Origin of the sequence: Actinobacillus arthritidis (genome assembly GCF_029774155.1) — a bacterium.
Classification (GTDB): Bacteria; Pseudomonadota; Gammaproteobacteria; order Enterobacterales; family Pasteurellaceae; genus Actinobacillus; species Actinobacillus arthritidis.
On sequence record NZ_CP103833.1, the window covers coordinates 1,614,803 to 1,672,473 of the forward strand.

The 57,671-nt window shown below is 40.3% G+C and carries 40 protein-coding genes, 3 tRNA genes and 10 pseudogenes (2 of these 53 running past the window's edge); 12 read left to right on the top strand and 41 right to left on the bottom strand.

The annotated features are described in order from the left end of the window. The 3 genes and pseudogenes from proA to dtd all read left to right on the top strand — a co-directional run. Window positions 1–337, top strand: the 3' portion of a protein-coding gene (gene proA, locus NYR89_RS07545; RefSeq protein ID WP_279445343.1) for a glutamate-5-semialdehyde dehydrogenase. Its footprint begins 899 nt before the window's first position; 337 of the gene's 1,236 nt are visible here — the last part of the coding sequence; the start codon falls outside the window, past its left edge; the stop codon is at window positions 335–337. Window positions 338–356: 19 nt separating this feature from the next. After that, window positions 357–1,187: a virulence factor BrkB family protein gene (locus NYR89_RS07550; protein WP_279445344.1), complete on the top strand. Its 831-nt coding sequence runs from the start codon at window positions 357–359 to the stop codon at window positions 1,185–1,187. Further along, a pseudogene (gene dtd, locus NYR89_RS07555) lies at window positions 1,184–1,619 on the top strand (D-aminoacyl-tRNA deacylase). The gene NYR89_RS07550 and the pseudogene dtd overlap by 4 nt, the downstream one beginning before the upstream one ends. A gap of 56 nt (window positions 1,620–1,675) precedes the next feature. On the opposite strand, the pseudogene ptrA reads toward dtd, so the two are convergent. From ptrA to NYR89_RS07595, 8 genes and pseudogenes are all read right to left on the bottom strand, one after another. Next, window positions 1,676–4,625 (bottom strand): annotated as a pseudogene (gene ptrA / locus NYR89_RS07560) (pitrilysin). A gap of 8 nt (window positions 4,626–4,633) precedes the next feature. Next, window positions 4,634–7,975, bottom strand: a complete 3,342-nt coding sequence (gene recC, locus NYR89_RS07565) for an exodeoxyribonuclease V subunit gamma (RefSeq protein ID WP_279445345.1) — start codon at window positions 7,973–7,975, stop codon at window positions 4,634–4,636. A gap of 104 nt (window positions 7,976–8,079) precedes the next feature. Next, window positions 8,080–8,376, bottom strand: a complete 297-nt coding sequence (locus NYR89_RS07570; RefSeq protein WP_279445346.1) for a DUF5374 domain-containing protein — start codon at window positions 8,374–8,376, stop codon at window positions 8,080–8,082. Continuing rightward, a complete protein-coding gene (locus NYR89_RS07575) occupies window positions 8,366–9,022 on the bottom strand; it encodes a DUF2572 family protein (RefSeq protein ID WP_279445347.1) in 657 nt (218 codons plus the stop codon). Before NYR89_RS07575 ends, NYR89_RS07570 begins: the two co-directional genes overlap by 11 nt. A 17-nt stretch (window positions 9,023–9,039) precedes the next feature. Continuing rightward, window positions 9,040–9,672: a hypothetical protein gene (locus NYR89_RS07580; protein WP_279446664.1), complete on the bottom strand. Its 633-nt coding sequence runs from the start codon at window positions 9,670–9,672 to the stop codon at window positions 9,040–9,042. Window positions 9,673–9,697: 25 nt separating this feature from the next. After that, window positions 9,698–10,225 (bottom strand): pilus assembly FimT family protein, encoded by a 528-nt coding sequence (locus NYR89_RS07585; protein WP_279445348.1) that lies wholly within the window; start codon window positions 10,223–10,225, stop codon window positions 9,698–9,700. Window positions 10,226–10,313: 88 nt separating this feature from the next. Next, entirely contained in the window at window positions 10,314–10,844 is a 531-nt protein-coding gene (gene fabA, locus NYR89_RS07590) for a bifunctional 3-hydroxydecanoyl-ACP dehydratase/trans-2-decenoyl-ACP isomerase (protein WP_279445349.1), read from the bottom strand. A gap of 110 nt (window positions 10,845–10,954) precedes the next feature. Next, complete coding sequence (locus NYR89_RS07595; RefSeq protein WP_279445350.1) at window positions 10,955–12,592, bottom strand: AAA family ATPase; 1,638 nt, start codon at window positions 12,590–12,592, stop codon at window positions 10,955–10,957. Window positions 12,593–12,676: 84 nt separating this feature from the next. Here NYR89_RS07595 and matP point away from each other — a divergent pair, with 84 nt between their 5' ends. Beyond that, complete coding sequence (matP, locus tag NYR89_RS07600) at window positions 12,677–13,123, top strand: macrodomain Ter protein MatP (protein WP_279445351.1); 447 nt, start codon at window positions 12,677–12,679, stop codon at window positions 13,121–13,123. 72 nt (window positions 13,124–13,195) lie between these two features. Here matP and trpS read toward each other — a convergent pair whose 3' ends face one another. The 8 genes and pseudogenes from trpS to ppa all read right to left on the bottom strand — a co-directional run bounded on the left by trpS (window position 13,196) and on the right by ppa (window position 19,780). Then, complete coding sequence (trpS, locus tag NYR89_RS07605; protein ID WP_279445352.1) at window positions 13,196–14,224, bottom strand: tryptophan--tRNA ligase; 1,029 nt, start codon at window positions 14,222–14,224, stop codon at window positions 13,196–13,198. A gap of 139 nt (window positions 14,225–14,363) precedes the next feature. Beyond that, entirely contained in the window at window positions 14,364–15,029 is a 666-nt protein-coding gene (locus tag NYR89_RS07610) for a phosphoglycolate phosphatase (RefSeq protein WP_279445353.1), read from the bottom strand. Window positions 15,030–15,202: 173 nt separating this feature from the next. Then, window positions 15,203–15,424 (bottom strand): hypothetical protein, encoded by a 222-nt coding sequence (locus tag NYR89_RS07615; protein WP_039198069.1) that lies wholly within the window; start codon window positions 15,422–15,424, stop codon window positions 15,203–15,205. 159 nt (window positions 15,425–15,583) lie between these two features. After that, complete coding sequence (lgt, locus tag NYR89_RS07620) at window positions 15,584–16,378, bottom strand: prolipoprotein diacylglyceryl transferase (protein WP_279445354.1); 795 nt, start codon at window positions 16,376–16,378, stop codon at window positions 15,584–15,586. A 58-nt stretch (window positions 16,379–16,436) separates the two neighbouring features. Continuing rightward, window positions 16,437–17,225, bottom strand: a complete 789-nt coding sequence (locus NYR89_RS07625) for a sulfite exporter TauE/SafE family protein (RefSeq protein WP_279445355.1) — start codon at window positions 17,223–17,225, stop codon at window positions 16,437–16,439. Further along, window positions 17,222–17,842: an RNA pyrophosphohydrolase gene (gene rppH, locus NYR89_RS07630; protein WP_279445356.1), complete on the bottom strand. Its 621-nt coding sequence runs from the start codon at window positions 17,840–17,842 to the stop codon at window positions 17,222–17,224. Before rppH ends, NYR89_RS07625 begins: the two co-directional genes overlap by 4 nt. Before the next feature lie 545 nt (window positions 17,843–18,387). Further along, window positions 18,388–19,156 (bottom strand): annotated as a pseudogene (locus tag NYR89_RS07635) (M48 family metallopeptidase). 96 nt (window positions 19,157–19,252) lie between these two features. Continuing rightward, complete coding sequence (ppa, locus tag NYR89_RS07640; protein WP_279445357.1) at window positions 19,253–19,780, bottom strand: inorganic diphosphatase; 528 nt, start codon at window positions 19,778–19,780, stop codon at window positions 19,253–19,255. Between the two features lie 73 nt (window positions 19,781–19,853). Here ppa and NYR89_RS07645 point away from each other — a divergent pair, with 73 nt between their 5' ends. After that, window positions 19,854–20,564, top strand: coding sequence for a tRNA1(Val) (adenine(37)-N6)-methyltransferase (locus tag NYR89_RS07645; RefSeq protein WP_279445358.1), 711 nt, complete (start codon window positions 19,854–19,856; stop codon window positions 20,562–20,564). Between the two features lie 53 nt (window positions 20,565–20,617). On the opposite strand, the gene rraA is transcribed toward NYR89_RS07645, so the two are convergent. Next, on the bottom strand, window positions 20,618–21,115 hold the full coding sequence (gene rraA / locus NYR89_RS07650; protein WP_279445359.1) for a ribonuclease E activity regulator RraA: 498 nt from the start codon (window positions 21,113–21,115) through the stop codon (window positions 20,618–20,620). 217 nt (window positions 21,116–21,332) lie between these two features. Here rraA and NYR89_RS07655 point away from each other — a divergent pair. After that, window positions 21,333–22,126: pseudogene (locus tag NYR89_RS07655) on the top strand (formate/nitrite transporter family protein). A 172-nt stretch (window positions 22,127–22,298) separates the two neighbouring features. Next, window positions 22,299–23,123: an alpha/beta hydrolase gene (locus NYR89_RS07660; protein ID WP_279445360.1), complete on the top strand. Its 825-nt coding sequence runs from the start codon at window positions 22,299–22,301 to the stop codon at window positions 23,121–23,123. A 75-nt stretch (window positions 23,124–23,198) separates the two neighbouring features. Here NYR89_RS07660 and panF read toward each other — a convergent pair. Both panF and NYR89_RS07670 read right to left on the bottom strand, forming a co-directional pair. Then, window positions 23,199–24,633: pseudogene (gene panF / locus NYR89_RS07665) on the bottom strand (sodium/pantothenate symporter). Continuing rightward, window positions 24,626–24,865, bottom strand: coding sequence for a YhdT family protein (locus NYR89_RS07670; RefSeq protein ID WP_279445361.1), 240 nt, complete (start codon window positions 24,863–24,865; stop codon window positions 24,626–24,628). Before NYR89_RS07670 ends, panF begins: the two are co-directional and overlap by 8 nt. A 178-nt stretch (window positions 24,866–25,043) precedes the next feature. Between NYR89_RS07670 and hemH the strand changes: the two genes are divergently transcribed. The 4 genes and pseudogenes from hemH to NYR89_RS07690 all read left to right on the top strand — a co-directional run bounded on the left by hemH (window position 25,044) and on the right by NYR89_RS07690 (window position 28,424). After that, window positions 25,044–26,003 (top strand): ferrochelatase, encoded by a 960-nt coding sequence (hemH, locus tag NYR89_RS07675; protein WP_279445362.1) that lies wholly within the window; start codon window positions 25,044–25,046, stop codon window positions 26,001–26,003. 175 nt (window positions 26,004–26,178) lie between these two features. Next, the gene (locus tag NYR89_RS07680; RefSeq protein WP_279445363.1) at window positions 26,179–26,817 is read left to right on the top strand and encodes a nucleoside recognition domain-containing protein; all 639 of its coding nucleotides are present in this window, start codon (window positions 26,179–26,181) and stop codon (window positions 26,815–26,817) included. Then, a pseudogene (locus tag NYR89_RS07685) lies at window positions 26,814–27,280 on the top strand (YjiG family protein). Before NYR89_RS07680 ends, NYR89_RS07685 begins: the two are co-directional and overlap by 4 nt. A gap of 16 nt (window positions 27,281–27,296) precedes the next feature. Then, window positions 27,297–28,424 carry a M20/M25/M40 family metallo-hydrolase gene (locus NYR89_RS07690; protein WP_279445364.1) on the top strand — a complete coding sequence of 376 codons (1,128 nt, stop codon included), beginning with the start codon at window positions 27,297–27,299 and terminating at the stop codon, window positions 28,422–28,424. 51 nt (window positions 28,425–28,475) lie between these two features. Here the strand turns inward: NYR89_RS07690 and NYR89_RS07695 are convergent, their stop codons facing one another. The 15 genes and pseudogenes from NYR89_RS07695 to NYR89_RS07765 form a co-directional block, all read right to left on the bottom strand. After that, on the bottom strand, window positions 28,476–29,039 hold the full coding sequence (locus NYR89_RS07695; protein WP_279445365.1) for a DNA-3-methyladenine glycosylase I: 564 nt from the start codon (window positions 29,037–29,039) through the stop codon (window positions 28,476–28,478). Window positions 29,040–29,091: 52 nt separating this feature from the next. Beyond that, window positions 29,092–29,454 carry a hypothetical protein gene (locus NYR89_RS07700; RefSeq protein WP_279445366.1) on the bottom strand — a complete coding sequence of 121 codons (363 nt, stop codon included), beginning with the start codon at window positions 29,452–29,454 and terminating at the stop codon, window positions 29,092–29,094. A 68-nt stretch (window positions 29,455–29,522) separates the two neighbouring features. Continuing rightward, window positions 29,523–30,748 (bottom strand): annotated as a pseudogene (locus NYR89_RS07705) (peptidoglycan DD-metalloendopeptidase family protein). A 27-nt stretch (window positions 30,749–30,775) separates the two neighbouring features. Further along, the gene (locus tag NYR89_RS07710; RefSeq protein WP_279445367.1) at window positions 30,776–30,973 is read right to left on the bottom strand and encodes a hypothetical protein; all 198 of its coding nucleotides are present in this window, start codon (window positions 30,971–30,973) and stop codon (window positions 30,776–30,778) included. An 80-nt stretch (window positions 30,974–31,053) separates the two neighbouring features. Next, window positions 31,054–31,606: pseudogene (locus tag NYR89_RS07715) on the bottom strand (LysM peptidoglycan-binding domain-containing protein). 11 nt (window positions 31,607–31,617) lie between these two features. Continuing rightward, window positions 31,618–32,202 carry a YqaA family protein gene (locus NYR89_RS07720; protein ID WP_279445368.1) on the bottom strand — a complete coding sequence of 195 codons (585 nt, stop codon included), beginning with the start codon at window positions 32,200–32,202 and terminating at the stop codon, window positions 31,618–31,620. Further along, complete coding sequence (surE, locus tag NYR89_RS07725; RefSeq protein WP_279445369.1) at window positions 32,202–32,966, bottom strand: 5'/3'-nucleotidase SurE; 765 nt, start codon at window positions 32,964–32,966, stop codon at window positions 32,202–32,204. Before surE ends, NYR89_RS07720 begins: the two co-directional genes overlap by 1 nt. Further along, entirely contained in the window at window positions 32,966–33,979 is a 1,014-nt protein-coding gene (gene truD, locus NYR89_RS07730) for a tRNA pseudouridine(13) synthase TruD (RefSeq protein ID WP_279445370.1), read from the bottom strand. The genes surE and truD overlap by 1 nt, the downstream gene beginning before the upstream one ends. A gap of 3 nt (window positions 33,980–33,982) precedes the next feature. Further along, window positions 33,983–35,209: an HlyD family type I secretion periplasmic adaptor subunit gene (locus tag NYR89_RS07735; RefSeq protein ID WP_279445371.1), complete on the bottom strand. Its 1,227-nt coding sequence runs from the start codon at window positions 35,207–35,209 to the stop codon at window positions 33,983–33,985. Then, window positions 35,199–37,434: pseudogene (locus NYR89_RS07740) on the bottom strand (type I secretion system permease/ATPase). Before NYR89_RS07740 ends, NYR89_RS07735 begins: the two are co-directional and overlap by 11 nt. Before the next feature lie 14 nt (window positions 37,435–37,448). Beyond that, window positions 37,449–38,558, bottom strand: coding sequence for a TolC family protein (locus NYR89_RS07745; RefSeq protein ID WP_279445372.1), 1,110 nt, complete (start codon window positions 38,556–38,558; stop codon window positions 37,449–37,451). After that, complete coding sequence (locus tag NYR89_RS07750) at window positions 38,491–38,703, bottom strand: hypothetical protein (RefSeq protein WP_279445373.1); 213 nt, start codon at window positions 38,701–38,703, stop codon at window positions 38,491–38,493. The genes NYR89_RS07745 and NYR89_RS07750 overlap by 68 nt, the downstream gene beginning before the upstream one ends. A gap of 297 nt (window positions 38,704–39,000) precedes the next feature. Continuing rightward, complete coding sequence (locus tag NYR89_RS07755) at window positions 39,001–42,060, bottom strand: UDP-N-acetylmuramoyl-tripeptide--D-alanyl-D-alanine ligase (protein WP_279445374.1); 3,060 nt, start codon at window positions 42,058–42,060, stop codon at window positions 39,001–39,003. Between the two features lie 181 nt (window positions 42,061–42,241). Next, the gene (locus NYR89_RS07760) at window positions 42,242–50,776 is read right to left on the bottom strand and encodes a midas domain-containing protein (protein ID WP_279445375.1); all 8,535 of its coding nucleotides are present in this window, start codon (window positions 50,774–50,776) and stop codon (window positions 42,242–42,244) included. A gap of 27 nt (window positions 50,777–50,803) precedes the next feature. Then, window positions 50,804–51,697 (bottom strand): OmpA family protein, encoded by an 894-nt coding sequence (locus NYR89_RS07765; RefSeq protein WP_279445376.1) that lies wholly within the window; start codon window positions 51,695–51,697, stop codon window positions 50,804–50,806. Between the two features lie 296 nt (window positions 51,698–51,993). On the opposite strand from NYR89_RS07765, the gene tpiA reads away from it, so the two are divergent. Beyond that, on the top strand, window positions 51,994–52,764 hold the full coding sequence (gene tpiA, locus NYR89_RS07770; protein WP_279445377.1) for a triose-phosphate isomerase: 771 nt from the start codon (window positions 51,994–51,996) through the stop codon (window positions 52,762–52,764). Window positions 52,765–52,826: 62 nt separating this feature from the next. Here the strand turns inward: tpiA and NYR89_RS07775 are convergent, their stop codons facing one another. The 7 genes and pseudogenes from NYR89_RS07775 to ccmE form a co-directional block, all read right to left on the bottom strand. Next, window positions 52,827–52,964, bottom strand: coding sequence for a hypothetical protein (locus NYR89_RS07775; protein ID WP_279445378.1), 138 nt, complete (start codon window positions 52,962–52,964; stop codon window positions 52,827–52,829). Beyond that, entirely contained in the window at window positions 52,961–54,418 is a 1,458-nt protein-coding gene (gene mltF / locus NYR89_RS07780) for a membrane-bound lytic murein transglycosylase MltF (protein WP_279445379.1), read from the bottom strand. Before mltF ends, NYR89_RS07775 begins: the two co-directional genes overlap by 4 nt. Before the next feature lie 176 nt (window positions 54,419–54,594). Further along, window positions 54,595–54,671: transfer RNA gene (locus NYR89_RS07785), tRNA-Arg, on the bottom strand. A gap of 72 nt (window positions 54,672–54,743) precedes the next feature. After that, a tRNA-Arg gene (locus NYR89_RS07790) sits at window positions 54,744–54,820 on the bottom strand. 13 nt (window positions 54,821–54,833) lie between these two features. Further along, window positions 54,834–54,928, bottom strand: a tRNA-Ser gene (locus NYR89_RS07795). Between the two features lie 282 nt (window positions 54,929–55,210). Continuing rightward, window positions 55,211–57,162, bottom strand: a pseudogene (locus tag NYR89_RS07800) (heme lyase CcmF/NrfE family subunit). After that, window positions 57,162–57,671 carry the 3' portion of a cytochrome c maturation protein CcmE gene (gene ccmE / locus NYR89_RS07805; RefSeq protein WP_279445380.1) on the bottom strand. Its footprint extends 36 nt past the window's final position, so only the last 510 of its 546 coding nucleotides appear in the window; its start codon lies off the right edge, out of view — the gene reads right to left on this strand; its stop codon occupies window positions 57,162–57,164. The pseudogene NYR89_RS07800 and the gene ccmE overlap by 1 nt, the downstream one beginning before the upstream one ends.

A 57,671-nucleotide genomic window follows, 5' to 3' on the forward strand; every position in this document is an offset into this window, starting at 1 on the left:
TCAAGCAAGAATGCGTCAAGAATGGCTCTCGTTAGATTTAAATGTGGTGGTGGTCGATAACTTAGCTAAGGCGGTGGAACATATTCGTGAATACGGCTCGCAACATTCGGAAGCCATTCTGACTTCTGATTATCAACTGGCGCGTCAATTTGTCGCTCAAGTTGATGCGGCAGTCTATATCAATGCTAGCACCCGTTTTACTGACGGCGGTGAATTCGGTTTAGGGGCAGAAGTGGCAGTAAGTACCCAAAAACTGCACGCACGAGGTCCAATGGGCTTAGAGGCGCTCACCACCTACAAATGGGTCTGTGAAGGGGATTATTTGGTGAGAAAATAAATTAAAAGCTAACGAATATATGTTTTTATCACTACCGCTTTTTCTTAAATTGTTGCTCAAACGTTGGAAAATTCACAATATTCCGGTTTCAGCCGGCTACTTAACTTACAGTACAACATTAGCGATTGTGCCGTTGGTTATGGTGGTATTTTCTATTTTTACCGCTTTTCCTCTCTTTCAAGAAGCGACCGAGCAACTGAAAACACTAATTTACGATAACTTTGCTCCAAATGCCGGAGATATGGTTGAAGAATATATTGATCTATTTGTGGCAAACTCAAAAAAAATGGGGATAGTGAGTACAATCGGTTTAGTCGTGGTTGCTCTAATGCTGATTAAAAGCATTGATGAAACGCTTAATAAAATGTGGCGTAACCATCGCAAGCGGTCGATTTTTATCTCTTTTTTGCTATATGCCGTCATTTTATTTATCGCACCGTTACTTGCCGGCGGTAGCATTGCGATTAGCTCATATGTCTTTTCAATGGCAATTTTTAATGGTGAGGGATTATTATCCTTTAGCCAATATCTTCTGCAATACGCTCCTTTTGTACTAATTTGGCTACTGTTTACGAGTGTTTATTGGCTTGTGCCAAACACTCAAGTCAACATTTTTCACGCTATGATAGGGGCAATTATTGCGGCTATCTTTTTCACCTTAGGTAAACAGGCGTTTATTTGGTACATTACCACTTTTCCGTCTTATCAAGCGATTTACGGTGCTTTGGCGGTATTGCCGATTATGTTGCTATGGATTCATCTGAGCTGGCAAGTCGTGTTAATCGGCGGATTAATTACTTCAACATTGAATGTATATAGTGAAATGAAAAAAGGAAAACTCAATTTATGATCGCACTTATCCAACGTGTAAAATGGGCAAAAGTAGAAGTTGAAAATCAAATCGTCGGCGAGATTACACAGGGTTTATTAGTATTACTCGGTGTAGAGCAAGGCGATGATCAAGCCAAAGCGGATAAACTACTGGAAAAAGTATTAAACTATCGGGTCTTTTCCGATGAACAAGGCAAAATGAATTTAAACGTACAGCAAGCTGGCGGTAGTCTATTAGTGGTATCGCAATTTACTTTAGTCGCCGATACCAACAAAGGTTTACGCCCAAGTTTTTCACGTGGTGCGACCCCTCAGGAAGCCAATGCGTTATACGAATATTTTCATCAGCAAGCCGCTCAGAAAATCCATACTCAAACCGGACAATTTGCGAGCAGATATGCAAGTTAGCTTACAAAATGATGGCCCAGTAACCTTTTGGTTACAGGTATAAAATAAAGCCTAGTCAATTTTATAGACTAGGCTTTTCTCTCAATACACTCTTCTCATTTAATAGTATTTAATTGGGAATTGTTTTTGGATTTTTTCAATACTCTCCACTTTTTCATAACCTGCCGGTTTCACCGCATCTTCCGCTTTGGCTTTAGTACCTAATGCTTGGCTGATAAACACAAAACCTTGCTGTTCAATTACCGTGTGTTTATAAAAATCCACAATATCCTGTCGAGTCAGCTGTTTTACCGCCTCAATCATTTTTGCTCGTTGATCAAACAGATCATTACGACGATTAAAGTCAAATGTGAATTGTGAAAACTCTTGGCTTAATGATTCCGGCTTACGCTGTAATTTCTCGATTAAACTCTCACGATATTTAACAAATTCTTGCTCAGATAAAGCGGTCAATTTTGCTAAACTTTCTGCAAAAAAGCGTTGATTATGTTGCATAATGCCAGCAGGTGTTGTGTTCGGACTCTGAACCATAAAACGCATGCCAGATGTTTTACCTAACTTAGCACTGCTTGCTGACACCACATAACCTAGTTGTTTCTCGGTGCGTAAATCATCAAAATACCAACGGCCGATAATATCTCGCAACAAACTTGCTCTCGCAGAACCAGCAAGTTCATCATAACCTTTAGCAAGATAAATAATGCTGAGTGCATTATCTTCGTGTGGTACATTCTTAATGTAATTTAACTTACGAACGCTATCGTTCAGATCTAAATAACGCCCTCTACCTCGTTCCGTTTCACTATTTTTGATAATGCCATTAATTTCGGTTGCCAAGTTTTCCACCTGTTTATTAGTCAGATTACCGACTGATAAAATGCTTAACCCGGTTGATTTTGCTAACAATTTTTCACGAATTAGCTTCACATCATTAAGCGTCACCTCATTTAATACTTTACGCTGTTTATCTTCTTCAAAATACGGATAATCCGTAAAATTAGCAATGACTTGGTTTGCTTGAGTAAGACTACTTTCCTTACTTAAACCATCTAATGCCTCAACAGCTCTTTGTTTCGCTTGCGATAAAACTGCTTCACTTAATTCAAAAGTTTTAAACTGGATCAGTGTATCACCAATTAATTTCGCTAAGTGTTGAGTATAACCTTCCGCTTCAATCGAAATTCCATTCGGATAAGGATTAACTTCTGCTTGCATACCGGCTACCGCGGTTTGGAAAGCAAGTTTTGTTTGTGCCAAATCATTCATATAACCTAATAAAGTGGCACTGACCGCTTCTTTTAACTCATCATTTCTCGGCATAACGGATAAGCTGACCGACACGATTGCCTTTGGATCTTGAGCAAAATATTGACTCGGCATTGCATAAATCGCTTTACCTTCATTGCTTACTAATGCTTTTGGTACTTTACGTTCATTCGTTGGTTGAATAAGCGAAAAATCAGTCACAAAATAAGGATTTAGCTCTGGTAATTTAAGCGACGGATTTTTACTGAAATCCAGCCATTGCTTTTTCTCGGTATCACTAAATCTTCTAACACTATAACCGGCTTCAAAATACGGTGTTTTTTTATCGGTTTTTGCCTGTTCGGAAACCAACAAAATGCGTGCATTATCTAGTGTCATTGCCTCCAATTTAGCTTTTATCGCTTCACGGTCCATTGTGCTGACGATATAGGACGAATCTAAAATATGCTCGACCGGATAATGCAACATTTGTTCTGCAAGTGCTTCAATATAGTTACCGTTCTTCTCCACTTGTAAATGTTGGAAATCCTGTTTTAAGCTCTCACGCACTTCATTGAAATAACTTTCCTGAACACCCTCCTTTTTCACTTGTTCGATTTGTTGAAAAATCAATGAAATCACTTTATCTTGTTCCGCCAATCCCTTATCAGTTAACGCAACATAAAAAGTAAAATCACCACGGTTACGGCTGACATTCGCACTCGGTACGGCGAAAATTCCACTATCGGATAAACCTTGTTTAATTAAGTAATCGGAAAGCGTTCCTTCAGTATTATTACTAAAAACATATGCCAAATATTCGCCGGTTTTATGGACAAACTTGTCTTCGTCATTCGGCATATCAAATGAAACGGACAATAATTTGGTCGGTTGCACCGGTTTATATTCAATCAACACACCTTTATCTTCCGCACGAAAGAATGGCATATCTACTGTGGGTACAGCTAGTCGCTTATTCTGCATTTTTCCTAAAGTACGTTCAGCTAAAGCGACTAATTGTTCGATGGATTGATTGGAATAGAGTACGGCTTTAACTAAATTGGCAGAATAATAACGCTGATAAAACCGCTCTAATTCTGTTTGTAATTTACTATCCGATTTATCCGATAAAGTTTGATTATTTCCGACCGCAAACTTGGTGATCGGGTGAGCTGGATTAGCGGTGGCTAAATTCACACTATGCAATAAATGCCCGTCACTCGATTTTGCTCGCACCATTTCCGCATTAACCGCATTGACTTCTTTTTTCGCATTACTTTCTGATAATAATGGCTGGGCAAACGCATCCGCCAAACGAGCGACCGCTTCATCAAATGCATTATTATTTACCTCCAAATAATAAGCTGTACGATCGGAAGTGGTTGAAGCATTGTTATAGCCACCGTTTTTCGTCAAAAACTGATCTAAACTATTAGTTTCAGGGAACTGCTTTGATCCCATTAAGATCATATGTTCCAAATAGTGTGCTAGCCCTTCTGCTGCTACGCGGATCTTCCATTGAACCGATTGGTAAAGCTAACGACATTAACGATTTATTCGCTTTGTCATCAGAAATGAGCAAAACTGTCATACCGTTTTGCAAACGAATCGCTTGATAAATCGCTTTATCATTCGGGCTTTTATTAATTGTTTGTCGCAAGACTTCAAAACCGGCTGTTTTTACCGGCAACATTATTCGTTCACCAGAAGCGGTCTGATTTTGCAAATTATTTGCCAATGTTGGCTGTATTATCCCCAATACAAAAGTTGCGGATAATGCGTAACTTATGGCACGAGAAATCATCTTCTTTCTCATCTTTTCTCCTTAATTTTGGCTTTTTTTGGTTTGCTTTGTTGCATTAATTCAAACCATTCCAAGGTTGTGGTATGAATTTCAGCATAATCTAATTGCGAACTCTGTTGTAATATTCGTTGCAAGTAACTCCCCTCAAAATACTGTTTATCCATTAATGCTAATAATTGTTGCTGACAATATTCCTCAATGGTTTGTTCCTCAGACTGCCTTTCAAAATAATTATCCAGACCTTCCCAAATTCCGAAGGTTAATTTTCTAAAAGCGGCTAAATAAGCAACAACATAAGTGTGTAATTGCGAACGAGCTTGTTCCGTACTAATTTGACTAAATTGGAAGATTTCCGCTCCGTCTTTATTCCGTGTAATTGCCTTCAGATCTATATTTAAGTCTTGAGCTTTAATGACTAAATAAAAAATCCATAAACGGATATAATCCTTATCTTTCAAGCTACTTACTTTCCAAAATACAATTTCATTGGCAAATTTGTTTTGGATATTACCGAATAAGCGGATTTTAAGCTGGTTAACTTCAAATAATTGCTCAATGTCTAAAATATCGCTCTCGCCTAAATAAGGCAAAATGAGTTCTCGTAATTCATTAACCGAATCTTCTAAATCTCGCACTGAAACTTTAGCAAAATTCGCTATCGGCAAGTTTCCTTTTAATTGTTCTTGCTTAAAAAATGCCTCTCTTTCTGCCGGTTCCAACGTAACTAAATGTTGACGTAATTGGTAGTCATCCAACTTATTAAGCGAGAATTTCTCACTTTCTTCGATACTTTCTTCGTTGTTACGGAAATAAACCCCCAACTGATGATTAAAGAAATATTTAATCGGGTTACTCACAAAGGCAATTAAATCTTCAAGATTGATTTCTGTCGGTATCTCGCCTTTTAAGTCCAACGGTTTATACAGAAAATCGGCTAATGATTCGTACGCTTGATCCAATAACCACTCTTTATCGAAAGAAGCATATTCTGCGGTAAAGTTCTTAGGGCTAAATACAGTAAGCGGTTGTTTTACCACCATTTTTTGTAAAAATAATGACTCGGAGAACCGTTCATTTTCGCTGACTTGCAAACGTGAGGATTCGGTCAGATGCTCTGCCAAATAGTCTAATAATTGTGAAACCAATACCGAAGGCAAACGTTGTTTATTATTCGTAGCCGATTGTCCGATATAGCTCAAATAGAAAATCTCTTGAGCAGAAAGCAAAGCCTCTAAAAATAAATAACGGTCATCATCACGTCTAGCACGGTCGCCTCGTTTCGGTGCATATTGCATTAAATCGAAACTATTCACCGAATGCTGACGAGGAAAATCCGCTTCGTTCATCCCCAATAAACAAACCACTTTAAACGGAATGGCTCGCATCGGTAATAAAGTACAGAAATTAACTTTACCGGCTAAGAAATGTAAACTGTTTTGTTGTTGATTTAGCTTATCCTCTAGTAATAAACGAATGATTTCAATACCGATACTTTCGGTAAATTTAGCCTGTTCAGCTTTATTTACTACCTCATTTAACGTTTCATTCAATAGCAATATGGCATCTAAACTATCATCTGATTCTTGATAAAACTCGCCGATGAGCATTTGAACACGGGCTTGCCACTCACTGACCGTATGATCTTGCTGAATAAACTCATACCAAGCGGTCAGATTTTCAATAAATTTTGCTAAAAAGCCGACCAATGTTGCGGATAAACCATAACTCTCATTAAAGGCAATACTATCCTGCCAAATACCGGATTCCTCTTTTAAACTGGTCCCTAGCAATAAACGGGTTAAGCCGTTCTCCCACGCATTATGATTTTGCCAATCGTCTTGCTGAATATTCAAACCAAAACGAATGCCGACTTGGTTAATCCAATCTCGTAAAATTTGTAGATCTTGTTCTTGTAAATGAAAACGTGTACGAAGGGCATTAACATCCAATAAATCTAATAATGATTCCGCATTAAAATTACTTTCTTTCAAATTCAACAGTGTTAAAAAACTGGCAATAATCGGATCAATAGCGGTCACTTTTTGGTCAGAAAGTGTAAAAGGGATATATCGCTTATCGCCTCTTTCATAACGGGCAAACACTGCATTAATATAAGGTGCATATTTATCAATATCCGCTGACATTACAATAATATCTTTGGGCGTGAGTGCAGGATTCTGCTCGAACATCTGCAGTAATTTATTATGTAGCACTTCCACTTCTCGCATCACACTATGGCAGGAATGGATTTGTATTGACTGATCCTGTTCAGCAAGCTCAAAGCATTGTTCATTATTAAAATGTAAAATGGCATTTTTTAATTTGGTCAAATTTGAGTCGCCAGCATATTCATCAAAAACATCAATCGTATTATCCGGTTCTTGTTCAACTAATTGTGCTAAAAACTCACGACCTTGCTTACCCCACATTGTCAGCAACTGATTACCTTGTTCCGCTAATAACGCATCAAGATCTTGCCGAGAAAGTTGCTGTTTTAACGCCAGTTTCTCCAAACTTTTATCTTCAACACTATCCGCCCAATATTCTTGGCTCGGATCTAAAAAGAACAAGTAAATATCACAATGCTCACTCAGTTTCTTTAATACTGCAAGTTGTGTCGCCGGTAACGAGGAAATCCCAAACACAAAAATACGCTTAGGTAATTTAGCTTGTTCTGCTTCGCTCAAATTATCCAATTTATCAAAATATTGTTGTTGCAAATAAGCACGATGAGAAGTCATAAACACTTTTTCGTCACTATCCGCCTTAATATCTTCCACTAATGCGTTCCATAATGTCGCCTGCCAACGTAAGTTCGCCAAAATATCTTGCTCATTTTTCTCTTGAAACGCGGCAGTTAAAATTTCCTTTAATACCGTTTCAATCTGACCGCTTTCCCAATGTACTAACCAATGCGGACGATAAACTAAATATTGGTCAAAAAGATCAGCAATTTTGCCGGCTAATTGATATAACTTTAACTGATACTGACGCATATCTTTATTTAGATAAAGATTTAACGGTTCAAACTCCGATTGATGCAAATAACTTGGAATTAATCGCATTAAACGCCAAGTGACACGCTCTCTTTCAAAAATATTCTCTTTAGGTAGCTCTGGAAACAGCACACGATATTGTTGCCATAAAAAACTGGTTGGAAATGGAAATTGATAATTCCCAGCAATACCAGTTTGATCGGCAATTTGCATTTGTAGCCATTGTGCCATACCGACACTTTGTACTAATACAGTTTCCGGTTCAAACGGATTGGGATTCGGATCATTTTGTTGTAAACGGATAAGTAACGTAGCTAAAGATGAAAGTTTTTGAGAGAAAAAGACGGTGAACATAGAAACTCCTTGTGTAACCAAAAGATTTTCTACTAAAAACCCAACGGATTCAATCTCTTTCCTTGCTCGACAATCGGTCGTTTTTTACTCGTTTTTGTAACATCTTATTCAAAAATAACCGCCTGCCCAAGTGGAAACTTCACTTGAATCTTTCCGGTTTTACATTCAATCTGAAAAGTAATGCGATTTTGTATGATTTGTTTCTCACAAGGCTTATTGGCTAATCTAAGGGCAATCTGATTTTCTATAATCTGCAACGCTTGCTGGTGCTGATAATGAGTATTAATTTTGGCTATCTGACGCTGTTGCCAATTGGAAAAACTCAGCCAAATCAATGCAAATAATGTAAGACCAACTAACACACTCAACAACGTTTCCGCCGTATATAACTTATTTCGCATTTAAAATATTCCTTGAGTTTGCTTGAAAATGCCAAGATGAATATTGCTTGTCAAAATAATCAACGACCTCACGGCTATAAGTAATATATCTGCTATTTTTATGATCCTCTTGTGAGGAATAAAGTATGCCGTATATCTTCGCTCCACTTTTCAATGCTAATTTATGCTGTGTAATCAAAACGCCATAAAAATCTCGAGTCAATTTTTCATTAATATCTTGTCCCAAAATCACAATCTTAGGATTGCTAGGTGTCGTAGGTGGAAGCTCTGATAAGGTTTCGCTCTCCATAATTGGAATTGACTCATTCAGCCTTAAATGATCAGTTATTTGCCCAAAGATGACTATTTTTTTACTCGGTGGTTTGCCTAAGAAAAAGGGAGATTTCTCACAATAAAATTGATAAGTAGAATGAGTCAATTCGATCAGAATTTCATCTTGTTTAGCCTTTAGACATACTGCATTTTCATCAATAGCATGTTGTTTAAGTAATGCCATTTTATCGTTCAAATATTGATGATAATAATGATTTGCCTTTTGCTCATAAGAAATAAACTTTTCTCTGGAGAGAAAAATCAGACTTAAAATACCGGAAAGTGAAATTAAGCCGGCAAGTAAAACCGTTGCTTTAAATTTATGTCGCCACATTTTATTCGTTTAACTTTTTAATGATTTAGAATATAGACTAAACTATTAACTTCATAACTTACCGCTTTCTGCCTGTTAGAGGTTAATTTGAGAGCAATATGTAATAATTTACTTTCTTCTTGCCATTCAAAATGCAAACGTTCAACGAGATAATCTTGTTCCGAAGTAAACTTTCGCCATTTATCACGGCAAGTATTTAATAATTTTTGGCATTCTTGATAAGTGCAATGCTCCAAAGTATTTTTATCGTAAATATAAAGTGATTTATTTTCTAACTTAATACCGAATACTTCTTTAGCTAATTCTTTCGTTTGATTAGTCTGTCGATTAACACAATGAGCATTTTTAGTTGCACGTTTACCTAAACAACCGTCATGATTTAAGTCATAAAAAAACAGTAAACACTGTCCGTTTAAATCAATCGCATAACGTGTATGCTCTTTTTCAAATAAGTAGAAATTACTCTGCTCTCGAGTATGTCCTTGATATCCCATATGCTGAATATGTTGCTGTAAATAGCTTAATAATTGATGGCTCTCTTTTTGTAACATAAGCAATTCATTTTGTTTTACTTTATTCTGATAGAACTGCCCATATAGCTGAGAAGCGATAATTAATAAGCCGACAGACAAAAATAAAGCAATCAACATTTCTACTGCGGTTACTGCATTATATTTAATCTTTGCAAACACTGCGTTTATCTTTCGGTACGACATACACTCGCCCCCATTGATCAAATTGTAAAATTTTACTGACTTGATTTAGGCTTAATGCCAAACACTTTGATTCCAAACGCCCTGCCGTGCCGTCAATATTCAACAATGATTTAGGATATAAACTGTTATTTTTTAACTTAATATTTTTATGGCTATTGTCATAAAGAAAAAAGTGCTGAGTTAATCGGCATTGTTTGATATTCAAGCAATCACAGACTACTTCTTGTGTTGATCCGACTTTTTTCTGTATTGCAATCAGACACCAATTTTGCGTTTGTAGATTTTGTGAAACGGTTAGCGTATAACTCTGTTTTTGATAGCGTGCTTTAGACTGAACTTGATAAATAAAGGACTGGATATTTTCAATTTCATTATTTAATGCAATGCTGTCTTGTAATTGAAAAATAACCGGTGAAATAAAATAAAATGAAATAACAAGAATGGATAACGTAATTAAACTTTCAATGAGTGTGAAGGCTTTAAACATAAATAGTATTCTCCCGAAGAAGAATACTATTTAATCTAAAGTATGAAGAAAATAAGCTATCTTTTTTTATTCGATCTCGATCGCAAAATTAGAAAGAAGATGTATCTTGGAATAAACCCACTTTTAAATCGGTTGCGGTATAAATCACTCGACCGTCCACTTCTACTTCACCATCAGCCATACCCATCACCAATTTACGATTAATCACACGTTTCATATTAATACGGTAAATCACTTTTTTCGCACTCGGTAAGATTTGACCGGTAAATTTCACTTCGCCCACACCTAATGCACGCCCTTTACCTTTGCCCCCACTCCAGCCGAGGAAGAAACCAACTAATTGCCACATCGCATCTAAGCCTAAACAACCGGGCATAACCGGATCACCGATAAAGTGACAACCAAAGAATGGTAAATCCGGACGAATATCCAACTCAGCTTCAATATAGCCTTTATCAAATAAGCCTCCGTTTTCAGTCATTAGATTAATACGATCCATCATTAACATCGACGGTGCTGGTAATTGTGGACCTTCTTTACCGAAAAGTTCGCCTCGACCTGAAGCCAATAAATCTTCGTAAGTATAGCTATCTTTAATATTAGGTGTACACGTGTTCATTTTTTTATTCCTATAGACAAACAAAAAAGCCCGTACTATCAGGGCTTCTGATTTGAAGCGATAGTACAGGCTTTTAAATCAGCGAACAACTGTTCGCTGAACTTGTCGGATCAGTGACGACGGAAAAATTGGTAAATTTTATTAATAAACGAACCGCTTTCCTCACGGGCTTGTTCTTGCTCAATCTGTTGATGAATCAAGCTAAAGATAGAAGGTTTATCACAATTTTCAGGTTTATCTTCATCATAAAAATGCTGATTTAATAAAATTTGAATCGCTTCAAAAACATTATTAACCGCCCAAATATTAAACTGCTTTGCTTTAACCGCTTCAATCACTTCTATTTTTAAACTTAAATGCGAAAGACAAGTTGCCGGAATAATCACGCCTTGTTTACCGTTTAATTCTCTTGCATCACAAATATTAAAAAAGCCCTCGATTTTCTGATTCACGCCACCGACACTTAATACATTACCGAATTGATCGATAGAACCGGTGACCGCAATCGACTGTGGCAATGGTAATTTAGCTAAGGCACTGATCAATACGCAGAAAATGGCGAGTGATGAACTATCGCCGTCCACCTCGCCGTAAGACTGCTCGAATGCAAGCGAAGCAGAAAATGGTAACTGGGTCGGAAACTCCAATAAGTTTGCCAAGCAGGATTGAGCAATAATAATCCCTTTGGAGTGAATATTACCACCTAATTCCACTTTTCGTTCAATATCAGTTATCTCTCCGTCACCGTATTGGACATTGCGGCTAATGCGTAGCGGTTCACCAAACGAATGAGGAACACCTTCAAATTCAATCACCGATAAACCGTTAATCTGTCCAATTTCTTCATCATCGGTTTCAATATATAACTGATTGGTCAAAATATCTTGCGTCGTATATTTATTTAATACGGAAGATTGCTGTTCCAAATAATTAAAATACGACTGAACTTGATTAAAAGCGGTTAAATTTGGATAAAAATTTTCAAGTCCGAATAAATGTTTTTTTAATAAGGTCGGAGAAATCGAAACCAGTTCCTGACTCTCACTTTCACGAACATAGGCTTGTAAAAACTGATTTAATGCCTTATCAGAAAAAGTTCTGCCGATTAAACTTTGTGCCGTACTCTGAACATAATCACCCCACAGTTCAATGCTTTCTTCATCTAAACTTAAATAGGATTCAATTTCAGCATATTGCCCAAACTGATATAAACTATCGTCATATTCCGATAGCATAGAAATATCTTCTCGGTCGCCAATTAATACTAATTTAAATTGCGTTTGAATTTTCGGTAAACAATAAGGCATATGATTTACCGAATGTTGATCATAATAACCGAATAATAATGCCTGCTTTAACTTATCCCATTGGGTAATATCCAATAATAATGCGTTGATATTCAGCATTAATATTTGCTGATCAGCCGCTTGAATTGCTCCTTGAATCGTTTCAACTCTATTTTCTTTTTCCAAATAAATGCTATAACCGAATAAATTATTTTTGTTAAACTCGGTTTTGGTAATCACATTGGCATGAGCGTCTTGAGTTAAATACTGCTCGATTTCATTAATAAATTCGGGGAAGGTTTCTGTTTTTAACACAAGCAACGAACCGAACTGTCCACGTTTAAATAAATCAATCGCTTGCTTTGCATTGGGTTGAAAATCAAAGAAACGTACCGCATCAAATTCTTCGGAAAATTGATGCCGAATCGTTAAAGATTGCCACGCTAATGGGGTTAAATTCACGAAAATGCCTCATAATAGAAATTTGGTTTATTATACAGAATTCCGCTATACTGATAAGCGTTAATCTAGGGGAATGAAATAAAAATGCGATATCAAAAATTAGAGATTCAAGAAGCGAATTGGAAATGGAAATATCTGCTGAAAAAACATCGTGAAGGCGAAAATATAACCAAACACGAAGAAACCAGCTTGATTGAATTAAAAGTCCAACTTTTAACCACGCTTCAACATTCTCCGGAAGAAATCGAACTGTGGATTAAGCAGGAAATGACCGCAGAACAACGCAGAAAAATGCGTCAGTCTGTACGAGCCAGGCGTAAACGTTATTTTAATGCGGAAAAAATTACCACTAAGAAAAAGTCGATTGATTTAGAATACGCTAGCTGGTTACGTTTGTCCAAATATGCCAAAGAGAAAGAAATGACGCTTTCAGAAGCGATTAATTATTTAATGGACGAGTTGGAAAATCAGCAAATCTATCACGAGCAAATGGCAAAAATGAAATCTAGCCTAAAAGACTTATTAAAATAAGCGGTCAAATTTCGCGAAAAAGCGACAAAAATGCCCTTGTATCTCGCTTACAAGGGCATTTTCTTTTAAGAATTATTGTACGAAGCCAACTAATTTATACACTTCTTCAAGTGTTTTTCTTGCACGTACTCGTGCTTTTTCCGCCCCTTCACGGAAGATTTTTTCGAGTAACGCTTCATCTTGACGGAAGTAGTTATAACGCTCTTGAAGATCCGTTAGAAGTGCCGAAACTTGTTCCGCTACTTCGGTTTTTAAATGACCATACATTTTACCTTCAAATTCCGCTTCTAATTCCGCAACGGTTTTACCACTTACCGCAGAAAGAATATCTAATAAGTTTGATACGCCGGCTTTATTTTCACGGTCATAACGTACCACAGGCGGCTCATCGCCATCGGTCATCGCACGTTTGATTTTCTTCGCTACTGCTTTAGGGTCTTCTAATAAACCGATAACGTTATTACGGTTATCATCTGATTTCGACATTTTTTTGGTTGGTTCAAGCAATGACATCACTCGTGCGCCGGCTTTACCGATAAACACTTCCGGCACTTGGAAAACCGGCTCAAGCACATTGCCTTCCGCATCTTTTTTACCGTATAACGCATTAAAGCGGTTGGCAATATCACGGGTAATTTCTAAGTGTTGTTTTTGGTCATCGCCAACCGGCACTTGATTTGCTTGGTAAAGTAAAATATCCGCCGCCATTAATACCGGATAAGTAAATAAACCGACGTTCACGTTTTCTTCATAACGTGCCGATTTATCTTTAAATTGGGTCATTCGGCTCATTTCGCCGAAGTAAGTATAGCAATTTAACACCCACGCTAATTGCGTATGTTCAGGTACGTGTGATTGGATAAAAATCGTGCTTTTATTCGGATCGATACCACAAGCTAAATAAAGGGCTAATACATCTAGAGAGGCTTTGCGTAGTGTCGCCGGATCTTGACGCACGGTAATCGCATGTAAATCAACAATACAGAAAAGGCAATCGTAATCATCTTGCATTTTCACCCAGTTACGCAGTGCGCCTAAATAGTTCCCGATCGTCAATTCACCCGATGGTCGCACACCACTAAATACAATAGGTTTAGTCATTTTTTATAATCTCTTGTTAAATTAGAAACGAATAGACTTATCTTAGCCTTTATTGCCATTCGATAAAAGCACAAGCGGTCAAATTCCCAAAATTTTTTGCAAAAAGTTAAGGGAATTTGACCGCTTGTTATAAGTAGGATTAGCCGACAAACTTCAATACGTCAGCAAATTCGCTGGTAACGAAGGTTGGATTTGATTGCTCGATTGGCACATTGTAGTTATAGCCGTAAGTTAAACCGACTACATCACAACCGGCGGCTTTAGCGGCAATTACGTCATTTTCAGAATCGCCGACAAATAACATTTCGCTAGGCGAAATCGCAAACTTTTCACAGATATGTAGCATCGGATCCGGATGCGGTTTGATTTTCGGTAACGATTGTCCGCCTAAATATTCGCTGAACAATTCAAAAATCCCGAATGCACTTAAGACAGGCTCAACTAATTTAGTTGGCTTATTTGTGATAACCACAAGCGTATAACCTTGTGCTTTTAAGGTTTCTAAGGTTTGTTTTACATTTGGATAAAGTACACTTTCTTCACAAATATAAGTCGCATAATATTTATCGAAACTGGTACGTAATTGGACTAATTTTTGAGCATCAAACACTTGTCCTGTATAAGCAATCGCATTTTGAAAGAAAATATCCGCACCTTTACCAATCCAAGTTAATACTTTCTCTTGAGTGGTAGTCGGCAGACCATGTTCGGCAAACATCGAATTAACCACCAAAGTTAAATCCGGTAGGGTATTTACTAATGTACCGTCAAGATCGAAACCAATTACTTTATATTTTGTAGTCATAACTTTTTCCTTATCTAAATTCAGTTGAAGCTAATTTTAGCAAATAAAAAAGCCGTAACAATCAGAGGTTACGGCTTTTTGGCTATTTTGAATGTTTTACAGCATAATTTGCAAAAATTAATGCGGCAAGGGATAGTATGGCAAGAATAGCCAATCCTAATGTTAAACCCATTTTATTTCTCCTTAAACGCACGACGAAAAATTCTTCCGATAGTTAAACAAGCGTAGGCGATAATACATAAAAATAAAATATTTAGACTACGGAATTCCAATGATTCTTTGCTATATAAGATGACCGGCAACGCCAATAATGCGACTTTCGCAATATCATCACACATTTTTCCCCAAGATTCAAACGACTCTCTTTCGACCGGTTGTTGAAATAGATTCCACATATCAGCTCCTTTTTTTGAAGCATAGCCTACAAAATCTCACGGTAGATTCAATCGCAATTTTGTGTGTTTTCGATCACGATCGCAAAATTTAGGCGATAAAAAAGCGGTTGAATTTCATTAGAAATTTGCAAAATTTCCATCAAATTCAACCGCTTGTCATTATGCTTTTTTACGAGAATATGCCCAGATGATTATCGCTAGTCCGCCAATAATCATTGGTAATGATAATAACTGACCTCGGGTAATCAGATCATCTAGCGTGTTTACGTTCGGGTCGATATCACGTACATATTCGACTAAAAAGCGGAACACACCGTAACCGATTAAGAATAATCCGGCGACTGAACCAGCCGGACGAGGCTTTTTGATAAACCAATTAAGGATAAAGAACAATACTACGCCTTCTAAGAAAAACTCATAGAGCTGTGAAGGGTGACGAGGTAAATAGCCACCGCTTGGGAATAATACTGCCCAAGGCACATCGGTGACACGTCCCCAAAGTTCATCATTGATAAAGTTGCCGATACGTCCCATACCAAGCCCGAATGGAATTAGCGGTGCGATAAAATCCGATGTTTGCCAAAAGCTACGTTTTTGACGAAAGGAAACCCAAATCATTGCCACAATCACACCGATTAAACCACCGTGGAATGACATTCCGCCTTCCCAAATACGGAATAAGAACATTGGATCTTGTAACAAGCGGTCGAAATTATAGAAAAACACGTCGCCGATACGTCCGCCTAATACCACGCCCCAGAAACAGGTATAGATAAGTTGATCCACTTGTTCAGTTGTCCAAACCCCGTTGGAATTTTTTGCTCGACGCATACCTAGCCAATAGGCGAAACCAAAGCCGATTAAATACATCAAACCGTACCAACGCAAAGCGATAGGACCGATACTAAAAATTATCGGATCAATTTGTGGAAATTGAATAAATTGTTCGTTCATAGTGTTCCTTTAAAAAAATTCCCCTCTGAATGAGAGGGGAGTTAAAACTAAAAGCAAATTATTTTAAAAACATATTAATCGCAATCACGACCAGCAGGACAGCAAAGGCTTTTTTCAAGATTGCGACCGGTAACACATTTGCCGCATTTGCCCCGAGTTTAGAGGTGAAATAGGAAGTTAATGTGATACCGAATAATGCCGGTAAATAAATATAACCCAATGAATAATCCGGCATTTCGACATTCCAACCACTTGTGATAAAACTAATCGTACCGGATAACCCTAAAAATGCGCCACAAAATGACGATGTACCAATCGCACGTTTCATTTCAAGCCCTCGGCTATTAAGAAACGGAACGATAAAAGCACCGCCGGCAATCCCCGCCATACTGGATAAAACACCGATTACTCCGCCTGCAACAATGGTAGATTGGGTGGTAAGCGGTTTAATTTCAGGCGTTTTTTTCAACGAAAATAACATTCTTGCCGCTAAATATACGACCATTACCGCAAAGACTTTTGACATCAATTTCGCATCTAAGTTGCTTACCACTAAACCGGCAAGGAAAACAGAAGCCATCAAAGCAGGAATAAAATATTTACTTACTTGAACATCTACATTACCCAATTTATGATGACGTTGTGCCGATGAAAAGGCTGTGACCACAATCGTTGAGAACGATGTACCCAAAGTCGCCGCCATTAGATTTTCCGGTGTTACACCTGCCATTGGGAATAAATAAACCAAACTTGGTACGATAATTAAACCGCCACCGATACCAAATAAGCCGGCTAAAAAGCCAACAACCGTACCTAATACAAGACAACTCAAAAATACTTCTATCATTGTGATTTCCCTTTTTGTTGCTGATTGTTCCACGCACGGTAAGGTTTGCGAAATTCGCGTTTTTGATAGTCACGTTTTTGAAAATCTCGTTTTTCCGTACGTTCTATACGCGGTTTTTCAACCGTTTCTACTTTTTTCGATTCATTTAATAACACAGCGGCAAATTCTTTCATCACTTTGCGATAAACATCACGTTTAAATGAAACCACCTGACGCACCGGATACCAAAAGCTCACCCAACGCCAACCGTCAAACTCCGGACTTTTGGTTGTTTTTAAATCAATCGAATTTTCATCACTGAGAAGTTGTAGCAAAAACCAACGTTGTTTTTGCCCGATACACACCGGCTGAGAACCATCACTACGCACTAAGCGTTTGGGTAATTTATATTTCAGCCAATATTTAGACGCCCATAATAATCGTACATCTTTTTTGGTTAAGCCGACTTCTTCATAGAGCTCACGGTACATTGCCGTTTCAATGTTTTCGCCCTCGTTAATTCCGCCTTGCGGAAATTGCCAAGAGTTTTGTCCAAACCGTTTTGCCCACAGAACTTGTCCTGCTTTATTACAAATGACGATACCAACATTTGGGCGGTAGCCATCGAAATCGATCACTTAACCACCTTATTTCTTTTAGGTAATAGAGAAAATAGGTGAGATTGTTTCACACTTTACGCCTTAGAACAACCTTTAAAGCCAATTTTGTAGATAACTCTGTGGATAAGTTGTCAACGCACTTGATTTATGCTCGCATATAACTAAGCTAACTCTTTGTTTTTATTTATAAGAATCTCGATCCTACCCCCCATAAAAATGATCCTTTTTAATTCAGATAGGATCTTTTTATATACTATTTTCTATACTTTATATGGATAACTTTCCAGATATTCTCTATTTAGGTATTCTTATTCACATCGCATCTAGTTTTATCCCCATCATTTGTGGATAAATTTGTGATAGTTTTGGATAATGAACGTGAATAACTCTGCCTAGAAAATCAATATTAATAATTTTCTCATATAAAACAATAAGTTATCTTATAAGAAAATTCTGTGTAAAATCCTTACATCTTGCTGATTATTTTTTAACCTAAAAAATAAGGCAGATCTCGATGATCTGCCTATTGCAAAAAATGATACAAATATTACCGCTTGTTCAAACTATTTTTTACTGGTTTGATATACTTTCATCGCTTCCGGTAATAAACGTTGTAAATTCTCTTGACGATCTTCGTTTGATGGGTGAGTAGAGAAAATTGAGCTACCTGAGCTACCACCAGCTTTACTCATTTTTACCCATACGTTTGGTGCTTGCTGACGGGTTATAACCAGACTGTGCCATTAACATCAATCCGATTTCGTCCGCTTCGGTTTCTTGGCTACGCGAGAACGGTTTATTTAAACCGAGATCCGCAACCGTACCGACTAAATCCACCCCACCGTAATTGGTTTGAATACCTTGTGATTGCAAAGCGATGGAACCGACTTGCGCCGCAATGCCGGTGACAGCATTGAAGGTACGATCCGATTTACCGTGTTCCAGTAAAGCATGTGCCATTTCATGCCCCATCACGGTGGCAATTTCATCATCATTTAAATTTAACTTATTAACCAATCCGGTATAAAACGCCATTTTACCGCCCGGCATCGCCCAAGCATTCAGTTCATCTGATTTTAATACAGTAATTTCCCATTGGAATGGAATACCTGTCGTATTTGATCTTTCCGCATACGGCTTCATTTTATTAAATACGGTGTGAATACGGCGAGCAGTAGCTGAACTTGTATCTACCGCCTTTTCAGCCTGAGCTTGGCTTTTTACTTGAGCATAGCTTTGTGCCGCCTCTTGATTAATACTTTGCGTACTGACACAAGCCGCGATCGCTGAAACTAAAAATGCCGCGGCTCCGATTTTTTTGACTAATTTCATTTTATTCCCCTATAAAATAAATGGTTTATTTATACCCCATAGAAAAAATGCCAAGCACTCTGATGAGTGTTTGGCATTTTGTTCTAAAAACAAAAACTATTTTTTAGCACGTTCGAATGATTCTAAGATTTCTTGACGAGCTTCATTTACATCGCCCCAACCTTCAACTTTCACCCATTTACCTGCTTCTAACGCTTTATAGCTTTCAAAGAAGTGTTGAATTTGCGCTTTTAATAAAGCCGGTAAATCATTCACATCTTTAATGTGATCATATTCTTTGCTTAATTTAGTGTGCGGAACCGCAACAACTTTCGCATCACCGCCAGCTTCATCAGTCATTTTTAATACGCCAACCGGACGACAACGAATCACAGAACCCGGTTGTAATGGATATGGAGTCGGTACTAATACGTCAACTGGGTCACCATCAGATGATAATGTGTGATTTACATAACCGTAATTCGCCGGATAGAACATTGCAGTTGACATAAAACGGTCAACGAATAATGTGCCGGTTTCTTTATCCACTTCATATTTGATTGGATCTGAGTTTGCCGGAATTTCGATTACTACATAAATATCGTCTGGTAATTCTTTACCAGCTGGTACGTTTTCTAAGCCCATTTTAGTTTCCTTCTGTTGTAGAGGTAAAAAAACAATGCGATTATAGCGTATCTCATTTTAAATTTGTACATCTATGACAAAATCTCAAGGCTTTCAGTTTAAACAATTTTTTATTGCTCACGATAAATGTGCCATGAAAGTGAATACAGACGGCATCTTACTCGGGGCAATCGCTGATATTCAGCACAAACAGCAAATTCTTGATATGGGTTGTGGAACAGGCTTAATCGCAATTATGTTAGCACAACGCACAGCAGAAAATACGCAAATCACCGCATTGGAATTAGAACCTAACGCTTATCAACAAGCGGTCGAAAATTGCCAAAATTCTGTATTTTCCGACCGCTTACAAGTTTACCAAGGCGATGTGCTAACCTATGACTTTCAGCAAAAATTTGATCTTATTGTGTCGAATCCGCCTTATTTCACCGACAGTTTAGCCACACGCTCCCATGAACGAGATTTAGCACGTTCCGCCACACAAAGTCACTTAGACTGGTTATTACAAGCAAAAAACTGGCTATCGGAAAAGGGGGAGATCACATTTATTTTACCATTCGAAGTGGCGGAAAAATTGCGAGAACAGAGCCAAACAAGCGGTCTGTTTTGTACAAAAATTTACCATATTATTACGAAACAGGGACAATCGCCAAAACGGGCAATCATTAGTTTTTCTCTACATCAGCAATCGATTGATAAGCAGGAATTGGTTATTTATACTGTTGAGAACCAGTATACTGAAGCGTTTAGACAGCTCACTCAGGCATTTTATCTCAATATGTGACCCACAAAAAAACCGACCAAACGGTCGGCTTTTTTATCCGCAAAATCTATATATTATTCTTCTAATTCGGCTAAATCCAACTGCTCAGGCGAAAGAATGATACCGGTTAAATCCGCATAGACATAATCTTCGGGGAAGAAGGTCACACCACCAAAATTGACCGGTGTATCAACCTCACCAATTTCCGTATCCTCAGCACCGACAGGAATCGGCGCTAAGGCGTGAATCCCAATCTCTAATGTTTCTAAAATATCTAATTGGCGTACCGCACCGTATACGATAATCCCTTCCCAACCATTATCAACCGCAAGTTGAGCCAGTTCCGCATCAATTAACGCACGGCGTACCGCACCGCCACCATCAACCAGTAATACTCTGCCTTGACCTTCTTCTTCCAATACACTGGCAATTAAGCCGTTGCTTTCAAAACATTTTACTGTGGTAATTTTGCCACAAAAAGCCGATGCTCCACCAAAACTTGAAAAAATCGGTTCAACCACATCAACTTGATCGGAATACATATCACAAAGAGCTGAGGTATCAATACGCATAAACTGTTCCTTTTTATAAAAGATTTTCTTGTCTAGAAGTATAAACCTAACCATTAGATTTGCAAAATTTTTGCCGAAAATGACCGCTTATTTTGCGAAATAGCTCACATTTTGCAACATATAACTAAAATGCGTGAGATATAACCTCAGATTCTTTCTCTAAATCTTATCGCTCTGTTACATTTCAAACATCTTTAAATAACATTCATTTTACATTATGCACAACAGAGATCTTTATCCACACGAAATCCTACAGGATGTAATTGATAAAAGTTTTGCCAAGTCGCAAAGCAGTTTAAAAATGCTCGCTATTTTAAGTTTTTTAGGCGGCGGTTATGTTAGCTTTGGCTATATTGCTTACCTCAAAGTCGTCAGCGGTATTCCGCCCGAATGGAGCGGTTTAGCCAATTTATTAGGGGCGCAGTTTTTCCGATTTGTTTAATTTGTATTTTAATCGGTGGCGGTGAATTGGCGACGGGTAATATGATGCTGATGGCACTCGGCAAATTCAGTAAAAAAGTCAGCTTACCGAAATTAGTTCGCAATTGGGTGATTGTGAGTTTAGGTAACTTAGTCGGTGCGGTTTCGATGGCATATTTCCTCGGGCATTATGTCGGCTTGGCGGAAGGTGTGTCAGCGGCGAAAACTATTGCAATTGCCGAAGCGAAAGTACATATGGATTTCGGACGAGCATTTATCTCGGCGATAGCTTGTAACTGGATGGTTTGTATGGGCATTTGGTTCTATTTCGGTGCAAAACAAACTTCCGGACGTATTTTAGCCATGTGGTTCCCGGTAATGACCTTCGTCTTAATCGGTTTACAACATTTCGTGGCAAATATGTTTATTATTCCGGCGGGTATTTGGGCAGGTGCTAACGTTACTTGGGGACAATTCTTCTTTAATATGATTCCGGTATTCTTAGGTAATGTGACAGGAGGTGCGGCATTTGTCGGCGCATCTTACCTATTTGCCTATAAACATTTACTTAAAGACGATTACGCAATCTAGGCTTTTCTCAAGCGGTTGTTTTTCTGCAAAGTTTTGCAAAAAAATGACCGCTTATTTTCTTACTAATGACCACATCATAAATTACGTCACTTCTTCCCTAAAATTGCTTGTATTCAATTAACAAAAAACGCTACGATCCCCTTCATAAAACTTATAAATCATGGAATATAAAATGAATCTGGATAAATACTATCTAAAAATGGAAGAACATTTTCTGTATGTGCCGTACTACAATCATCATCGCCGTATTCGTGTACTACTCCCCAAAGATTATCATAAAGAAAATTGGCAAACTTATCCGGTGCTGTATATGCACGACGGACAAAATGTGTTTTACAGTAAAGAATCCTATTCAGGCTATTCGTGGAAAATTATTCCGACCATTAAAAGTCACCAAGAGTTTCCCAAACTGATTATTGTTGGGATTGATAATGCAACGGTCCACCGCTTAGATGAATACGCCCCTTGGCGTACCGATGTCGGACATACGCCTGAAGCACGTAATGCCGGCGGTATGGGCGTAGAATATGGGCAATGGGTAGTCAATACAGTCAAACCGTTTATTGATGCACACTATCGCACCAAGCCGCAACGTGAACATACGCTATTAGCCGGCAGTTCAATGGGCGGTATTATTACCGCTTATATGGGCGCGACTTATCCAGATACATTTGGACATTTAGGCGTGTTTTCTTCTGCATCTTGGTTTAGCGAATCTGCATTTTTAGATTTTGTCCACCGTCATCCGCTTAATAAAGCAAATAAAGTCTTTATTCAGGTAGGAACAAATGAAGGTGATGATATGGACGCACAATATATTTCAAATATGAATCAGGCTTATATCAACAGCTCGCTTTATTATTATCAAGCCTTAATTCGTACCGGACATCCGCTGGATAATATTCGTTTAAAAATTATGGCAAATGAAACGCACCACGAAGTCCATTGGGCAAATCATTTTGTAGAGTTTTTAAGTTTTTCTCTGATGGGGAAATAAGCTGATAAGCGGTCAAATTTATCGCTTTTTTAGCTAAAATAAGGCGGAGTCATCAGATTCCGCCTTATTTTTATGCTAATCATTAACGCTTTGTTTACCAAAACGATTACCGATCAAAAAGGCTAATAAGCCAATTACTAAAGACGGCACAATCGCATGGAAGCTAAAAATACTGATTTTAAAGCTAGTAAAAATCACATAGCTTGTTAAACCTGCCAACATTGAGCTAATTGCACCTGCCGCATTCGCCTTTTTCCAGTAAAGTCCCAACACGATCACCCACAGGAACGTTGCTTCTAAGCCACCGAGTGAAAGTAAGTTAAGCCAAATTAACATATCCGGCGGATTTAACGCCGCAAACACTAATAACACCGCAAAAGTAAGCGTAGTCATGGTTGAGAAAAGTTTTAATTTGGCTTCGTTATTGACTGCTTCCGGCTTCACCGCTAAATATAAATCTTTAATTAAAGTAGAAGACGATTGAATTAATAAAGAGTCAATTGATGACATAATTGCCGCCATCGGTGCCGCTAAGAAAATACCAGCAACTAATGGCGGTAGCACTTGAATCATTAGGGTTGGAATGACTTGATCCGGAATTTTTAAATCAGGAATGACTGCTCGTCCAAGCACACCGGCAAGGTGCATACCAAACATCAGTAGTGATACCACTAACGTGCCAATAACAAGGGCTTTATGTAGTGAAGCACTGTCTTTATACGCCATACTGCGTACCGCAAGTTGCGGCAAGCCGATTAAACCGAAGCAGACCAATACCCAAAATGAAGTCATAAAGGTAAAGTCTAACGGACGCTCGTCAATACCATACGGCTGGATCAGTTGTGGGTTAATCGTTTCTAAGGTATTTACCGCATTTTCAATACCTCCGGCAAGCATAAATCACCCCACCGAGCAATAAGAAAGTACCAACTAACATCACTAAGCCTTGAATGGTATCAGTCAACACTACTGCTCGGAAGCCACCGATAAAGGTGTAAATCCCAACCGTGACTGCAAAAATAATCACCGCTGTTTGGTATGGCACACCTAAGGTGGTTTCCAATAAACGACCGGCACCGATAAACTGTACTGTCATCATCGCAAAAAACGAAAGCAACAGGGCAAAGCCGGAAATCCAAACCACGAATTTATTTTGATAGCGAGCAAGCAATAAATCATTGATGGTTACTGCATTATATTTTCGGGCGAGTAACGCAAATTTTTTACCTAATGCTCCTAATGCCAGTAATACCGCCGGCACTTGGATCATCGCAAGCAATACCCAACCTAACCCGTATTTATAAGCCGCCCCCGGCCCCCCAATAAACGAACTTGCACCGACATAAGTCGCGGCAGTCGTCATAGCCAACACAAAACCTGACATTGAGCGGCTACCCACATAATACTCCGATAGAAAGCTACCGCCTTGACGTTTACGATAAGCATAAAATGCCACACCAAAAACAAAGCATAAATAAGCAATTAACGGCAATAACATCTCTTTATTCATTGCTTTGTTCCTTATCTAGATCAATATCTTGGTAAATTTTTTTGACCACCCAATACACAATCGCAGTAAAACCAAGTGGCAGTGCGATGCAAGCCAGTTCAAACCAAATTGGAAAGCCGAAAATGCCTCTTCCGCCCGGTGAAAAATAGGCAAAGACAATCCAACCCATTAAATAAAGCAAAGCAAGCCAAACCGCCCAGCGAGCTTCTCTTACAAGTTGTTGATACTGCATAACGTTCCTTTTATATTTTACTTTCTAATTAATATAACGATAAAGATTACTCACCCTATCGCGATAAGGATAGATTATATTACCTATCTCTGTGATTAACACAAAAATTCTGTTTGTTTTCACGTCCAAATTAACGCAAAATTCATTTATTCTGATCCATATATAAATGAGCTTTATTATGACTTCACATAAAATCGGCGTCTTACTTGCTAATCTTGGTACACCTGACGAACCAACGCCTCCAGCAGTTAAACGCTATTTAAAACAATTTTTAAGCGACCCTCGAGTCATTGATTTACCCAAATTCAAATGGCAATTCATTTTAAATTATATGATCTTACCGAAAAGATCGCCTAAAGTGGCCAAACTGTATCGTGAAATTTGGACGGAACAAGGTTCACCGTTATTAGCTATTTCTTGTCAACAACAACAAGCGTTACAAAGCTATTTTGATCAACAAAATCAAAATGTCTTAGTTGAGCTTGGAATGAGCTACGGCAATCCAAGTATTGAAAGTGCGACAGACCACTTAATTAAAGCTGGCGTAAGCAAAATCATTGTGTCGCTGCTTTATCCGCAATACAGTAGCACCACAACCGCATCTGTATTTGACGCATTTGCTCGTGGCTTAACCCAACAACGTAAAATTGTGCCGTTTGAGTTTATCCACAGTTATCACAATGATCCGCTTTATATCCAAGCATTAGCTAACACAATTCAGCTGGCTGAAGACGAAAAATTACTGTTCTCGTTCCACGGTATTCCGAAACGTTACCAAACTGAGGGCGATTTTTATCCTGAGCATTGCCAACAAACTGCACAATTAGTCGCAAGTAAATTATCGCTTACCGATGAACAATGGTTAGTCACTTACCAATCTCGCTTTGGCGATGAAGAATGGTTACAACCTTATACGGATGAAACCTTGGAAAAATTACCAAGCGAAGGCGTGAAAAAAATTGCGGTAATTTGTGCCGGTTTCTCCGCGGATTGCTTAGAAACCTTAGAAGAAATCGCCGAGGAAAATAAAGAAAACTTCCTCAACGCTGGCGGACAATCTTATCGTTACATTCCGGCACTCAATGCCAATGCCGATCACATCAACGCATTAGCGAAGTTGATTGAGGCTAAAATCTAAAAATAAGCGGTCATATTTTCCGATTTTTTTACTTTTTTAAGGCGTAAAAATACCCGAAAATATGACCGCTTATCTTTTCCTAGAAACATTTCATTTTTGTGAAATCCATCACAGTAAACTTTGATTATCTATACTATATTCCTCTTGCCTATCATAACTAGATTAAGGAGAGAATATGAGTAATGAAGTCAATACGAAGAAATTGATCGTTGGAACAATTTCATTGCTATGTGCCATTATTTTCTTTGGCGGTTTTGCTAAAGATTTATGGGGTGGGATCTTTGATTACAGTAAACTGACCGGACAATTTCCCGAATGGCTAAAAACATCGGGCGGTACAAGTGCCAAAGGCGGATTTATCTTTGCTTTAACATTAGTTCCGAGTGTGATGTTAGCATTAGGATTTGTCGCGATTTTTGAACACTTCGGGGCATTATTAGCCGCATCCAAATGGCTAAGTCCGATTTTAAAACCGCTGATGGGTATTCCCGGTGTTTGTTCCATTTCTTTAATTGCCAGTACGCAAAGTACCGATGCCGGTAGTTCCACTACTCGCCTCCTACGCAACGAAAATCAAATTAGTCATAAAGAATTACTGATTTTTGCCGCATTCCAATTTAGTGCCGGTGCGTTCTTAACCAATTTTCTTTCTTCTTTCGCCCCGTTATTATTAATTACCGATAAAGCCGGTAGTGTCGCACCGCTTTCAATCGCAATGTGCTTAGGCATTATTTTCCTGTTTAAAATATTCGGGGCAAATCTAATGCGTCTGTATGTAAAAAAATTCGTTAAAGATGATGAGGTGGGTGTATGAATAACAGCAACGACAACAAATTAGTCACCGACGTATTTATCGAAGGGGCAAGAAAAGGGTGGAATATTGCGATAACCAGTACCATTCCGAATGTGTTAATGGCATTTGTCATTATTTATGTACTCAACGCATCAGGATTACTAAAACTGCTTGGTGAATATATCGGATTTATTATGGCACCTCTCGGATTACCCGGCGAATCAATAGCGGTATTTTTAGCGAGCATTTCTAAGTTGGGGCGGTGCTTGCCGGTGTGTTAGTTGCCTTAGTGCAAGAAGGTACATTAAACGCACAGCATATCGCTATCTTATTACCGGGTATGGCACTTGTCGGTTCGACTGTGCAATATATGGGACGTGTTTTAGGCGTATTAGGCGTTCCCGGTAGACACTATCTCGTATTATTCGGTATCTGTATTGTCAATGCTTATTTAGCGATGTTATTAATGAGATTTATCGTCTAATCAGGAGTAAATTATTATGCAAAACAGTCAATTAAATGATTTTCTTAATGAATTAAAAACCATTACGGATATTGAAAGCCCTGCATCTCATATTTGCGGTGTAAATCAAGTTGCCGACTGGTTTATTCAAAAAGCAGAAAAGCTTGGACTTTCTCACAAAAAGCTCCCGATGAATAGTGATAACGTTGCCGATTGTTTACTCATTAGCAATAATCCCGATGCGGAACAATTCGATATTTTGTTTATCGCTCATATGGATACAGTTTTTCCAGTCGGTACAGCAAACGATGTACCGTTTACCAATAACGGAGAAAGAATTAATGCTTTGGGCGTTATCGATGACAAATCCGGTGCATTGCTGAGTTTTTATGTTTTACAGGAACTGGATTTAACTAAATATAATATTGCGGTTTACCTAAATTCTCACGAAGAGATCGGATCTACCTATGCCAAAGACAGTATTCGTGAATATGCCCGTAAAGCCAAATATTGTTTTGTGATGGAGCCAGCTAGAGAAGACGGTTCAATGGTAGCAACTAGAAAAGGGGTCATTACCTATAAGATTGATTTTCACGGTGTCGTCGCTCATGCGGGTAATAATCCGGAAAGAGGTCGTTCTGCATTAGTTGAAGCGGCTAATTTTATTGTCGAATTTTCAAAATTAAACGATTTTGAAATCGGGCATACCTTTAACTGCGTCATCAATAATGGTGGCAATGCACATAATGTCATTGCCGATTTTGCCTCATTGACAATCGAAATGCGTTACCGATTACCATCTTCTCTCGAATACTTTGAACAACACTTACAACGTGTACTGGGCAATCCTTTTGTTGAGGGTGTAACGTCTAACAAAGTATTAATAAACAGCGAAGCCCCCATGATTGATGAAGTAAATTTACCAAAAGTAAAACAAATCTTTGACGAAGTAGGTAAACAGCTTCACTATCCAATCAAATGGGTCGATGCAGGAGGTTTAAGTGACGGCAATATCGCCGCCTCAGCCGGTTGCTTAACCATTGACGGGTTAGGACCTACCGGCGGTAATATGCATGCAAAAACCGAATATTTAGAGGTAGATTCGATTGTTCCTAAATGTAATTTAGTCGTTGCCGTCATTAAACATTTATTTAATGATCATTAATCAATAAAAAATCAGCCTACAAATTCCTATTTTTGTAGGCTAATCCTTTTATCATTTCTTCGTACGCTTACAAAAACAATCATTAAGATGATCATCAACTAATCCCATCGATTGCATAAAAGCGTAACAGGTAGTTTCCCCGACAAATACAAAACCTTTCTTTTTCAATGCCTTTGACATCGTCGCCGAAACCTCTGTTTTTGCCGGTAAGGCTGATAAATCCGGTACATCATTAATTTGCGGTTTACCACCTACAAATGCCCAAATAAACCGGCTGAAATCTTCTCCATTTGCTTGCATAGCAAGATAAGCCTTCGCATTTTTTACAATCGCTTCCAATTTAGCTCGGTGGCGAATCAAGCCGATATTTTGCATAAGTTGCTCAATATCCGATTCCGTCATTTGTGCTATACGCTCCGGATCAAACTGGAAAAATGCCTGACGGTAAGCCTCACGCTTTTTCAACACCGTAATCCAAGAAAGCCCGGCTTGTCGCCCTTCCAAACACAGTTGTTCAAATAACTTACGGCTATCAAATTCCGGCTTTCCCCATTCTTGATCGTGATAATTGATATAAATTTCACTTTCGCCAACCCAGTCACAACGTGTAACCATTTGCAATTTTCCTCACAAAAATGACCGCTTATCAAATAATAAGCGGGCTAATTTATAAATAAATTTTCCAACCTTCGGCAAGTTTCATTAATCGGATTTGATTATCCTTTGATAAATATCCGCCTTTGACCGCATCTAAAATTATGCCTTGCGGTAAATTTGCTGAAAATAGTTCCGCTTGAGCTTTATCTTCGGATAAAACAACATAAATCGCCAAATCCTGATTTACAGGATCAGCTAAACGAAGATTCGCCAGCTTGAAAGGTTGTATACATTCTTTCTGCAAAAATGAGTAACTGAAACCGTTCGATGATAAGCAGTCGTACTTATCTCGTTTTACACAGATACTTTCTTGGTTAACTTCACAAGAAGCCAGAAAGCCAATAAATCCGCTGATGAGTAATAATGTTCGCATTGTAAAAAATTGATGAAAAAAGACCGCTTATTAGCACTCACAAGCGGTCATATTTTAGCTAAAAATTACTATTTTTTCGGTAAATAACGTGTTGGATCAATCGATTTACCTTTGTAACGAATTTCAAAGTGAAGTTTGTTACTATTTGTACCGGTACTCCCCATTTTCGCAATCGTTTCACCTGCACTAACGTTATCTTGCTCATCAACCTTGATACTATCGTTATGTGCATAAGCACTCAAGAAGTCATCATTATGTTTAATGATAATCAAGTTACCGTAGCCTTCTAAAGCATTACCAGCATAAACGACTTTCCCTGCCGCCGCTTTTACGTCTTGACCTTTAGAGCCGGCAATATCAATACCTTTGTTTCCGCCTTCCGCAACAGAGAAACCTGATATGACACGACCGGCTGTCGGCCATTGCCATTTAATATTCGAGGCTGGTGTAGCCACCGTATTTGATCGGGAAGAAGTTGGTGAATCTGCTGTAGTTGCACGTATAGCCGGTGCTGCCAGCGCAGTGGTTGCCACAACACCTGTCGCCACAGTAGCAGGATTACCTACGGAGGCACGAATACCATTATTCGCAACAGGCACAGAAGCGGCACCTGCTCCGGCTTTTACCGGGCCGGTAATATTACCGTCTGACGCATAAGTCGTACCGTTTGCACCTTGTTGATAGGTAATTTGCGGTTCAACCGGCACCGTCACTTTTTCTTCAACTGTGACGGTTTCAGTAGCCGATTTACCGGTTTTTAATTTTTGTCCTACAGTTAATTGATAAGGCTCACTCATATTATTTAATGAGGCAATCTCTTTAACATCTTTGCCGATAATATAAGCGATTAAGAACATTGTATCGCCTTTACGTACCGTATAAGTCGAACCGTCATAGAAGCCTTTTTGAATCTGGCTGTATACCGGGGCATTATTCGCATCACGAGGAATCTCAAAGTTCTGATTTACTTTTTTCTCTACGGTTTTGGTTTTTTCACCACTTTGGTCGTTGTTTGCGGTTGACTTGGCTGTTCCGTAATGACCGGATTGGTTACGGCTGGTTGAGAAGCTACCGGTGTAGCGACCGGTGCTGATCCCATTGAACTTGGCATAGATACCGGTTGAATATCAGATTGCCAACCATAAGTTGTCGGTGCAGTACCCGAAACAGGTCGCATCACACCGGGGCTTAATTCGGTACTATCTGTTGCACTCACAACCGGTGCCGGAGCATTTGAACTACACGCCGTTAAAATTAACGTTGCTAAAGGTAATAAAAGAAACGATTTATTCATTTTGTCATTGGTCCTTTTCAAAATAAGTTACTTAGTCATTGATGACGGCATTGGTGCAGATTCGACTTCAGAAGGCCAACTATAACTACCTTCTGCCGCACCGGAACCAGATACCGGTCGCATAATGCCCGGTGCTAATTGTGAGTCATCACTTACCGTTGCTTGATTCGAACTACACGCGGTTAAACTAAGTAATAAAGCAGTTAAACATAATACTTTTTTCATTTCACTTTCCTAAATCTATAAACGAATAAAACGACAGTCGTTATTTACGGCTGTCGTTAAATAAATAATGGAATCAATATTTATCTTACACGTAACACCTGACCAACTGATAACCTCGTCGTGGTACTAATATTATTTAATGCTTGCAATTTGTGCCGGAGTTTGACCGGTTAAATAGGAAATAAGGAACATTGTATCGCTTTTCCCTACCGTATAACTACTCCCAGTGTAACAACCTTTTGTAATTTGTGCATAAATTGGTGCACCAGCAGAATCTCTTACTACTTGGCAATTACCTAGCGTTTCCGATTGAGCATTATAATTTGGTACAGTAACTTGTTGTACAGGCTGTTGCACATTATTGTCACTGTTCTGCACATTATTATAAGCGACCTGTCCATTTCTATAAGTGCTTTGCCCAATAGTTTGAGTCGGTGCGGATGACATTGATGCCGGCATTTCTGCTGATTGAATCACATCAGATGATTGCCAACTCGGTACAGCCGGTGCAGACGATATACCGCTAGAATTTACATCTGTTACCTCCGCCCCCTCTGATGAAGAAGATGAACACGCTGATAATATCAGTGAAGCTGAAACCACTAATGGAAATAAAAGAAATGACTTTTTCATTTTAATATCCTTTATTTAAATAATTGATATGCGATATAAGCTAAGACTGCCACGGCAATCGTTCCCCAACCGATCAGCTCAATAGAGCGACGAATTTTTTCTGCATATTTTTCTCCGCCCCACGCTGAAAGTTTTGCCACCAAAGCAAAACGAGCAAAACGAGAAATCGGCGCAGTAATCACGAATGGGAAAAATGCCATTTGCATTACACCGGCACAGATTGTAAACACTTTATACGGAATTGGCGAGAAGCCGGCTAAGAAAACTACTGCAACGCCCCATGTTTCAAACCAAGCCTTTGCTTTATCAAAGTTAGCTTGCATTCCCCAATCGGTAATTAATCCTTGCACCCACTCAAATGCGTATAAACCGATAAAGTAACCAATAATACCGCCAAGTACAGAAGCAATCGTAGTATAAATCGCATAACGCATCGCATTTTGCGGTTTACTCATCGACATCGGGATCAACATCACATCCGGTGGAATTGGGAAGAAAATCGCCTCAATAAAACTCACAAAGCTAAGCCAAAAGCCGGCAAAGCGGTGCTTTGACCATTCCATGGTTTTATCATAAATCGGACCGAATAATTTCATTAAAAAATATCCTTTAATGTTTGAATAGAATAATGTGCCGTCATATCTGCTTGAATCGGGGTAATCGAAACATAATCATTTGCCAAGGCATAGAAATCTGTTCCCTCAGTCGCATCAACCGGTACACCGTTTGCTCCGAGCCAATAAATGGTCGAACCACGAGGATCTTCTCGCTTTACAATTTCGGTAGCCAGTGAACGATTCCCTAAACGAGTTACCATCACACCTTTTACTTGTTCGTAAGGTAAATCCGGTACATTAATATTTAAAATCTGGCGTGCAGGTAAAATACCTTTTTGTACTTTCGGTAATAAATCCAATACGACTTGTCTTGCCGTTTCAAAATGATTATTACCGAATAAATGACCTTCGGATTTTTTACCAACTAATGAAACCGCCAAACTCGGAAAAGGTAAATGACGACCTTCTAACGCTGCGGCAACAGTTCCCGAATAAACGACATCATCACCTAGATTCGCACCGTGGTTAATGCCTGAAACGACTAAATCAAATGGCTGTTCAAAAAAACCGTTCAAGGCTAAGTGTACACAATCCGCCGGCGTGCCTGCAATGACCGTATAATTAAATTCATCAATCTGATGCACTCGAATCGGATCCATTAAAGTTAAGCAACTGGATGCAGCACTACGATTACGATCCGGTGCAATTACAGTAACTGAATGCCCTGCCTCACGTAACGTTTTGGCTAACATTTGAATACCTTGTGCATGATAGCCATCGTCATTACTGATTAAAATATTCATTATTCTTGTTCCGTTAAGAGAATTAATTCACGTACCAATGCAGTTGCATAACTACCTGAATCTAAAAAGAATTTAAGGCGTAAGCCTTCAGACTCAAATTGCCATGAAAAGTTTTGCGGTTTACATAACATTGCACGACGAGCATTTGCCATTCGTTCTTTTTTCATCAAATCAAGCAACACGGAATGACGTTCAACGATCATTTTTTCCGCTTCACAAGCGGTCAATTCTTGTGATTTTTCACCAATTAACGGTGCAGTTAATAACACATCGCCTGAATCTAAACGCTGTTGTGTTTCCACGATTTCATTTTCATCTACCAGAAAAAAGCTGTTAGAACCGGCTAATTGCAAATAGTCGCCGACTAAAACTGTCTGAGTTAAACCGTCTGCAATACGTTGTGACACCACTAAATTAAACACTTCGCTACGAGTCGCCGATAGATAAAAGCTACGTTTTTTGCGATCTTTAACGCTAATTTCACCATTTGCCCAACGTAATGCCTGAGTCAAATTATGTCCGTCACGCCCAAAACGTTGTTCGGTAAAATAATTCGGGAATCCGACCGCTTGTAACTGGCTTAAACGTTGCTTGAGTTCATCCGATTCACTTACATCACGTAATAACAATTCAAAATGATTACCGGCTAAACTACCGACTCGAATCTTACGATTATGGCGAGTTACCTCTAAAATCTCTACGCCCTCACATTCAAATTGGGCAAAATCGGGGGTTTCTTTACCGGCTAAATGCAAACAAAACCATTGTTCGGTCACCGCGTGACGATCTTTAAGCCCAGCATAACTCATATTTTTTGCCGAAATACCGACAAACTTCGCTAACTGTTCGCCAACAAATAACGTATTTGCATTAGTCTTACGGATTTTCACTGCGACAAATTCGCCTTCGCCACTAAGCGGATAGCCAAGCTCTTCCCGTACGATAAAATCAGCAAATTCCACCTTTAATCTGCCCGCTTGCTGTGGTCGCCCTAAGAGATAATTTAATTGCATATACTACCTTTCTTGCATCGCTTGCTTCATTCGAGTAATTGGCTTAATCAGATATTGGAAAATCGTTTTCTCACCGGTACGAATATCCACAATAGCAGTCATACCCGGTGTAATTTCTAATGGCTTACCATTCTTATCTTTTAACGTATTTTCATTCGTTTCTACTAAAATACGATAGTAAGATTCATCAGGATTAAGCTTTAACTCACTTGGGCGTCGTTCATCTTGTAGCGTATCCGGACTCAATAACGTAACCTTTCCTTCTAAACCACCATATAATGAGTAATCATAAGCACTAATTTTTACTAATGCTTCTTGCCCAGTTCTAATGAAAGCCACATCTTTAGGACTAATATAAGCTTGTACAATTAGCTTCTCGTCGAGCGGTACGATTTCTAAAATATCTTCACCAGCTTGCACAACACCGCCAACTGTATTAATTTTAATATTTTTTACCACACCTCTTAATGGCGCTTTAATTTGCGAACGTTCTACTGGGTCAGCTCGCATCGCCATATTTTCTCTTGCTTGAGCAAGCTCAGATTCCATTTGAACTAACTCACTGCTTGCATCAGCAATATATTTATTTTTACGTTCTGCAATTTGTTGTGCTAAATCAGCAGACTGCTTTCTACTGCGTAACAGCTCAACCTCTGACATTACGCCTTTCGCGACCATTGGTGAGGTAATGGCAATTTCTCGATCGAGCAATGCCTTACTTTGTGCTAAACCACTTACAGCTTCTTTCATTGCTCTTTGGCGAGCAACATAAGTCGCACGCTCTCGTTCTTGAATCTCTTGAGGAATCTCATCATCAAACTTTAGTGGCATACCATACGCCTCTGCCTGTAAGCGAGAAACCACGGCACGTAAGTTTAATACCTTAGCTTCACTTTCTCGTAAAATAGCAGAACTTCGAGTATCGTCTAACACCACTAAAATCTGATCTTTCTCAACAATATCCCCTTCTTTAACTTTCATCTCACGGATAATACCCGGATCAAGGCTTTGTACAATCTGATCTCGACTGCTTGGGATTACACTACCTTGCCCTCGAGTTACTTCTTCTAATGGGCTGTTGTAAGCCCAAATGATAAAAGCGACAAGGAATACAAAAAACAGAATAATAACGGAAAATGTCCCCGTATGCTTTTCCGTTTGCATCGCCGCATTAAGATCATTAATTAATGATAAATCAGCTTGTTTTACCTTTTCTTGATTATTTTTCATCTATTTTTTTCTCGCTTTCAGGAATGTTTTGTGTTTCCTCTTTATTTGCAGATTTTGCCGCTTTTTCGACCGCTTGTTGATTTGCCTGATTTACACGATTTCTTGCTTCAATCTCATTTTGGCGTAAGCGTTCCAGCACGGCATCTCTCGGCCCTTCCATCACAATTTTACCGTTATCCATCACGATAATACGGTTTACAATTTTCAGCACTTGTGGACGATGAGTAACAACTACCATAGTACGATTGCTAGTCCAATTAGCTAAAGCGTGTAAAACAACATTCTCAGCATCTTGGTCCAAATCACTTGTTGGCTCATCTAATAATACAACTCTAGGATCTTTTAACGTTAAGCGAGCTAATGCAACTAATTGCTTCTGACCTCCGGATAGCCCTTGTCCATTTTCGCCCAATGGCATATCCAATCCTCTTGGATGTCTTTGAATCAGTTTTTCTAATCCAAAACGGCGTAAAGCCACTAATAAATCCTGATCGTTTGTGAAGTTATCTGAACGTGCTAAATCAAGGTTTTCACGTAGTGTACCTAAGAAAAGTCTAGGTGCTTGTCCAAATAACGCGACTTGATTACGTAAGAAATAAGGCTCAATTTGACGAATATCTACATCGTCAAGAGTCACGCTACCTTTTGATGCCTCATATAAACCTGATGCAAGTTTGAGCATTGTACTTTTACCACTACCTACACGCCCAATCACACCCACTTTATCACCCGCTCTAATCTCAACATTCAGACCAGAAACAATATCACCACTTTCTTTATTATATTGAAAGTTCACATTTTTAAATGTTATTGAACCTTGCACATTTGAAAGCGTAATATATTTACGATCCGATTGACGTTCTGTTGGCTTATCAACAATATTATCAATGCCTTGTAATGCCATTCTCGCTTGTTGAAAACGAGTCGCAAGCCCTGCAATTTGCCCAAGAGGCGCTAAGGCACGACCAGATAAAATAACAGATGCAATCAATGCCCCCATTGTGATTCGACTTGCTTCATCTTCTGCGTGAACAAGATAAGTTCCAACTAAAACTAAAAATACCGTATTCAGCTGTTGCATCATCGTCGCGAAACTCGTCACAAAGTTACTTAAATCACGCACTTTAATCTGTGTCGTAGCAGTCTTAGCCGTAAAAGAATCCCAACGTTGTTGTGCCCAATTTGTTGCATTGTGTGCTTTTAGCGTTTCAATCCCCTCTATCGCTTCTACCACTAAACCTTGACGCTGGGAAGACTCCCTCATCGTCGAATTAATATTCAGTCGCAATCTTCGGCTGTACCGCCAATCCAACAAATCCAACAATAGGAATAATAATCAGCGGGACTAGAGCTAAAGCACCGCCAACAAGATAAATAACAAAAATAAAGAGAAACAAAAATGGCAAATCAACTAATACCAGTAAACTAGCACTAGTCATAAACTCTCGAACAGACTCAAATTCTCGCAAGTTATTTGCATAAGAACCAGCGGAAACAGGTTTATCAACCAATCGTAAGCCCATTACTCGTCTAAATAAGGCAGAACTGATAATCAAATCCGATTTCTTACCTGCAATGTCAGTAAGATGCCCTCGAATCAACTTAGCGACCATCTCAAAACTAATCGCTAAAACAACACCAATACTCAACGCCCAAAGGGTTTCATAAGTTTTATTGGGAATCACTCGGTCATAGACATTCATCACATAAAGCGAACTGACCAATGCCAAAAAATTGATGATAAATGTAGCCAAAATAACCTGATAATAATAAGAGCGGAAACGCCAAATGACTTTCCAGAACCAAGCCTTAGGCAAATGATACTCAGGTAATTCTGAACGTTCATCCACCGCAATCTTAGGCTTAATAAACCAACAATATCCCAAATAATCCGCCGTTAATGTTGCTGCATCGACAATATGGTTCACGCCAGCTTGATATAAATGATACTGTCTATCTTTGCCATTGCCTTCTATTTTGGTTACCACAGCGACCTCTTCATTACGTAGAATAACCACAACAGGAACAGAAAGGCTTGGAATATCTGCCAATGCACGTTTTGAAATACTATTTTCAAAACCATGTGAACGTAAGACTTCCACCAGTGATTGATAATTAATATTTTGATTCTTATCTCTTACTGCTTGTGCAGAAAGCGTTTCCTTTGCAACAGGCGTCCCATGAAATTGGGTAGCAAACGCCAAATGCTCAATAATTGATTTCATTTTTAATCCTATTTTTATTTAGTTAAATCTAAAGTTGCAATACCTGCCCACTTAGAAACATTTGCTTGAGAAACAAGATAGAGAAGTGCGACATCACGGAAATCGTTACGAGCGGACACTTCAGCGATTTGTACCGATGTAAGTTCTTGATAAGCATCAAGCACATTGATTAATGATTTCATTGCAATATCGAATTGTAGCTCAGTATCTTCAACCACTTTTTTCTGTAAATTAATTTGTCTACCAGTAATTTTTAGCAGTTGCTTATTACGTAGCATCTCTTCTTCTGCAGTACGCCCTTTTTCTTCAAGCTCCAACTCAATCTCTCTTAACTTTGCATCAGCGGCTTGGCTATGTCGGTTATACTCAACGGTATGTTTGGACGCAGGATTATAAAGATCCCATGACACCCCCACATAAACTTCTCGTTCGTGTCTACTTGCCGAACCTTCTAAATTGATCGCAGGTAAACGGCGAGCTTCTGAAGCTCTTAATGCCGCCTCTGTACTCTCGAATTCTTTTTGTTGAGCAAGGAAAGTCGGATTATTATTAATATCCGGATTACGATATTGCTGTAAGAATTTTACCGGATCAACTTTCGTGAAAGGATCGTCTAACGCACTCTCATCAACAGCTTGTCCTGAATAACGAGAGAGCTGGCTTAGACTGGTATAAAGAATTCTTTCTTGTTGAGCAATGGTTGCCTCAACCTGATTACGGCGAGATTGTGCCTCATTAAGTTCAGACTCACGACCGACATCATAAGAAACAATCACTTTTAAATCTTGAATTAGTTTCTCATGTCGGACTAAACTTTCACGATATACCTTAATACTTTCCTTAGCACGCAAAGCGACCAAATAATATTCACCTATCTTCTGCCCTACTTGCTCTCTAGTTTCAGTAAACTTATGGCGATAATAGCCTTCTTTACTTTTATCTCGTTCAATTTCTGCCTCAACAGCTCCCCAAGAATAGAGATTAACTTTACCGTTAAGACTCATACCAGAACGGCGTTCACTACTATATTTATGCTTTTGAGCTAATACACCTGTATTACTTAACGAAACCACCGGCAAATGCCCGGCTTCCGAAATCTTTACTTGGCTTTCTGTTCTTTGCAATATTTGCTCTTGCCTCATCTAAAGTCGGATCAGCTGTTAACGCATATTGCATAATATTTTTTAACGTTTCCGCCTGAGCAAAACTCGGCATAAAAAAAGCACAGCTACTCAAGATTACTAATACTGTTTTTTTCATATTTTTCATTTCATATTTACTCATTGTTTGAAAAAAATCTTACATAATTTTGCAAGACTAAAAATGTATTCCATTCTATATTACTTATTCATATAGAACCTAGCTGACTTTCGATTTTTACGCTTATGTAAATAACCTTACAAATCCCTGTTATCATCACACCCAAATAAGCGGTCAAATTCAAAAAAAATCTGCACCTTAATCATCCAAAATTTCTTTGGGCTTTTGAGGTGCAGATCATTAACTTAATTTCATTTTAATCCAGGCTAAACAAATCGCCTAAGCCAATACCATTAGAAGCTTTTACTAGTATATGCTGATCGGCCTTAACAAGCTCAGGCAATACCGCCAATAATTCAGTACGTGTTGGAAATACTTGCACATCTTTATTTGATAATACTGCAGTACTTTTGTCATTTCTTCACCAACCAAAATAATACGCTTAACATTCTTTTGATTAACATATTCCAAGACTTGCTGATGATATTGCTGACTATCTTCGCCTAGCTCTAACATATCTCCTAAAATCATAAGCTTATTTGAATTTTCTACCTCAACATCCCCAAAGGCATCAATCGCGACTTGCATAGAAAGTGGATTAGCATTATAGGCTTCATTATAGACGGTAATATTTTTAGCATGATATGTCAGAGATTTTATATTTCCACGCCCCTCCACTGCTTTAAAACAATTTAATTGATTTATCGCTTTACGAATACTTAAGCCTTTATCCTTAATAATTGCCAAGATAGCCATTGCATTTAACACAAAATGTTTGCCGTTTGCCTCAAGTTTTAAAACATAGTGGCTATTCCCTAAACGAATTTTACTTAAATGCGGCTTATAGCTCACTAAACGAATATCAGCCTCGGGATGCTCACCGTAACTAACAATACGCAAATTTGCTTGTTTTGCTTTCATCGCAATCAAATCATATTGTGCAATATCTCGACAAATAATAGCGAGACTACCGACAGACATCGCTTCAAAAATTCTTGCCTTTTTAAGTGCTACTTCTTCTAAAGAATTATGATACTGCAAATGTGCGGGTGCAATATTAGTAATAATCGCAACTTCAGGCTGAACTAAAGCAGAGTTTACTGACATCTGTCCAATCGCCATTTCAACAACCCAATGTTGAGCATATTGAGAAAACTTAGCCAAATTCCAAGCGATACCAATAGGTAAATTTGCTGATCCTTGCGTCTGCTCTGTCGAACCAAATACTTGTAAAGTATGAGCTAACATTGAAACCGTTGTCGTTTTCCCTGCACTGCCGGTAATACCGTAAACATGCCCGCGAAATTGCTCACGCACAAAACGCCCAATAGCTAATACAGCTTTACGCACATCCTTAACTACTAATACCGGTACATCCAAATCAGTATATAGCTCAGGATTATCCGTAATAACACCCACCGCACCTTTTTTGATAAAAGCATTGATCCCGACTTTCCGGAAAAAGCCTTTATCCATCGTTTTACTTTGTGCGACTAAGAGAGAACCTACTTGGAAATTTTGTGAATAGGTTGCCACATTTGTTGCAAACCAAGAGTCTTCCGGAGTTCGTAACCACTTACCCGATGTCGCTAGCTCAAGATTAACCGCATTTAAAACATATTCAACGGTTTCTGATTTACTTGTATCCTTCGTCAAACTTTTTGGATATAGTCGCTCTGTCAATAAATGATGATATGCGACTAACCCTGACAAATAATGTTCTACATCATCAATACGTACGCGGAAGGTATGATGACGAATAAAACAGCCATACAAGATAGTTTCCGGTTTCTTATAGAACATCGCTAATTCAGGGAAAAACACCCCATTGACTAAATAATTGGCTCGAGTATGTAACGCTTGATAAAAATCAGCGACATCAAAACCAGCTAAAACATCACTAAATTGAGGATACTCATCCAGTTTCAATAACATTTTATGGAATGCCATACTTAGCTCAAGTAAGGTTGGGAACGTCGTAATTCGCGTACGAATAAAATCGACATAGCCCTTCACATTATCCACGGCAAATTGGAAATATTTTTTCTCCGGCTTATATTGCACTAATTCATTAGAGCAATAAGATAACCAATGATCATGAGCCTCATAGTGTTTGGCTTCAATAAAGTAGTCAAATGCTTTTGTCACACAATCCAGCCAGCGAGTATCCTTCGTTAAACCATACAGACGCATTAAACCAAAAGCCGCTTCTCCATCATAGTAAATGATACGATGCTCCGCTAACACAGATAAATCTTTGGCACTAAGAATATGTACAAACGAGCCATTCGGTTGTCGCATCGCCACAATCCCATTCGCCAATTTCTCACAAAGTGCTAAATAATCATTACAACGATTAGAATCAGGAAAAACTTGAATATATTTTACCAAAGCTAAAATCGCTACTGCATTCGCACCGAGCTTAATTTCATCATTAATTTCAACCACATAAGCCAAATTATTCGAATAATGACGAATAATTTTATGCAAAAGATAAGTCAGTGCTTTCTCAATATTTGCCGCAATTTTTGCTAATTCAACCGCTTGCATACCTTGCTTTTGACAAAGCTCATATCCTTCAATCAATGCATAGGTGCTACTTGCATGCCGTAAAGTATTATAAGTACCGATAGTTCGGCCAAAGCAAGGGAAATGGCCATACTCATAACGCCCATTAGTTAATACTTGCCGTCCTAGGTAAGCGGTAATTTTTTGAATAAGATCTGCACTGCTATTTACATTTAGGGGAGCAAATACCCGGCGTCCTTGATTACGAGGGGCTGTCGAAATTTCGCACGTTTCACCACTTGCAAGATCAAAAAAGAAACCAGCGGTCTTAAACATACATAAAGTTAAATCATCATTAAATAAAGGTATTTGGCTACTACCATGGCGTGCCTTAAAATAAATTTCTAAATTATGCTGATTAACCATTGCATGGCCAATTTCCCCCGCTGGATATAAACAAGCATTCGCGTTTAATTCAGTTTCGGTTAAAAGCAACCAAGGTTCTCTTTTTCCCTCAAAGGCAATACCGGCTCTAAAATAATTACGCTTATAATTTTTTAAGATCTGCTTAAAATCACCCCAATTATGTAAACTGGACTCCGTAACCCACTCCAAACGAATCCATTTTAAGGGACGAGGAAATTTTTCTTGTAACTTAGCTAACTTTTGTGCAAATAATTTATGCCACTCACTGTCTGACATATCCAATAAATTAGCAACAAAAGTAATAACCTTCGCACGCTCCAAACCATCTGTTGCTGATAAAATAAATGTGTTGCGTAAAACCGTTGTGACTCCCGCACTTTCCACAAATTTCTGACGGAGTGGGGAAATCACACTTTGTAACATATTGTTCATTACCATTGCCTACCTTTTCTGCTCTTCAAGCATTACATTTTGCAACAATATAGCTATTGCAAATTTTCACTCAAATTTAACCGCTTGTTATTTGTTTCTGCCCTAAATTACAAGACATAAACAAATAACCCCTCCCTTTCGGGAGGGGGTTATAATCATTAAACACTAGTCATATCAATGATTAGTAAATATAGATGCCATCTTCGATATTAACAGTTAATGTTGTGCCATCTTTCTCATAGCTATAACTATGGTAAGTCACACCATTTTGTTGAATATCTGCACCTTTAGTCCAGTAAGTTCTACCTGTAAAGATATTACCTTCCTGGATACTAGATGCATTTTGGCTACCACCATTGTTACCAAGATCCACTGTAGCGACATAAGCTCCTTTATTAATAAATACGGTTTGGTCTTCACCATTCGCATTAGCGACCCATTCTTTACCTGATGCCGTAATCTTCACATTACGTCCTTCAATATTAATTTCATCTACTCCTAGCATTTTGTTAAGTGAATATGAAGCAGTATCAGTATTAGTTGGGTAAGTATAGATATTAACTACATCTCGGTCACCAGACTGTTCACCACCTCTATCATTACCTAAGCTTTCGCCTGTTGTATAGTTAGATAAATATTCATTATAGTTTTTATTCGAACCTAAATCGATTAAACCATCAAATCTGAGGTTATGAATATTCACTGTATCACTACCTGAACCACCAACAATACTGAAGTTAGTAGTAACTGATGGAATTATTCCTGCACCAGGATCACCTAACGTAAAGGTATCATTGCCAGCTTCACCAAATACAAAAGCATCAGCACTTGTGGCCGGACTCTTAACTACATAAGTATCATCACCTTCACCAAGGTAAACACGCGTACCGCCATACTGAGAAACAACTTCAAAGATATCATCACCTTTCGCTAAGTCTACCGTAAGAATATCTCGACGACCGTCTGTGCTTGTAGCATTTGGACCATTATCGTTTGTTACAGATAACAAACCATGCCCTGCATTATTTGCTGGATCTGTACCTAATTTAATTACATCAGCAAAATCTGTTGTTACACGTGCATCTCCACCTTTCGCTGGTGAAGCAACAGTATAATTATATTTTGCATTGTTATTACCCGTAACGCTTGTAGTACCTGGTTGTGAAGCTGTTGCTTCAGATGGTCCATAATACGGTGTTAGGTCGCCGTGTAAATCAGGAACAGAAAATGCTAAGCCAGTTTTTGTTTGATCTGCGTCTGCATCAGCGTCAGCATCTGCATCAGCGTCAGCATCTGCATCAGCGTCAGCATCTGCATCAGCGTCAGCATCAGCGTCAGCATCTGCGTCTGCATCAGCGTCTGCATCTGCATCAGCGTCAGCATCTGCATCTGCATCAGCATCCGCGTCTGCATCAGCGTCAGCATCTGCATCCGCGTCAGCATCCGCGTCAGCATCTGCGTCTGCATCCGCATCTGCGTCTGCATCAGCATCAGCATCTGCATCCGCGTCTGCGTCTGCATCAGCGTCCGCATCTGCATCAGCGTCTGCGTCAGCATCAGCGTCTGCATCTGCATCAGCGTCTGCATCAGCATCTGCATCAGCGTCAGCATCTGCGTCAGCATCAGCGTCTGCATCAGCATCAGCGTCTGCATCAGCATCAGCATCTGCATCAGCGTCAGCATCTGCGTCTGCATCTGCGTCTGCATCTGCGTCTGCATCTGCGTCTGCATCTGCGTCTGCGTCTGCATCCGCGTCAGCATCTGCATCTGCATCTGCATCAGCGTCTGCGTCAGCATCTGCATCAGCGTCTGCATCCGCGTCTGCGTCCGCATCAGCGTCAGCATCTGCATCCGCATCAGCGTCAGCGTCAGCGTCAGCATCAGCGTCAGCATCTGCATCAGCGTCAGCATCTGCATCTGCATCAGCGTCAGCATCTGCATCCGCGTCTGCGTCTGCGTCCGCATCAGCGTCAGCGTCTGCATCCGCGTCAGCGTCAGCATCTGCATCCGCATCAGCGTCAGCATCTGCATCCGCGTCTGCGTCCGCATCAGCGTCAGCGTCAGCGTCAGCATCTGCATCCGCATCAGCGTCAGCATCTGCATCCGCGTCTGCGTCCGCATCCGCGTCAGCATCTGCGTCTGCATCAGCATCTGCGTCTGCATCAGCATCTGCATCAGCATCTGCGTCTGCATCAGCGTCTGCATCAGCGTCAGCATCTGCATCCGCGTCTGCATCAGCATCTGCATCTGCATCTGCATCAGCGTCTGCGTCAGCATCAGCATCTGCGTCAGCATCAGCGTCTGCGTCAGCATCTGCATCCGCGTCTGCATCAGCGTCTGCATCAGCATCAGCATCTGCATCTGCGTCCGCATCAGCGTCAGCATCAGCATCTGCATCAGCATCTGCGTCTGCATCAGCATCTGCATCTGCATCAGCGTCTGCGTCAGCATCTGCATCCGCGTCTGCATCAGCATCAGCATCAGCATCTGCGTCCGCATCAGCGTCAGCATCTGCATCAGCATCTGCGTCTGCATCAGCATCTGCGTCTGCATCAGCGTCAGCGTCTGCATCCGCGTCAGCATCTGCATCTGCATCAGCATCTGCATCAGCGTCTGCGTCAGCATCTGCATCCGCGTCTGCGTCCGCATCAGCGTCAGCATCTGCATCCGCGTCTGCGTCCGCATCAGCGTCAGCATCTGCATCCGCATCAGCGTCAGCATCTGCGTCTGCATCAGCGTCAGCATCAGCGTCTGCGTCAGCATCTGCATCAGCGTCAGCATCAGCATCCGCGTCTGCATCAGCATCTGCGTCTGCATCAGCATCTGCGTCCGCATCAGCGTCTGCATCAGCATCTGCGTCCGCATCAGCGTCTGCATCTGCATCTGCATCAGCGTCAGCATCTGCATCTGCATCAGCATCAGCGTCAGCATCCGCGTCTGCATCCGCATCAGCGTCAGCGTCAGCATCTGCATCAGCGTCAGCGTCAGCATCTGCATCAGCGTCAGCATCTGCATCAGCGTCAGCATCAGCATCTGCGTCAGCATCTGCATCAGCGTCAGCGTCAGCATCAGCATCAGCGTCTGCGTCAGCATCAGCATCCGCGTCTGCATCCGCATCAGCGTCAGCATCTGCATCAGCGTCCGCGTCCGCGTCTGCGTCCGCATCAGCGTCAGCGTCTGCATCAGCGTCTGCATCTGCATCAGCGTCTGCATCTGCATCAGCGTCAGCATCTGCATCTGCATCCGCGTCAGCATCAGCGTCAGCATCTGCGTCTGCATCAGCGTCTGCATCTGCATCTGCATCAGCGTCAGCATCTGCATCCGCGTCTGCATCTGCATCAGCGTCAGCATCTGCGTCTGCGTCTGCATCAGCATCAGCATCAGCATCTGCGTCAGCATCTGCGTCTGCGTCAGCATCTGCGTCCGCATCAGCGTCAGCGTCAGCGTCTGCATCTGCATCTGCATCTGCATCAGCGTCAGCATCTGCATCAGCGTCAGCATCTGCGTCCGCATCAGCGTCAGCGTCTGCATCCGCGTCAGCATCTGCGTCAGCATCTGCGTCAGCATCTGCATCCGCGTCAGCATCTGCGTCTGCATCAGCATCTGCGTCAGCATCTGCATCCGCGTCTGCATCTGCATCTGCATCTGCATCTGCATCTGCGTCACTGTCATCTACATCAATCAGATCTGCAATATCGTCCCCATCTTTATCCGTAATACCGGTATGATTTGGATCTTCATTTGGAACAGTTGATTCGTCTTTATTTAATTTACCATCACCGTCAGTATCTTCATCGCCATCAGGTGTGCCATCGTTATCTGAATCAGAATCATATGGATCTAAATTATTGTTTGGATCGTTATCCTTACGAGTTGCATCTTCATCTGCGTCTGATACGCCGTCACCGTCTGAATCTTTATCTTTTAAGTCAGGCGTACCGTCACCATCTGTATCTGTGATACCGGTGTGGTTCGGGTCTTCATCCGGAGTTGTTGACTCGTCTTTATCTTTGATGCCGTCGCCATCGGTGTCATCGTCACCGTCTTTTTTGCCGTCATCATTTGAATCGTCATCTTGCGGATTTGTACCGTTATCTTTCTCGTCTGCGTCTGATACGCCGTCGCCGTCTGAATCTTTATCTTTTAAGTCAGGCGTGCCGTCACCGTCTGTATCTGTGATACCGGTGTGGTTCGGGTCTTCATCCGGAGTCGTTGACTCATCTTTATCTTTGATGCCGTCGCCATCGGTGTCATCGTCACCGTCTTTTTTGCCGTCATCATTTGAATCGTCATCTTGCGGATTTGTACCGTTATCTTTCTCGTCTGCGTCTGATACGCCGTCGCCGTCTGAATCTTTATCTTTTAAGTCAGGCGTGCCGTCACCGTCTGTATCTGTGATACCAGTGTGGTTCGGGTCTTCATCCGGAGTCGTTGACTCATCTTTATCTTTGATGCCGTCGCCGTCTGTATCTTCATCGCCATCCGGAGTACCGTCTTTATCCGAATCTTTATCTTTCGGATCAGTGCCGTTATCTTTCTCGTCTGCGTCTGATACGCCGTCACCGTCTGAATCTTTATCTTTTAAGTCAGGCGTGCCGTCACCGTCTGTATCTGTGATACCGGTGTGGTTCGGGTCTTCATCCGGAGTTGTTGACTCGTCTTTATCTTTGATACCGTCGCCGTCTGTATCTTCATCGCCATCCGGAGTACCGTCTTTATCCGAATCTTTATCTTTCGGATCAGTGCCGTTATCTTTCTCGTCTGCGTCTGATACGCCGTCACCGTCTGAATCTTTATCTTTTAAGTCAGGCGTGCCATCACCGTCTGTATCTGTGATACCGGTGTGGTTCGGGTCTTCATCCGGAGTTGTTGACTCGTCTTTATCTTTGATGCCGTCGCCATCGGTGTCATCGTCACCGTCTTTTTTGCCGTCATCATTTGAATCGTCATCTTGCGGATTTGTACCGTTATCTTTCTCGTCTGCGTCTGATACGCCGTCACCGTCTGAATCTTTATCTTTTAAGTCAGGCGTGCCGTCACCATCTGTATCTGTGATACCGGTGTGGTTCGGGTCTTCATCCGGAGTTGTTGACTCGTCTTTATCTTTGATACCGTCGCCGTCTGTATCTTCATCGCCATCCGGAGTACCGTCTTTATCCGAATCTTTATCTTTCGGATCAGTGCCGTTATCTTTCTCGTCTGCGTCTGATACGCCGTCACCGTCTGAATCTTTATCTTTTAAGTCAGGCGTGCCGTCACCGTCTGTATCTGTGATACCAGTGTGGTTCGGGTCTTCATCCGGAGTTGTTGACTCATCTTTATCTTTGATGCCGTCGCCGTCTGTATCTTCATCGCCATCCGGAGTACCGTCTTTATCCGAATCTTTATCTTTCGGATCAGTGCCGTTATCTTTCTCGTCTGCGTCTGATACGCCGTCACCGTCTGAATCTTTATCTTTTAAGTCAGGCGTGCCGTCACCGTCTGTATCTGTGATACCGGTGTGGTTCGGGTCTTCATCCGGAGTTGTTGACTCATCTTTATCTTTGATGCCGTCGCCGTCTGTATCTTCATCGCCATCTGGAGTACCGTCTTTATCCGAATCTTTATCTTTCGGATCAGTGCCGTTATCTTTCTCGTCTGCGTCTGATACGCCGTCGCCATCTGAATCTTTATCTTTTAAGTCAGGCGTGCCGTCACCGTCTGTATCTGTGATACCGGTGTGGTTCGGGTCTTCATCCGGAGTTGTTGACTCATCTTTATCTTTGATGCCGTCGCCGTCTGTATCTTCATCGCCATCCGGAGTACCGTCTTTATCCGAATCTTTATCTTTCGGATCAGTGCCGTTATCTTTCTCGTCTGCGTCTGATACGCCGTCACCGTCTGAATCTTTATCTTTTAAGTCAGGCGTGCCGTCACCGTCTGTATCTGTGATACCGGTGTGGTTCGGGTCTTCATCCGGAGTTGTTGACTCATCTTTATCTTTGATGCCGTCGCCGTCTGTATCTTCATCGCCATCCGGAGTACCGTCTTTATCCGAATCTTTATCTTTCGGATCAGTGCCGTTATCTTTCTCGTCTGCGTCTGATACGCCGTCACCGTCTGAATCTTTATCTTTTAAGTCAGGCGTGCCGTCACCGTCTGTATCTGTGATACCGGTGTGGTTCGGGTCTTCATCCGGAGTTGTTGACTCGTCTTTATCTTTGATACCGTCGCCGTCTGTATCTTCGTCGCCGTCTGGAGTACCGTCTTTATCCGAATCTTTATCTTTCGGATCAGTGCCGTTATCTTTCTCGTCTGCGTCTGATACACCGTCACCGTCTGAATCTTTATCTTTTAAGTCAGGCGTGCCGTCACCGTCTGTATCTGTGATACCGGTGTGGTTCGGGTCTTCATCCGGAGTTGTTGACTCGTCTTTATCTTTGATACCGTCGCCGTCTGTATCTTCGTCGCCGTCTGGAGTACCGTCTTTATCCGAATCTTTATCTTTCGGATCAGTGCCGTTATCTTTCTCGTCTGCGTCTGATACGCCGTCACCGTCTGAATCTTTATCTTTTAAGTCAGGCGTGCCGTCACCGTCTGTATCTGTGATACCGGTATGGTTCGGGTCTTCATCCGGAGTTGTTGACTCGTCTTTATCTTTGATACCGTCGCCGTCTGTATCTTCATCGCCATCCGGAGTACCGTCTTTATCCGAATCTTTATCTTTCGGATCAGTGCCGTTATCTTTCTCATCTGCGTCTGATACGCCGTCGCCGTCTGAATCTTTATCTTTTAAGTCAGGCGTGCCGTCACCGTCTGTATCTGTGATACCGGTGTGGTTCGGGTCTTCATCCGGAGTTGTTGACTCGTCTTTATCTTTGATACCGTCGCCGTCTGTATCTTCGTCGCCGTCTGGAGTACCGTCTTTATCCGAATCTTTATCTTTCGGATCAGTGCCGTTATCTTTCTCGTCTGCGTCTGATACGCCGTCACCGTCTGAATCTTTATCTTTTAAGTCAGGCGTGCCGTCACCGTCTGTATCTGTGATACCAGTGTGGTTCGGGTCTTCATCCGGAGTTGTTGACTCGTCTTTATCTTTGATACCGTCGCCGTCTGTATCTTCGTCGCCGTCTGGAGTACCGTCTTTATCCGAATCTTTATCTTTCGGATCAGTGCCGTTATCTTTCTCGTCTGCGTCTGATACGCCGTCACCGTCTGAATCTTTATCTTTTAAGTCAGGCGTGCCGTCACCGTCTGTATCTGTGATACCGGTATGGTTCGGGTCTTCATCCGGAGTTGTTGACTCGTCTTTATCTTTGATACCGTCGCCGTCTGTATCTTCGTCGCCGTCTGGAGTACCGTCTTTATCCGAATCTTTATCTTTCGGATCAGTGCCGTTATCTTTCTCGTCTGCGTCTGATACGCCGTCACCGTCTGAATCTTTATCTTTTAAGTCAGGCGTGCCGTCACCGTCTGTATCTGTGATACCGGTATGGTTCGGGTCTTCATCCGGAGTTGTTGACTCGTCTTTATCTTTGATGCCGTCGCCGTCTGTATCTTCATCGCCATCCGGAGTACCGTCTTTATCCGAATCTTTATCTTTCGGATCAGTGCCGTTATCTTTCTCGTCTGCGTCTGATACGCCGTCACCGTCTGAATCTTTATCTTTTAAGTCAGGCGTGCCGTCACCGTCTGTATCTGTGATACCGGTGTGGTTCGGGTCTTCATCCGGAGTTGTTGACTCGTCTTTATCTTTGATACCGTCGCCGTCTGTATCTTCGTCGCCATCCGGAGTACCGTCTTTGTCTGTGTCGTTATCGTTTGGATCTGTACCGTTTGCTTTTTCATCTGCATCTGATACGCCATCGCCGTCTGAATCTTGACCTTTTGGTGCATCGGTATCTTTCGCTGTACCTTTTCCTTCATCTGAAACATTACCTGCTTCATCTTCATTTGTTGATACAACGTCTGTTCCGCCTTTAACGTCTTCTTCTGGAATCGTGATAACACCTGTATCTGGATCAACGGTCACACCATCTGTTGGGTCGTTGTCTTTCCATTTACCGTCGTCGCCTTTTTCAAACGTTTTGGTCTGTTCGTTACCATCTTCATCTGTGTACGTTACAGTAGTCTTATCTGCATCGTCCGCTGGGGTAATGGTTACTGAACCATCGTCGTTTGGCGTTACTGTCGGTGGTACTGGTGCATCTGTATCTGCACCACCATTGTTACCATTATCATCGTCATCAGCTAAAAGAAGTGTAGCCGCTAACACACCTACTGCACCAGCAATCCACCACGGGCTAAATACCCAGAATGGGCTATGAAGTTCTGTACCACCTAACGCTTGTGGAGCAATCACTTCTTCTGCCAATACACTAATCGCATCTGAAGATACGCCAGATTCTGGTACGTATGCATACATTTTGCCATTTTCGTGTAAACCAACGATCATATCGCTAGCTTCACCATTTTCATCATAATAATTTTCAATGATGATATCCGGTGTTACATCACCGTCTTCTAAAGTAATAACAAGGTTATTACCTTCACGTTTTGTAATAATATTTTGTGGACCAAAACCAGTATTGTCATTAATTAGTTGGTAGTTCACATCATTATTATCTGCTTTAATCGTTAAAACTTCGCCTTTCGTTACTTTGTAACTGGCTACTTCACGATTTGCATCAAGTACTTTTACAGTTGTACTTGTTGAAGTTACATTGGGTAATGCCATTCAACAATTCCTTATATTTGATTACAATTATTTATTGCCATAAACGACAATTTCTACACGACGATTTGGTTGGTTACAAACCGAACGCTCTTTTTTGTTTTTAGGATGCAATACTGCACAATTTGGCACTAAGAAATCTTGTGCACCATAGCCAACAGCTTCAACACGTGCTGTGATTCCGTGCTCTTTTAATGCTTTGCTTACAGTTTCAGCACGACGCTCTGAAAGTTTTTGGTTATATGCTTTACGGCCCTCTGGGTCTGTATAACCGCTGACTACGATACGGTTGATATTGCTTGCATCTAATGTTTTGATGTGTTTTGCAAAATCAGCGATCTGTTTTTTACCTTCAGGCAGTACAGAAACATAGTTTGATTTATTAATCGGGAATAATGCACTTGCTGATAAATCCACAGCGACAATTACTGGTTCACAATTTTTATGTGTTACTACGCGAGATAATGTGTTTTTCACTAATTTAAGCGAAGCCATTTCTTGTTCAGCAACATCTTTAGTTACTTTAGTTAGTACTGCTTGACCTTTTGCATCTGAAGTAACTCGAATATAACCAATTTCTTGGACAGGAAGAGTATATCTAGCCCCCTCTGTACGATTACCAAATGCAGTATCTGAAGTACGTGATGCACTAAATAATTGTTTTGATGCACAAACGGCAATCGGTGTATATGATTTCTCTAAAAGAGATGCTTGATAATCTCCATTTACATACACGTTAATTGCTTCACCTGTCACCGATTCCGGACGATAAAACACTGCTAGTGCTTGGTTTTCTTGTAAACCTTTAGTGGTTAATTCGGTATTACCATAATTATCCCAATGCTCTAGTGTGCCTTCCGGAGTACGAACAGAACAAGCTGATAAAGCTACCGCAACAGTTGCTACTGTAAGTAGTTTTTTCATAGAAGTTTCCTATTTCTATATGTTTTAAGCCCACAAAATTGATATTATTTGAAGTTACTCCAACATATCAAAAGTGACAACTTTGCCTGAGTTACAGGCAAATCTTTATAAGTATATATATATATATATATATTGCAAACTATATTACCTTCTATACATTTACTGACAAAACCAATATTTGTAGAATTAGGAATAGAAGATAAGTTAAGCTAAATTATGGCTATATAATGTCAGTCAAATTTGGTATAGTTCACACCACTTATATTTTTATATTCAAACTCAATAGGAGAAACAAAATGGCACGTCGTCCACTTGTAATGGGTAACTGGAAATTAAACGGTAGCAAAGCATTTACCAAAGAGTTAGTTGCAGGCTTAAAAGCAGAATTAGCGGATGTAAAAGGCTGTGATGTTGCAATCGCTCCACCGGTCATGTACTTAGCGGAAGCAGAAGCCGCATTAGCAGGTCAGTCAGTAATTGCATTAGGCGCACAAAACGTAGATGTAAATGTACAAGGTGCATTTACCGGTGACATTTCAACCGAAATGTTAAAAGATTTCGGTGCAAAATATATCATTATCGGTCACTCTGAACGCCGTACTTACCACAAAGAAAGTGATGAGTTTGTTGCGAAAAAATTCGGTGCGTTAAAAGCGGCGGGTTTAGTACCAGTATTATGTATCGGTGAAACCGAAGCGGAAAACGAAGCGGGTCAAACAGAAGCGGTATGTGCAAAACAAATTGATGCGGTAATCGATGCATTAGGTGTTGAAGCATTCAACGGTGCGGTAATCGCATATGAGCCGATTTGGGCTATCGGTACAGGTAAATCTGCAACTCCAGCTCAAGCACAAGCAGTTCACGCATTCATCCGTGGTCACATCGTCGCTAAATCACAAGCGGTTGCGGACCAAGTAATCATCCAATATGGTGGTTCTGTGAACGATGCGAACGCAGCGGAATTATTCACACAACCGGATATCGACGGTGCATTAGTCGGTGGTGCATCATTAAAAGCACCGGCATTTGCGGTTATCGTAAAAGCGGCGGAAAAAGCGAAAGCGTAATTCATTGATAGATAAACAAAGCGGTCGAACTTGTAAAAAACTTTACAAATTCGACCGCTTTTTTATGCTTCATTTTGCATCGCCATAAAGGCTAATCCTCTCCGTTCGGCAATACGATGCTTATTACGCCAAATCTGAGAAATCCGACGTGATTTATTATTACTGAGTAATTTTTTCGGTTTTTTAACTTTACGTCTCATAAGCTATCCTTCAAACTAGAATCAAAGTCTTGTATCTCATTTGGCTGAGTAGGTTCAGCTACTTCCGGTAATTGATTTTGCTGATCTTCTATACGTTGATGATTGATGATACTGCTATAGTAGCGGCGAATATTCTCAACATATTGAAACGCCTCAAATCCTCTCGCATATCCATATTTTAAGTTACTATAATGACGTTTTTCTGCAAGAAGCGGTAAGTTTTTCTTTACATCCAGCCAATTATCCGGATTACCACCAAGCTGTTTGGTCAAACGTCTTACATCGAGTAAATGTCCTAAGCCCATATTATAGGCGACTAATCCATACCAAATTCTATCTTCTTTCGGCACAGTTTCTGGCACTTGAGACATTAGCAAATGCAGGTATTCCGCTCCGGCACGAATACTTTGCTCAGCATTGGTTCTATCCGTTACTTTCATACGATCCGCCGTATCTCTGGTTAACATCATCATTCCCCGAACCCCAGTCGGAGAGGTTGCATTCGGATCCCAATGTGACTCTTGGTAAGCAATTGCGACTAACATCTGCCACTCTAATTCACCACGATATTTCTCAAACAACGCTTGATACTTAGGTAATACCGATTTAATGGCACTTAAATAACTTTGAATATCTACATAATCAAAATGTACCAAATGATTAAAATATTTTTCCTCTATACGAGAAATTAATCCGGTTTCATTGGCATTATCCATAAAATCCAATACTGCCGCTTGTAGCTCGCTGTAAGAACTGTTTGGCAAATACCATAACACCGGCATTTCATCAGTAAGGTCAAAACCAACGGCAATATTCGGACGAATATGCTGTGCGACAGAAATATCAACCGAAACCGCCACCGTATAAGGAATTTTACCTTCTGCAACTTGTAACAACAGTTCTTCTTGTGTGAATTGGTCGGTAATTTGCCAGTTTAAATTCGGATTTTCTTCTTTTAAACGCTGTAGAATTGGCAATACGGCAGAACCGGCAGGAATCACCAAGCTCTCTTTTAATTCTGATAATTTATAGGGACGATTTTCCCCTTTTTTATATACTACTTGCCAAGACGCCGAATAATATGATGCACCAATCTGAAACTGTTCGCCCAGTTCCGGTTGATACAACATACCAGCCGTGACCAAATCAACTTTATTCTCTTTTAATGCATTAAATAATCGTTCACTATTATCAAAGGTTTTAATCGATAAATTAACGCCTAAATAATCAGCAAAGGCTTTAGACAGTTCATATTCAATACCAGCAAGACCATCTGCACCCACAAAATAAGAAAGCGGATGATTTATCATACCAACTGTAATCACTTTTTTCTGCTGAATCTGGCTATAACGATTTTCTTCCGCTTGCATTAATTGTTGCCATGGGAAGACCATATCCCATGCCCACAGCAAAAGTGCAATACCGGCAATTAATCTGACAAATAACCCTTTCAATATGTAATCCTCAAGATGCGATAATCAATATAAGTCTAGCGGAATTTATTCGATTACGGAATAACCTACGCAGAGATTTATTTGGCTAAACAATATGAAAAATAACTAAGAGAAATCTTATTAATAAATAAAATAATAATTGAATTTTAAATGGGATATAAAAGAATATTTTGAAATGGCGCACCCGAGAGGATTCGAACCTCTGACCGCTCGGTTCGTAGCCGAGTACTCTATCCAGCTGAGCTACGGGTGCGTTGTATTTTGAATGGTGAGTTATTTAGTTTTATCAGCGACCATTTTAATTTGAATAGAGTAGAAATTAAAATGGCGCACCCGAGAGGATTCGAACCTCTGACCGCTCGGTTCGTAGCCGAGTACTCTATCCAGCTGAGCTACGGGTGCGTGATAAAGTAAATGGCGGTGAGAGAGGGATTCGAACCCTCGATAGAGCTTTTGAACCCTATACTCCCTTAGCAGGGGAGCGCCTTCAGCCTGCTCGGCCATCTCACCACTCACTGTGTCTATGCGGTGCATATTACTAGAATAAAAAAATATGTCAAACGCTTTTTCTTAAAAATCTGAAAAAATCGGGCATTTGTCTATGGAATAAACAGAATGGCTGATTTTTGCAATTCTTATGAATAAATCTCAAACATATCATATAGTTAGCCTATATTTGCTGAATATTATTCGGTTTATGCCTTTAGCGACCGAATAAAAAATAAAGCGGTCATTTTTGCTGACTATTTTGCAATAGTTTGTTCAAAAATGACCGCTTACTTATTTTAAAAACTAAGCCACTTTTTTCACCACGCTGACGCGATAGCGTTTATCAAACATACAGAGTAAGCCGCCGAATACCATAAACAATCCGCCAATCCAAATCCAACGAATAAACGGTTTATAGTACAAGCGAACACCCCATGAGCCGTCTTCTAATTTTTCGCCTAACGCAAAGATAAAGGTCACGGCTGAAGCCCCAATCAATCGCGCCTTCCGTCATTCCCATTTTACTCACATTATAGAAACGTTTTTCCGCATTTAAGGTCGCTTCATACTTTCCTTGACGAGAAATTTCAATTTCAGCCGTACCGCCTTGATAATTCGCCCCATCGGTAATTTTGATACCTTTAAAGGTAAAATCATAACCTTGTAGCTGAACCTGATCCCCAACATTCATACGAACATTTTTTTCTACGCTATAGTTTTGGCTAAATGCGATACCGAAAACGGTCATCGCTACCCCAACGTGTGCTAATACCATTCCCCAGTGCGAACGAGAAAGTTTAAACACTCCTGATAGGAACGAATGGCGATGAGTCGCACGCTGATGTAATTCATATAGGCTCAGAATCACAATAAGTGCTCGCCATCATTACACCTAATACAGATGTCACCGTAATACGATCATGCAAGACATAAGGTAAAGCAAAGCCTAATACCACCATCATCACTAACGCAATCAATACCGGTGTTCTGATTGCAGATATTTGATCTCTACGCCATTTCACTAATGGACCGATACCTAAAATAAATGAAAACGGTATCATTAAAATCAGGAACATCTGATCAAAGAACGGTGCGCCGATAGAGATCGTCCCTAAACCAATTTGCTTATGGACTAAAGGTAATAACGTACCTAAAAATACCACAGATAAAAACGCCATCAGCATAATGTTATTAATTAATAACATTGATTCTCTTGAATAACGCTCGTAATTATCCAAACTCTTAATTTTCGAACCTTGGAAAGCATATAGTAGCAATGAGCCACCGATAACCAACACTAGATAGGCAAGAATATATAAGCCACGGGTTGGGTCAGATGCAAATGCGTGTACTGAAACCAAAATTCCCGAACGTACTAAGAATGTCCCTAATAAACAAAGTGAGAAGGCTAAAATCGCTAGCAGTACAGTCCATGCTTTAAACGTTCCGCGTTTTTCCGTTACCGCTAAAGAGTGAATCAATGCCGTTCCGGCAAGCCATGGCATTAATGAAGCATTTTCAACCGGATCCCAGAACCACCAGCCGCCCCAGCCTAATTCATAATATGCCCACCACGAGCCTAATACGATACCGAGTGTTAAGAAAACCCAAGTCGCCATTGTCCAAGGACGTGACCAACGAGCCCAAGCGGTATCTAATCGTCCGGTCATCAATGATGCAATCGCAAATGCAAAAGCAACTGAGAATCCGACATATCCCATATACAATAACGGCGGATGGAAAATCAAACCGACATCTTGCAACATTGGATTTAATTCTCGTCCGTCAGCTGGGAAATCAGGGAAAGTACGATTGAACGGATTTGAGCTAAAAATAAGGAAAATTAAAAAACCAATGCTGATTAACCCCATGACACTCAGCACGCGAGCAACCGCTTCTTCCGGCATTTGACGCGATAGTGCCGCCACAGCCACAGACCAAAGCGAAAGCAACCAAACCCACAATAACATCGAGCCTTCATGTGAGCCCCAAACTGCCGACAAACGGTATTGAATCGGTAAAGTCGAGTTAGAATTATTTACTACATACTGTACGCTGAAATCGTTAACCGCAAATAAATAAAATAGTGAGCCAAATGAAATTGTTAAGGCTAGAAACATCGCCCATGTCATCGGGCGAGCCAATGCCATCAGCGTACTATTGTGTTTTTGTGCACCAATAAGCGGTAAAATTGCCAAGAAAATTGACAAACCAAGGGCAAGTGCTAACGCATAATTGCCTAATTCTGCAACCATTATTTTGATTCCCCTTGTAAGGTTTTCAATGTTTTCTCCATTTCGGCTTTATCACGTTCCGAAGTTTCGGTTAAATCGGATTCCGATACCCCCATCTTATTGTGTTTCTGTTTTAACTTATCGCCTAATTCCGGTGGCATATAGTTTTCATCATGTTTTGCTAACACTTCCGTTGCTCTTAAACGAGTTGGCTCAATCAACACACCTTGTGCCACAATACCTTGCCCTTCACGGAATAAGTCAGGTAAGATACCTTCATATTCAACCGTAATTGATGGTCCAACATCATTCACATCAAATTCAACTTTTAAGGTTTTGTCATCACGTTTTACCGTATCTTCAACCACCATACCGCCAACGCGGATACGTTGCCCCACTTCTGGTTTTTGTTCCGGATCATCATTCTTACCATTTACAATTTCCGATGGCGTATAAAATAAGTCGATATTTTGGCTTAACGCATAGAGGGTTAAACCGGCGACTACTGCCATACCGAATAGGATTGAAAC

Coding starts and splice junctions, on each gene's coding strand:
- surE (WP_279445369.1), bottom strand. CDS start 32,966: ATGAATATTTTAATCAGTAATGACGATGGCTATCATGCACAAGGTATT.
- NYR89_RS07695 (WP_279445365.1), bottom strand. CDS start 29,039: ATGGTTACACGTTGTGACTGGGTTGGCGAAAGTGAAATTTATATCAAT.
- NYR89_RS07750 (WP_279445373.1), bottom strand. CDS start 38,703: ATGAAAAATATGAAAAAAACAGTATTAGTAATCTTGAGTAGCTGTGCT.
- NYR89_RS07670 (WP_279445361.1), bottom strand. CDS start 24,865: ATGCAGTATCAACAACTTGTAAGAGAAGCTCGCTGGGCGGTTTGGCTT.
- NYR89_RS07645 (WP_279445358.1), top strand. CDS start 19,854: ATGACAAAATCTCAAGGCTTTCAGTTTAAACAATTTTTTATTGCTCAC.
- fabA (WP_279445349.1), bottom strand. CDS start 10,844: ATGAACACGTGTACACCTAATATTAAAGATAGCTATACTTACGAAGAT.
- NYR89_RS07570 (WP_279445346.1), bottom strand. CDS start 8,376: ATGCGAAATAAGTTATATACGGCGGAAACGTTGTTGAGTGTGTTAGTT.
- lgt (WP_279445354.1), bottom strand. CDS start 16,378: ATGAACGAACAATTTATTCAATTTCCACAAATTGATCCGATAATTTTT.
- NYR89_RS07610 (WP_279445353.1), bottom strand. CDS start 15,029: ATGACTACAAAATATAAAGTAATTGGTTTCGATCTTGACGGTACATTA.
- NYR89_RS07710 (WP_279445367.1), bottom strand. CDS start 30,973: ATGAAAAAAGTATTATGTTTAACTGCTTTATTACTTAGTTTAACCGCG.
- NYR89_RS07720 (WP_279445368.1), bottom strand. CDS start 32,202: ATGAAATTATTCGGTCCGATTTATGATAAAACCATGGAATGGTCAAAG.
- trpS (WP_279445352.1), bottom strand. CDS start 14,224: ATGACTAAACCTATTGTATTTAGTGGTGTGCGACCATCGGGTGAATTG.
- recC (WP_279445345.1), bottom strand. CDS start 7,975: ATGTTCACCGTCTTTTTCTCTCAAAAACTTTCATCTTTAGCTACGTTA.
- NYR89_RS07680 (WP_279445363.1), top strand. CDS start 26,179: ATGAGTAATGAAGTCAATACGAAGAAATTGATCGTTGGAACAATTTCA.
- NYR89_RS07625 (WP_279445355.1), bottom strand. CDS start 17,225: ATGATAGAAGTATTTTTGAGTTGTCTTGTATTAGGTACGGTTGTTGGC.
- NYR89_RS07575 (WP_279445347.1), bottom strand. CDS start 9,022: ATGTGGCGACATAAATTTAAAGCAACGGTTTTACTTGCCGGCTTAATT.
- NYR89_RS07615 (WP_039198069.1), bottom strand. CDS start 15,424: ATGTGGAATCTATTTCAACAACCGGTCGAAAGAGAGTCGTTTGAATCT.
- NYR89_RS07550 (WP_279445344.1), top strand. CDS start 357: ATGTTTTTATCACTACCGCTTTTTCTTAAATTGTTGCTCAAACGTTGG.
- matP (WP_279445351.1), top strand. CDS start 12,677: ATGCGATATCAAAAATTAGAGATTCAAGAAGCGAATTGGAAATGGAAA.
- truD (WP_279445370.1), bottom strand. CDS start 33,979: ATGCAATTAAATTATCTCTTAGGGCGACCACAGCAAGCGGGCAGATTA.
- NYR89_RS07760 (WP_279445375.1), bottom strand. CDS start 50,776: ATGGCATTACCCAATGTAACTTCAACAAGTACAACTGTAAAAGTACTT.
- NYR89_RS07700 (WP_279445366.1), bottom strand. CDS start 29,454: ATGCGAACATTATTACTCATCAGCGGATTTATTGGCTTTCTGGCTTCT.
- NYR89_RS07765 (WP_279445376.1), bottom strand. CDS start 51,697: ATGAAAAAACTACTTACAGTAGCAACTGTTGCGGTAGCTTTATCAGCT.
- ppa (WP_279445357.1), bottom strand. CDS start 19,780: ATGGGCTTAGAAAACGTACCAGCTGGTAAAGAATTACCAGACGATATT.
- rraA (WP_279445359.1), bottom strand. CDS start 21,115: ATGCGTATTGATACCTCAGCTCTTTGTGATATGTATTCCGATCAAGTT.
- tpiA (WP_279445377.1), top strand. CDS start 51,994: ATGGCACGTCGTCCACTTGTAATGGGTAACTGGAAATTAAACGGTAGC.
- NYR89_RS07660 (WP_279445360.1), top strand. CDS start 22,299: ATGAATCTGGATAAATACTATCTAAAAATGGAAGAACATTTTCTGTAT.
- NYR89_RS07735 (WP_279445371.1), bottom strand. CDS start 35,209: ATGAAAAATAATCAAGAAAAGGTAAAACAAGCTGATTTATCATTAATT.
- NYR89_RS07585 (WP_279445348.1), bottom strand. CDS start 10,225: ATGTTTAAAGCCTTCACACTCATTGAAAGTTTAATTACGTTATCCATT.
- NYR89_RS07580 (WP_279446664.1), bottom strand. CDS start 9,672: ATGTTGATTGCTTTATTTTTGTCTGTCGGCTTATTAATTATCGCTTCT.
- NYR89_RS07690 (WP_279445364.1), top strand. CDS start 27,297: ATGCAAAACAGTCAATTAAATGATTTTCTTAATGAATTAAAAACCATT.
- NYR89_RS07755 (WP_279445374.1), bottom strand. CDS start 42,060: ATGAACAATATGTTACAAAGTGTGATTTCCCCACTCCGTCAGAAATTT.
- hemH (WP_279445362.1), top strand. CDS start 25,044: ATGACTTCACATAAAATCGGCGTCTTACTTGCTAATCTTGGTACACCT.
- NYR89_RS07775 (WP_279445378.1), bottom strand. CDS start 52,964: ATGAGACGTAAAGTTAAAAAACCGAAAAAATTACTCAGTAATAATAAA.